Source organism: Clostridium sp. ZBS15, from assembly GCF_023845705.1.
Classification (GTDB): Bacteria; Bacillota; Clostridia; order Clostridiales; family Clostridiaceae; genus Clostridium; species Clostridium aquiflavi.
In genome coordinates this window covers 91870-149540 of the sequence record NZ_JAMQHY010000009.1, presented here as the reverse complement: position 1 = coordinate 149540, position 57671 = coordinate 91870, and the positions used below count along the sequence as shown (strand labels likewise).

The 57671-nt window shown below is 28.4% G+C and carries 49 protein-coding genes (1 of these 49 running past the window's edge); 45 read left to right on the top strand and 4 right to left on the bottom strand.

Going from position 1 to position 57671, the window contains the following annotated elements:
- The 3 genes from NG904_RS04550 to NG904_RS04540 form a co-directional block, all read left to right on the top strand.
- Window positions 1-195: the end of an aminotransferase-like domain-containing protein gene (locus tag NG904_RS04550; protein WP_252225571.1), read on the top strand. 1233 nt of this gene lie to the left of the window's left edge; 195 of the gene's 1428 nt are visible here — the last part of the coding sequence; its start codon lies beyond the left edge, outside the window; it ends in the stop codon at window positions 193-195.
- Entirely contained in the window at window positions 183-830 is a 648-nt protein-coding gene (locus tag NG904_RS04545) for a YigZ family protein (RefSeq protein WP_252212512.1), read from the top strand. Before NG904_RS04550 ends, NG904_RS04545 begins: the two co-directional genes overlap by 13 nt.
- A 226-nt stretch (window positions 831-1056) precedes the next feature.
- Window positions 1057-1797, top strand: a complete 741-nt coding sequence (locus NG904_RS04540) for a YebC/PmpR family DNA-binding transcriptional regulator (protein WP_252212511.1) — start codon at window positions 1057-1059, stop codon at window positions 1795-1797.
- 524 nt (window positions 1798-2321) lie between these two features.
- Here the strand turns inward: NG904_RS04540 and NG904_RS04535 are convergent.
- Entirely contained in the window at window positions 2322-2657 is a 336-nt protein-coding gene (locus NG904_RS04535) for a hypothetical protein (protein ID WP_252212510.1), read from the bottom strand.
- Between the two features lie 530 nt (window positions 2658-3187).
- Here NG904_RS04535 and speD point away from each other — a divergent pair.
- The 6 genes from speD to speB all read left to right on the top strand — a co-directional run bounded on the left by speD (window position 3188) and on the right by speB (window position 9862).
- Entirely contained in the window at window positions 3188-4006 is an 819-nt protein-coding gene (speD, locus tag NG904_RS04530; protein ID WP_252212509.1) for an adenosylmethionine decarboxylase, read from the top strand.
- A 16-nt stretch (window positions 4007-4022) separates the two neighbouring features.
- Window positions 4023-5480 (top strand): aminotransferase class I/II-fold pyridoxal phosphate-dependent enzyme, encoded by a 1458-nt coding sequence (locus NG904_RS04525; RefSeq protein ID WP_252230128.1) that lies wholly within the window; start codon window positions 4023-4025, stop codon window positions 5478-5480.
- The gene (speE, locus tag NG904_RS04520) at window positions 5481-6344 is read left to right on the top strand and encodes a polyamine aminopropyltransferase (protein ID WP_252230126.1); all 864 of its coding nucleotides are present in this window, start codon (window positions 5481-5483) and stop codon (window positions 6342-6344) included.
- A gap of 54 nt (window positions 6345-6398) precedes the next feature.
- On the top strand, window positions 6399-7598 hold the full coding sequence (locus NG904_RS04515; RefSeq protein WP_252212506.1) for a saccharopine dehydrogenase family protein: 1200 nt from the start codon (window positions 6399-6401) through the stop codon (window positions 7596-7598).
- 235 nt (window positions 7599-7833) lie between these two features.
- The gene (nspC, locus tag NG904_RS04510; protein ID WP_252230124.1) at window positions 7834-8973 is read left to right on the top strand and encodes a carboxynorspermidine decarboxylase; all 1140 of its coding nucleotides are present in this window, start codon (window positions 7834-7836) and stop codon (window positions 8971-8973) included.
- A 43-nt stretch (window positions 8974-9016) separates the two neighbouring features.
- Window positions 9017-9862, top strand: coding sequence for an agmatinase (gene speB / locus NG904_RS04505; protein ID WP_252212504.1), 846 nt, complete (start codon window positions 9017-9019; stop codon window positions 9860-9862).
- Between the two features lie 114 nt (window positions 9863-9976).
- Here speB and NG904_RS04500 read toward each other — a convergent pair whose 3' ends face one another.
- A complete protein-coding gene (locus tag NG904_RS04500) occupies window positions 9977-11062 on the bottom strand; it encodes a glycerol dehydrogenase (RefSeq protein ID WP_252230122.1) in 1086 nt (361 codons plus the stop codon).
- A gap of 225 nt (window positions 11063-11287) precedes the next feature.
- Here NG904_RS04500 and NG904_RS04495 point away from each other — a divergent pair, with 225 nt between their 5' ends.
- The 20 genes from NG904_RS04495 (at window position 11288) to NG904_RS04400 (ending at window position 32960) form a co-directional block, all read left to right on the top strand.
- Entirely contained in the window at window positions 11288-12157 is an 870-nt protein-coding gene (locus tag NG904_RS04495; RefSeq protein ID WP_252212502.1) for a radical SAM/SPASM domain-containing protein, read from the top strand.
- A gap of 134 nt (window positions 12158-12291) precedes the next feature.
- Entirely contained in the window at window positions 12292-12873 is a 582-nt protein-coding gene (locus NG904_RS04490) for a hypothetical protein (protein WP_252212501.1), read from the top strand.
- 411 nt (window positions 12874-13284) lie between these two features.
- Window positions 13285-13881: a Holliday junction branch migration protein RuvA gene (ruvA, locus tag NG904_RS04485; RefSeq protein WP_252230119.1), complete on the top strand. Its 597-nt coding sequence runs from the start codon at window positions 13285-13287 to the stop codon at window positions 13879-13881.
- A 35-nt stretch (window positions 13882-13916) separates the two neighbouring features.
- Window positions 13917-14951 carry a Holliday junction branch migration DNA helicase RuvB gene (gene ruvB / locus NG904_RS04480; RefSeq protein ID WP_252212499.1) on the top strand — a complete coding sequence of 345 codons (1035 nt, stop codon included), beginning with the start codon at window positions 13917-13919 and terminating at the stop codon, window positions 14949-14951.
- An 18-nt stretch (window positions 14952-14969) separates the two neighbouring features.
- Window positions 14970-15995: a tRNA preQ1(34) S-adenosylmethionine ribosyltransferase-isomerase QueA gene (gene queA / locus NG904_RS04475; protein WP_252212498.1), complete on the top strand. Its 1026-nt coding sequence runs from the start codon at window positions 14970-14972 to the stop codon at window positions 15993-15995.
- Window positions 15996-16138: 143 nt separating this feature from the next.
- A complete protein-coding gene (gene tgt / locus NG904_RS04470; protein WP_252212497.1) occupies window positions 16139-17278 on the top strand; it encodes a tRNA guanosine(34) transglycosylase Tgt in 1140 nt (379 codons plus the stop codon).
- 107 nt (window positions 17279-17385) lie between these two features.
- Window positions 17386-17661, top strand: coding sequence for a preprotein translocase subunit YajC (gene yajC, locus NG904_RS04465; protein WP_252212496.1), 276 nt, complete (start codon window positions 17386-17388; stop codon window positions 17659-17661).
- 61 nt (window positions 17662-17722) lie between these two features.
- Window positions 17723-18097 carry a TIGR04086 family membrane protein gene (locus NG904_RS04460; RefSeq protein ID WP_252230117.1) on the top strand — a complete coding sequence of 125 codons (375 nt, stop codon included), beginning with the start codon at window positions 17723-17725 and terminating at the stop codon, window positions 18095-18097.
- A 235-nt stretch (window positions 18098-18332) separates the two neighbouring features.
- Complete coding sequence (gene secD / locus NG904_RS04455; protein WP_252230115.1) at window positions 18333-19589, top strand: protein translocase subunit SecD; 1257 nt, start codon at window positions 18333-18335, stop codon at window positions 19587-19589.
- Window positions 19582-20472 (top strand): protein translocase subunit SecF, encoded by an 891-nt coding sequence (secF, locus tag NG904_RS04450; protein WP_252230113.1) that lies wholly within the window; start codon window positions 19582-19584, stop codon window positions 20470-20472. The genes secD and secF overlap by 8 nt, the downstream gene beginning before the upstream one ends.
- A 314-nt stretch (window positions 20473-20786) precedes the next feature.
- The gene (locus NG904_RS04445) at window positions 20787-21650 is read left to right on the top strand and encodes a DHH family phosphoesterase (protein WP_252230111.1); all 864 of its coding nucleotides are present in this window, start codon (window positions 20787-20789) and stop codon (window positions 21648-21650) included.
- Window positions 21651-21690: 40 nt separating this feature from the next.
- Window positions 21691-22209: an adenine phosphoribosyltransferase gene (locus NG904_RS04440; protein ID WP_252230109.1), complete on the top strand. Its 519-nt coding sequence runs from the start codon at window positions 21691-21693 to the stop codon at window positions 22207-22209.
- A gap of 106 nt (window positions 22210-22315) precedes the next feature.
- Entirely contained in the window at window positions 22316-24502 is a 2187-nt protein-coding gene (locus NG904_RS04435; protein ID WP_252212490.1) for a RelA/SpoT family protein, read from the top strand.
- An 11-nt stretch (window positions 24503-24513) separates the two neighbouring features.
- Complete coding sequence (gene dtd, locus NG904_RS04430) at window positions 24514-24963, top strand: D-aminoacyl-tRNA deacylase (protein WP_252212489.1); 450 nt, start codon at window positions 24514-24516, stop codon at window positions 24961-24963.
- 30 nt (window positions 24964-24993) lie between these two features.
- Window positions 24994-25596 carry an MBL fold metallo-hydrolase gene (locus NG904_RS04425; protein ID WP_252212488.1) on the top strand — a complete coding sequence of 201 codons (603 nt, stop codon included), beginning with the start codon at window positions 24994-24996 and terminating at the stop codon, window positions 25594-25596.
- A 9-nt stretch (window positions 25597-25605) separates the two neighbouring features.
- Window positions 25606-27027 carry a coproporphyrinogen III oxidase gene (locus NG904_RS04420; RefSeq protein WP_252230107.1) on the top strand — a complete coding sequence of 474 codons (1422 nt, stop codon included), beginning with the start codon at window positions 25606-25608 and terminating at the stop codon, window positions 27025-27027.
- Between the two features lie 40 nt (window positions 27028-27067).
- Complete coding sequence (gene hisS, locus NG904_RS04415; protein WP_252212486.1) at window positions 27068-28321, top strand: histidine--tRNA ligase; 1254 nt, start codon at window positions 27068-27070, stop codon at window positions 28319-28321.
- 225 nt (window positions 28322-28546) lie between these two features.
- Complete coding sequence (aspS, locus tag NG904_RS04410; RefSeq protein WP_252230105.1) at window positions 28547-30346, top strand: aspartate--tRNA ligase; 1800 nt, start codon at window positions 28547-28549, stop codon at window positions 30344-30346.
- A gap of 277 nt (window positions 30347-30623) precedes the next feature.
- A complete protein-coding gene (locus tag NG904_RS04405; protein WP_353846047.1) occupies window positions 30624-31997 on the top strand; it encodes an MBOAT family O-acyltransferase in 1374 nt (457 codons plus the stop codon).
- Between the two features lie 9 nt (window positions 31998-32006).
- Complete coding sequence (locus NG904_RS04400) at window positions 32007-32960, top strand: hypothetical protein (RefSeq protein ID WP_252230101.1); 954 nt, start codon at window positions 32007-32009, stop codon at window positions 32958-32960.
- Between the two features lie 78 nt (window positions 32961-33038).
- Here the strand turns inward: NG904_RS04400 and NG904_RS04395 are convergent, their stop codons facing one another.
- On the bottom strand, window positions 33039-33965 hold the full coding sequence (locus NG904_RS04395) for a phosphatase domain-containing putative toxin (RefSeq protein WP_252230099.1): 927 nt from the start codon (window positions 33963-33965) through the stop codon (window positions 33039-33041).
- A 182-nt stretch (window positions 33966-34147) separates the two neighbouring features.
- On the opposite strand from NG904_RS04395, the gene NG904_RS04390 reads away from it, so the two are divergent.
- The 9 genes from NG904_RS04390 to NG904_RS04345 all read left to right on the top strand — a co-directional run bounded on the left by NG904_RS04390 (window position 34148) and on the right by NG904_RS04345 (window position 43586).
- Window positions 34148-34846, top strand: a complete 699-nt coding sequence (locus NG904_RS04390; RefSeq protein WP_252230097.1) for a DUF554 domain-containing protein — start codon at window positions 34148-34150, stop codon at window positions 34844-34846.
- Between the two features lie 167 nt (window positions 34847-35013).
- Window positions 35014-35334: a rhodanese-like domain-containing protein gene (locus NG904_RS04385; protein WP_252230095.1), complete on the top strand. Its 321-nt coding sequence runs from the start codon at window positions 35014-35016 to the stop codon at window positions 35332-35334.
- A gap of 130 nt (window positions 35335-35464) precedes the next feature.
- Window positions 35465-36220: a metalloregulator ArsR/SmtB family transcription factor gene (locus NG904_RS17455; protein ID WP_353846046.1), complete on the top strand. Its 756-nt coding sequence runs from the start codon at window positions 35465-35467 to the stop codon at window positions 36218-36220.
- A 340-nt stretch (window positions 36221-36560) separates the two neighbouring features.
- Window positions 36561-37862, top strand: coding sequence for a homoserine dehydrogenase (locus NG904_RS04370; protein ID WP_252225562.1), 1302 nt, complete (start codon window positions 36561-36563; stop codon window positions 37860-37862).
- 365 nt (window positions 37863-38227) lie between these two features.
- On the top strand, window positions 38228-38788 hold the full coding sequence (locus NG904_RS04365) for a glycerol-3-phosphate responsive antiterminator (protein WP_252230093.1): 561 nt from the start codon (window positions 38228-38230) through the stop codon (window positions 38786-38788).
- Between the two features lie 99 nt (window positions 38789-38887).
- Entirely contained in the window at window positions 38888-40384 is a 1497-nt protein-coding gene (gene glpK / locus NG904_RS04360) for a glycerol kinase GlpK (RefSeq protein WP_252212477.1), read from the top strand.
- A gap of 150 nt (window positions 40385-40534) precedes the next feature.
- Window positions 40535-41965 (top strand): NAD(P)/FAD-dependent oxidoreductase, encoded by a 1431-nt coding sequence (locus NG904_RS04355; protein ID WP_252230091.1) that lies wholly within the window; start codon window positions 40535-40537, stop codon window positions 41963-41965.
- A gap of 12 nt (window positions 41966-41977) precedes the next feature.
- Window positions 41978-43231, top strand: coding sequence for an NAD(P)/FAD-dependent oxidoreductase (locus NG904_RS04350; RefSeq protein ID WP_205449258.1), 1254 nt, complete (start codon window positions 41978-41980; stop codon window positions 43229-43231).
- 1 nt (window position 43232) lies between these two features.
- Window positions 43233-43586 carry a DUF1667 domain-containing protein gene (locus tag NG904_RS04345; protein WP_205449259.1) on the top strand — a complete coding sequence of 118 codons (354 nt, stop codon included), beginning with the start codon at window positions 43233-43235 and terminating at the stop codon, window positions 43584-43586.
- Between the two features lie 282 nt (window positions 43587-43868).
- Here NG904_RS04345 and NG904_RS04340 read toward each other — a convergent pair whose 3' ends face one another.
- Window positions 43869-45179, bottom strand: a complete 1311-nt coding sequence (locus tag NG904_RS04340; RefSeq protein ID WP_252230089.1) for an aspartate kinase — start codon at window positions 45177-45179, stop codon at window positions 43869-43871.
- Between the two features lie 422 nt (window positions 45180-45601).
- Between NG904_RS04340 and glnA the strand changes: the two genes are divergently transcribed.
- From glnA to NG904_RS04305, 7 genes are all read left to right on the top strand, one after another.
- Window positions 45602-46933: a type I glutamate--ammonia ligase gene (gene glnA / locus NG904_RS04335; protein ID WP_252230087.1), complete on the top strand. Its 1332-nt coding sequence runs from the start codon at window positions 45602-45604 to the stop codon at window positions 46931-46933.
- Between the two features lie 25 nt (window positions 46934-46958).
- A complete protein-coding gene (locus NG904_RS04330; RefSeq protein ID WP_252230242.1) occupies window positions 46959-47519 on the top strand; it encodes an ANTAR domain-containing response regulator in 561 nt (186 codons plus the stop codon).
- 126 nt (window positions 47520-47645) lie between these two features.
- Window positions 47646-52217, top strand: coding sequence for a glutamate synthase large subunit (gene gltB, locus NG904_RS04325; RefSeq protein WP_252230085.1), 4572 nt, complete (start codon window positions 47646-47648; stop codon window positions 52215-52217).
- An 11-nt stretch (window positions 52218-52228) separates the two neighbouring features.
- A complete protein-coding gene (locus NG904_RS04320; protein WP_252230083.1) occupies window positions 52229-53701 on the top strand; it encodes a glutamate synthase subunit beta in 1473 nt (490 codons plus the stop codon).
- Window positions 53702-53923: 222 nt separating this feature from the next.
- Window positions 53924-55351, top strand: coding sequence for an APC family permease (locus NG904_RS04315; protein ID WP_252230081.1), 1428 nt, complete (start codon window positions 53924-53926; stop codon window positions 55349-55351).
- Between the two features lie 121 nt (window positions 55352-55472).
- Window positions 55473-55775, top strand: coding sequence for a hypothetical protein (locus NG904_RS04310; RefSeq protein WP_252212470.1), 303 nt, complete (start codon window positions 55473-55475; stop codon window positions 55773-55775).
- Window positions 55776-55956: 181 nt separating this feature from the next.
- Complete coding sequence (locus tag NG904_RS04305) at window positions 55957-57582, top strand: cell shape-determining protein (protein ID WP_252230079.1); 1626 nt, start codon at window positions 55957-55959, stop codon at window positions 57580-57582.
- Window positions 57583-57671: the final 89 nt, after the last annotated feature.

The following is a 57671-nucleotide window of genomic DNA, read 5'->3' as shown; positions in this document are numbered from 1 at the left end:
AGTAAAATAAATTCTAAAGAATTATTTTTAAGATTAAGAAAAAAAGGAGTATATATAACTCCAGGAATAATGTTTTTTACATCTCATAATGATGGGAAAAATACATTTAGAATAGGATTTTATCAAACTGATGAAAGTAAAATTATAAAGGGACTCAATATCTTAAGAGAGGAGTTAATTGAATGCCATATATAACTATAAGAAATTTTGGTGAAGACAGATTTGAAGAAAAGAAATCTGAATTTATAGGATATGCAAAACGTGTGGAAAGCGAAGAAGAAGCTAAAGCCTTTGTTAGTGAAATAAAAAATATGCATAAACAAGCAAGACATAACTGCTGGGCATATGTTATAGGTGAAAATATGAATATTCAAAGATATTCTGATGATGGTGAACCTCAGGGGACAGCAGGAATACCTATATTAGAAGTTATGAAAAAGAGCGGTATAACTGATTGTGCTGTAGTAGTAACAAGATATTTTGGTGGAGTTTTGCTTGGAACAGGGGGACTTACTAGGGCTTATACTAAAGGTGCAAGTATATCAATAAAATGTGCAGGAATTGTTGAAAAAGTTGTTGGGTTAAAATTAAGTTTAGAAATGGATTATGATTTATTTGGAAAAGTTCAATATATATGTGCACAAAATTTATGGCATATAGAAGATACTGAATATACAGATAAAGTTATTGTTCATATATTAGCTGAAAAAGATATTATAGAAAATATGGAAAAAGAAATGATTGAATGTAGCAGTGGGAAAATAATAATATCTAAGAGCGATGAAGAAATATATTTTAAAGAAGAAAATAGACTATATAAGTGTATTTAGTTTACATATTATAGCAATTACTTGAATAGCAATCGTTGTTATGATATAATTTTTGGTGATTTTTATATTAAAGTATATATTAAAATAATGGTGAATTAATTATATTATTGTAATTGAAAATCTATATTAATATTATTTTTTTATTTAGATTTAGTAATGCAATTTATATATTTAAATTAGGCTCTGCTAAAACATAGCCTTAAATTAAAGTAAGGAGGAAAACAATATGTCAGGACACTCAAAGTGGCATAATATTCAAGCTAAGAAGGGCAAAACAGATGCAAAAAGAGGTAAGATTTTTACTAAAATAGGTAAAGAATTAATGGTAGCTGTTAAAAATGGTGGACCTAGTCCAGAAATAAACAATAGATTAAGAGATGTTATTGCAAAAGCAAAAGCTGCTAATATGCCTAATGATACTATAACAAGATCGATTAAAAAAGCATCAGGTGAGTTAGGAGAAGTTAATTTTGAAAATATAGTTTATGAAGGTTATGGCCCTAGTGGAGTAGCTGTAATTGTTGAAACACTTACTGATAATAAAAATAGATCAGCTGGTAATGTAAGAAGCGCTTTCACAAAAGGTGGCGGAAACATGGGTACATTAGGATGTGTAGGATTCATGTTCCAAGAAAAAGGCGAACTTGTAATTGAAAGAGCTGATAAAGATGAAGACGAAATGATGATGCTTGCATTAGATGCTGGAGCAGAAGATTTCAACGCTGATGAAGAAGAAGTATTTGTAGTTACAACAACTCCAGAAGATTTTGGAACAGTAAGAGAAGCATTAGAAGCAGCAGGAATTGAGTTCTTAGAAGCTGATGTTAAAATGATTCCAGATACATACACAGCAATTAATGAAGATGATGCTAAGAAGTTCCAAAAGATGTTAGACTTACTTGATGATGATGATGATGTTCAAGAAGTTTACCACAATGCTGAGTTCCCAGAAGGATGGGAAGAATAAAAAGCTAAGTAACATTACATTGAAATAAGAACACCTTTAATATCAATGAGAATTCACATTGATATTAAAGGTGCTTTTTTGCATAAAATTAAGGCTATGTTTTAAATTAAAAAGTAACTTGCTAATGGGGATGGCAAGTTACTCTGAAAATTGAAAGTTATGATTATAAAAGGGGTATTTAATTAGTAATTTCTTTATATTGATTATTATATAGATCAATTGTTACAACATAATGTCAATTTTGTGTAAAAAATAATACTTTTAATTTTAATCTAAAAGCTTAATAGTTCTGATATATATTATAGTGAATTGGTCGATTATTCTAATATTTATATAGGATAGGATAATTTTGAATCTTATGCTTATAATATTAATGACAATCTAGATTCTTAAATTATTATGAAATAAATAGGGTTGCAAAGATTATATGCGATCATATATAAACAAATAATAAATATGATTTCTGAGAAATAAGAAAATAATAGATACTTGTTGAAATAATGTTGATATTTTAGAATAAAATATCAACTATTTACTAAATCTTCTACTAAATTTTTAGCTACTACCATGTTACTACAATCAATTTTATCAGGTCTTGTAAGTAATGACGCACTTTTAAGATATATGCATCCATCTATTATTTTACTAGAATCAACTTCTTGAGTTGGATCTTCTTCATAAATTTCTTCTAAGTTTTCATATTTTGTTAATACTACAATTCGTCTACAAGCATCATCATATTGATCAAATATATTGAAAAAGCTATTGTATGTATCAAAAGATTTTACTGATGTAACTACTTTTAAATATAAATTATATTCTTTAGCAGCATCTAATGCATTAATATAATCTTTATTCATATAAATTTACCCCCTTTTTATTATTTATATTTTTATAAACACATAATATATTATATCATATAGTGTTGATATAATATTATAAACACTATATGAATTATAAATAAAAAATAATTATATGCTGCAACATTATTCTTGCATTGCATTTGGAAAGGGTGCACGACTAAAAAAAATCGACGGCTCTAAAGTCACCTTGACGATTTTGTTCTTGACAAGATTTGCAGGATGAAGAAGTTTACATGATTAATTAACAATTAAAATAATAAATTATTTTTGAAAATCTTGAACTTATTACAAGTTATTAAAAAAAAAGTGGGAAAAAATTTAAAAAACAGTAGTAATTAAAATTAAAATATAGTAAAATGTACAAGATAAAAGATTAAGAATAGCTAAACTAAAAGTTAAGTATTTGTAAGAATTTCTGAAAAACATGCAGATTATAGAATAATTTTGTAGCATTTTTACATATGCTTACTGAAAAAATAAGTATATATTAATTAAACAATAAAGTGTTATTTTTATAGAGAAAGGTTGTGATGTTAGGGTTGGAAAACAAGCTGAAATTATACGGCTTTAACAACCTCACAAAAACACTTAGCTTTAACATCTATGATGTATGCTATGCAAAAAGTGAGCGAGAGCAAAAGGACTATATTGCTTATATTGATGAGCAATACAATTCAGAAAGACTTACAAATATTTTGTGTGATGTAACTGATATGATAGGTGCTCATGTACTTAATATTTCAAAACAAGATTATGATCCTCAAGGAGCAAGTGTAACAATATTAATATCAGAAGAAACACTTGCAGTAAAGGAAATAGATAAATCATGTAATCTTGGACAAATTGATATTTTAAAGACTAGAGATACTGTTGTAGGTCATTTAGATAAAAGTCATGTAACAGTACATACTTATCCAGAATATCACCCAGATAATTCAATTGCTACTTTTCGTGTAGATATTGATGTATCTACTTGTGGAGAAGTTTCTCCATTAAATGCATTAAATTATCTTATTGGAAGCTTTGATTCAGATATTATAACAATTGATTATCGTGTTAGAGGTTTTACTCGAGATGTTGATGGAAAAAAGCTATTTATAGATCATAAGATAACATCAATACAAGATTATATTGATGAAAGCACTTTAAATAAATATGATGCGATGGATATAAATGTATATCAATCAAACATATTTCATACAAAAATGTTAATTAAAGAAATTGAACTTCAAAATTATCTTTTTAATAGGGATGTTTATGAAATCAAGCCAAAACAAAGGCTTGAAATTGAAAACAATTTGCGTAAAGAGATGATAGAGATTTTCAGTGGAACTAATATATATTAATGAGGGGGATTGGAAAATGAAAGATAAGGAATCTCACTCAAAGTCTCCTATTTATGAAGCTTTGATGAAGTATAAAAAAGCAAGAGTTGTACCTTTTGATGTACCAGGACATAAGCAAGGACGAGGAAATCCTATGTTAAAAGAATTTTTAGGCGAACAGTGTCTTTCTGTTGATGTAAATTCAATGAAACCATTGGATAATCTTTGTCATCCAGTATCAGTTATAAAAGAGGCAGAGAAACTTGCAGCTGATGCTTTTGGCGCCAAACATGCTTTTTTTATGGTGAATGGAACTACATCAGCAGTACAAGCAATGGTTATGAGTGTTTGTAAGAGAGGCGAAAAGGTTATAATGCCTCGTAATGTTCATAGAAGTGCTATAAATTCTTTGGTAATTAGTGGTGCTATACCTGTTTATATAAATCCAGGTGTTAATAAAAAATTAGGCATACCTCTTGGGATGTCTGTTGAAGATGTAAAAAGAGCAATTAAAGAAAATCCAGATGCAAAGGCTGTACTTGTAAATAATCCAACTTACTATGGTATTTGTTCTAATTTAAGAGAGATTACTAAATTAGCTCATGAACATGGAATGTATGTTTTAGTAGATGAAGCACATGGAACTCATTTTTATTTTGGAGAAGATATGCCTGTATCAGCAATAGATGCTGGGGCAGATATGGCTGCTGTTAGTATGCATAAGACGGGTGGTTCATTAACACAAAGTTCATTTTTACTTTTAAATTGTGATTTACGTATTGGATATGTAAGACAAATAATTAATTTAACTCAAACAACAAGTGGTTCATATCTTTTAATGTCATCTTTAGATTTAGCAAGAAGAGATCTTGTGCTTAATGGAAAAGAAATTTTTAACAAGGTAAAAAATCTTGCTCAGTATGCTAGAGATGAAATAAACAAAATAGATGGATATTATGCTTTTTCAGAAGAACTTATAGATAATGATACTGTTTTTGATTTTGATAGAACTAAGTTATCTATATTTACTAGGGATATAGGACTTGCTGGTATAGAAGTATACGATATTTTAAGAGATGAATATGGAATACAAATAGAGTTTGGAGATATTGCCAATATACTTGCCATTATATCTGTTGGAGATGGAGCTTTAACTATAGAAAGACTAATCTCAGCATTATCAGAAATCAAGAGGTTACATTCGAAAGATAAAGCAGGTATGTTTGACCATGAATATATAAATCCAGAAGTTATACTTACGCCTCAAGAAGCATTTTATTCTTCAAAAAATTCTATACCTATGAATGAAAGTGTTGGTAAAGTATGCGCTGAATTTGTGATGTGTTATCCACCAGGAATTCCTATTCTTGCGCCAGGTGAAAAAATAACTAAAGAAATTTTAGACTATATAAATTATGCAAAAGAAAAGGGATGTTTTTTAACCGGAACAGAAGATTTAAAAATTGAAAAGATTAATGTAGTGGAGGCAGAATAAATGGAATTATGGTATACAGAAAAGCATACAGAAGATGTAAAATTTTCAATTAGAGTTGATAGAGAATTATATAGTGAACAAAGTGATTTTCAAAGAATTGATATTTTAGAATCAAGGGAATTTGGAAGAATTTTTACATTAGATGGCTTAATGATGGTAACTGAAAAGGATGAATTCATATATCATGATATGATAGTTCATGTTCCTATGGCAACTAATCCTAATATAAAAAATGTTTTGGTTATCGGTGCAGGTGATGGAGGAACTATAAGAGAGCTTACAAGATATAAAACCATAGAAAAAATAGATATGGTTGAAATAGATGAAAGAGTTGTTCAGGTATGCAAAAAGTATTTACCTAAAACAGCATGCAAGCTTGATGAAGAGAGAGTTAATATTGTATACGAAGATGGTTTAAGATTTGTTCGTAATAAAGAAAATGAATATGATTTGATAATAGTAGATTCAACTGATCCGTTTGGACCAGGAGAAGGACTATTTACTAAAGAATTTTATGGGAATTGTTATAAAGCATTAGGTAAAGATGGAATATTAGTTAATCAACATGAAAGTCCATATTATGAATATTATGCAAAATCAATGAAAGATGCCCATGAAAAAATACAAGGATTATTTAAAGTAAACAAAGTTTATCAAGCGCATATCCCAACTTACCCATCAGGACATTGGTTATTTGGATTTGCTTCTAAAAAATATGATCCAATTGAAGATCTTGATGCAGAGTTATGGAATAAATTAGGAATAAAAACAAAATATTATAATACAGATCTTCATGTGGGATGTTTTGCGTTACCTACTTATGTAAAGGAACTACTTAATGAATATAATGAAGATAAGGAATAGAAAAAAATAAAAAGAGAAAACTATATTTACATGAATGAATTGGAGGAATTAAAAATGGGAAGAGCTTTAATTATTGGCGCTGGAGGAGTTGCTAGTGTAGCAATTCATAAGTGTTGTCAAAATTCAGATGTTTTTGAAGAAATATGTATTGCAAGTAGAACATTATCAAAATGTGATGCATTAAAAACTAAATTAGAGGGTGGAAAGACTAAGATACAAACAGCAAAGGTTGATGCTGATAATGTAGATGAACTTATCTCTCTTATAGAAAAGTTTAAACCAGATGTTGTAATAAATCTTGCACTTCCATATCAAGATTTAACTATTATGGATGCATGTTTAGCAACAAAAACTCATTATGTAGATACAGCTAATTATGAGCCACTTGATACAGCTAAATTTGAATATAAATGGCAATGGGCGTATAAAAAGAAATTTGAAGAAGCAGGAATAATAGCTTTACTTGGTAGTGGCTTTGATCCAGGAGTTACAGGCGTATTCAGTGCTTATGCTCAAAAACACTATTTTGATGAAATAAACTATATTGATATTTTAGATGCTAATGCAGGAGATCATGGGTATCCTTTTGCAACTAATTTTAATCCGGAAATTAATATTAGAGAAATTACAGCTAATGGAAGCTATTGGGAAAATGGTAATTGGGTAGAAACAGAACCTCTTGAATTAAAAGAAGTTTATAATTTTCCAGAAATAGGACCAAAGGATATGTATTTATTACACCATGAAGAATTAGAATCTTTAGCTATTAACATTAAAGGAATAAAGAAAATTAGATTTTGGATGACTTTCTCAGAAAAATATATAACTCATTTAAAAGTACTTGAAAATGTTGGTATGACATCTATTGAACCAATTGAATTTGAAGGACAAAAAATAGTTCCATTACAATTTTTAAAAGCTGTTTTACCAGATCCAGCATCATTAGGTCCAAGAACTAAAGGAAAAACTAATATAGGATGTATATTCCAAGGCGTTAAGGATGGAGTAGAAAAAACTTACTATATATATAATGTATGTGATCATGAAGAATGTTATAAGGAAGTTGGATCGCAAGCTATTTCTTATACAACAGGAGTTCCAGCTATGATTGGCGCAAGTATGATATTAAGAGGGTTATGGAATAAACCAGGTGTTCACAATATAGAAGAATTTAATCCAGATCCATTTATGGAGGAATTAAATAAATGGGGATTACCATGGCAAGAAGATTTTAATCCAACTTTAATTAAGTAAGTTATGTTTTAGTAGAGTTTTGATATATTTAAACTTTAGTGATCTTAATTAAGAACAATATAGTTTGTATAGATATACATTTTAAGAATGATGAAGAGATAAATTTTCTTCATCATTCTTAATATAAAAAACAAAATAATATTTGGTTAATTTAATATTATTAAATTCAACTACTTAGTCCATCAAAATTTTACTAAAACATAGCGTAAATTTAAAATTAGGAGGGATATATTTTATGAATGATATAGATTTAAATAAATTGCCATCACCATGTTATTTGATTGATGAAAGACTTTTAAAAAAGAATTTAGAAAAACTAGATTATGTTCAAAAGGAGACAGGTGCTAATATTATTCTTGCAACAAAAGCCTTTTCTATGTATTCTACATTCCCTTTAATAGGTAAATACTTAAAAGGGGTTACTTCAAGTTCGCTTTTTGAAGCTAGACTTGGATATGAGGAGATGGGAAGACAAGTACATATATTTTCTCCAGCATACAGAGAAGATGAATTTGATGAAATAATGAAGTATTGTGATCATATAGTATTTAATTCTTTCAATCAATGGAGACTTTATAAGGATAAAGTAAAAAAATATAAGGATAAGAGAATAGAATGTGGAATTCGTATAAATCCAGAGTATTCAGAGATAGAAACAGATATATATAATCCTTGTTTTGAAAATTCCAGAATGGGAGTTACTTTAGAAAATTTTGAACCAGAAGAACTCGAAGGAATAGATGGATTACATTTTCATACTATGTGTGAACAAAATTCAGATACTTTAGCTCGTACCATTAAAGTTGTTGATGAAAAATTCGGTAAGTACATTAAAAATATGAAATGGTTGAATTTTGGTGGTGGACACCATATAACAAGAGAAGATTATGATATTGATACTCTAATAGAAACAATTTTATATATGAAAAATAAATATCAAATTGATATTTATTTAGAACCTGGTGAAGCAGTAGCTTTAAACAGTGGATTTCTAGTATGTACTGTTTTAGATGTAATAAAAAACGGAATGAATATTGCAATAGTAGATACATCAGCAGCTTGCCATATGCCAGATGTACTTGAAATGCCATATAGACCTCATATTATAAATTCAGGTATGCCAAATCAGTATGAACATACATATAGGTTAGGTGCTCCAACTTGTCTTGCAGGAGATATAATAGGAGATTATTCTTTTAAAAAGCCCTTGAAAGTAGGGGATAAGCTAGTGTTTTGTGATATGGCTATTTATTCAATGGTTAAAAATAATACTTTTAATGGAATAAACTTACCTTCAATAGTTAAATATAGTGAAGAAAAAGGAATAGAAGTTATAAAAAAATTTGGATATGAAGATTTTAAATCACGATTATAAAAAAATTAAATTACATTTTATGCTAGAAAGGATTTAGAGAATTATGAATAAGAATGTAGAGACTTTTATAGGATGTGACAATAATTACGATGAATCAAAAATAGTTATTTTTGGAGCACCATTTGATTCAACAACATCATTTAGACCAGGAACAAGATTTGCTAGTAAAGCAATGAGAAGTGAGTCTTTTGGAATTGAAACTTATAGTACATATCAAGATAAGGATTTAGAAGATATATGTGTTTTTGATGGAGGAGATTTAGAACTTAGTTTTGGAAATCCAGAAAATGCATTAAATGATATTGAAAAATTTACATCTAAAATAGTTAATGACAATAAAATACCATGCATGATTGGTGGGGAACATTTAGTAACCTTAGGTGCATTTAAAGCTATAAACAAAAAATATCCTGATGTCCATGTTATACATTTTGATGCTCATGCAGACTTAAGAAATGATTATCTAGGACAAAAATTATCTCATGCAACAGTTATGCATAGAGTGTGGGATATAGTTGGAGATAATAAAATATTTCAATTTGGAATAAGATCAGGAGAAAAACAAGAAATTTATTGGGGAAGAGATCATGTTTTTACGAATAAATTTAATTTTAATCAACTTGCAGAGATTGTTGATAAATTAAAAGGAAAGCCAGTCTATTTTACATTAGATTTAGATGTATTAGATCCATCAGTATTTCCGGGAACAGGAACTCCAGAAGCTGGTGGGGTTACTTTTATGGATTTGTTAAAAGCAATATTAAAGATAAGTAAGTTAAATATTGTAGGAATGGATATAAATGAACTTTGTCCTATATATGATAAAAGTGGAAGTTCAACAGCATTAGCTTGCAAAGTATTAAGAGAATTGTTACTTAGTATATATTAACAAATTTTTAATTTATAGTAACTTAAAATGAAAAAGTGTAGAATAATGAATTTTATTTCGTTAATCTGCACTTTTTTGCTTATGTTTTATATAAAACTTAATGCTTAATTATTATTAAGCTCGTCCTAATTTATTAGCTGTTAAAATAGCAGCATATACATCATAAGGGGTAACTTCAAATGGCATATTGTGAATAGTTTCACCTTCAGCACAGCAAGCTTCGGCAACTCTCATTATATCATCTTTATCAATATTTTTAATTCCCATCTCAGATAAATTAGTTGGAAGACCAAGTGATTTACAGAAGTTTATAACTTCTCTAATTTCTTCAATAGGAGCATTTTCTAATACTAATTGTGTTATTGTACCAAAGGCAACTTTTTCACCATGGTATAAATCATGACATTCTTTTAAAATTGTAAACCCATTATGGATTGCATGTGCAGCAGATAAACCACCACTTTCGAAACCTAAACCACTTAATAATGTGTTTGCCTCTACAATATTTTCAACTGATTTAGTAACAACATTGTTACTAACAGCAAGCTTAGCTTTATATCCTTCTAATAATAATGTTTTGTAACATGAATAAGCAAGAGTTTCAGCAGCAAGAGTTATATGTCCTCCACATAAATTTAAACTATTGGCTCTTTTGCAAGCTCTCACCTCAAAATAAGTTGCTAGTGCATCTCCCATGCCAGAAATTAACAATCTTGAAGGAGCATTAACTATAATTTTTGTATCCACTAATACAACGTCAGGATTTTTCTTTAATAGTAAGTATTTATCAAAAATACCGTTATCTTTATAAATAACAGACAATGCACTACAAGGAGCATCTGTAGAAGCAATAGTTGGAGCTATTACTACAGGAACATCTTCATAATATGCTACAGCTTTAGCAGTGTCTAAAATTTTACCTCCACCTATTCCTATAACAACATTACAATTATTTTCTTTAAATGATTTTTGTAATCTCATTATTTCAGTTTCTGAGCATTCTCCATTAAATATTTCAAATGTTAAATTTTCATCGCTATTAGAAAAACTATTCTTTATAGTATTAGATACCCTCTTCATTCCAGAGGTACTAATGATTACAAAAAAGTTATCTCCTAAATTATTAGTGTGTGTTGCTATATTTTCAAGTTCGCCATTTCCTTGAACATATTTACCTGGTGAAATGATAATATTTGCCATGATTATCCCTCCTAAAATATATAAAATAATATAACTCTAGTATAGCATATATAATTCAGAATATGGTTTATGTTACAAATTTTAATAATTTAAAAAGTATTGTGTATATACTTTCAACTTATTTCTTTTTAGTTTAGTGCGTTTTTTGTGATTATTTATAGAAAGTTATATAATAAATTTAGTATAATATCATTATTAAAACGATTGAAAAGGTGAATAAAATTAATGAGAAAATTTAAAAGAGTATATATAGAAATAACTAATATTTGCAATTTAGAATGCAATTTTTGCCCCAAGACAAGTAGAAAATTAAAATTTATGGATGAGGAATCTTTTGAACATGTTTTAAAATCTGTAAAACCATATAGTGATTATGTTTATTTTCATTTAATGGGTGAGCCATTTTTAAATTCTAATCTTGAAAAGTTTTTAGATTTAAGTAATAAGTATAAAATAAAAGCTAATATTACTACAAATGGAACATTAATAAATGATGTGAAGGATATATTGATTAAATCACCAGCATTAAGACAAGTAAATATTTCACTTCATAGTTTTGAAGCTAATAATAAGGAAATAAAATTTGAAGAATATATAGAAAATATAGTAAGTTTTTGTGAAGAAGCTACAGAAAAAAGTAATATAATTTGTTCATTAAGATTGTGGAATTTAGATACAAGATATAAAGCAAGTAATGATATGAATATAGACATATATAGTGTTCTTGAAGAAAGATTTAAATTAGACTATAACTTAAAAGATATATTAAGGGAAAAAAATAGTGTTAAACTTTCTAAAAATGTATATTTAAGCATGGGGGAAAAATTTAAATGGCCATCAATTAATAGTGAAGAGTTAGGAGAAAGAGCTTTTTGCTATGGATTAAGAGATCAAATAGGGATATTAGTAGATGGAACAGTTGTACCATGCTGTCTAGATAGTGAAGGTAATATACCACTTGGTAATATATTCGAAAGTGATTTAGAAGAAATTTTAAATTCTAAACGAGCTAAAGATATGTATGATGGCTTTTCAAGAAGAGTTGCAGTAGAAGAGTTATGTAAAAAGTGTGGCTTTATAAATAGAGTAAGATAATATACAAGGAATTTGTGTTTTTAATATGTTGTTTATATGTGCATAAGCAAAGTGCACCAAACAATTACTAAAATAGTAATAATATGAATAAATATGATAAATTTGGTCAATGCTCCTAGTAAGGAGTGATGAATATGAAATACAACAAGAAAAAATTATCTGTTATATGTATTTTAATGTTAGCAATTATATTTTCTTTAACTTATTATTTAGTAGATAAATCTGTTAATAATAAAAATTTACTTCAAACTTCACAAGAAAAAGTTAATACAGATGCTGAGATAAATAAACTAGAAGATAGTGTTAAGGTAGCACTATTTGCTGGCGATAAAAAAGAGAGTGATATGACTGTTGCTCAAATAAAACAACAGTTAAACATAGATGGTGATCTAACTAAAGAGGAATTAATAAAAATATTAAAAAATAGTGGTTATGCGCTAGATCTTACATCCAATAGTCAAATTATGTTTAAGAGAGATACTTCAAATGCATTAGAACCTAATAAATATTACATTGGTGAAAAAGATGGATATTTAGCTATATATCAGACAGATGAAAAAGGGAATGCATCTATAAAAAATAGTGAAGATGTTTTTTTAGATAATAAACCAATAGAAAATTTACGTGATGTAGATAAGTCTAAAATAAAGAATTTTGAACTTAAATACAATACAAAAGATGAAGCCGAAGAAAGTGTATCTGAATTAATATCATAATTTTTATGTTTTAAAGAGTTATGCCATTGTTGAATTTATATTAGCAATAGTATAACTTTTTTGGTTGTATTTTTAATTGAAAGATTTCTTATAAAATGGTAAAGTATAAGTTAGGTTTTAAATGCAAAAAATATTGATGTGTCACAGTCGCTTAGCGATTTTGTTCATGTATAGGAAATTATAAAATTTTGAAGTTTGAAAGGCTGATGAAATCTAAAGTTATGGATACATTTTTGAATTGGCAATGAACAATTGACAATTTAGGATGAAATCACAACGTGATTTCTAAATATATATTTTTTAAGAAAGCCAGTGGCTTTCAACCATAATTGTCCATTGTCAATTGTAAATTGTTCATTCAAGGGTGGCGTAGCCACTTTGTTCTTTTAAACTATAGGGGGATTGTTTTGGATGTATGAATATATAAAAGGTGAATATATGGGAATAAATAAAGATTATATCGTTGTTGAAAATAATGGAATAGGATATAAGATATTTACTTCAGGTGCAACTATGTCTTCAATGCCATGCTGTGGTGAAAAAATAAAATTATATATTGAACAAATTGTAAGAGAAGACTTTATAGGATTATATGGTTTTGAATCTTTAGAAGAATTAGATATGTTTAAACTATTACTTAGTATAAATGGTGTTGGAGCTAAGGCTGCTTTATCATTATTATCTATAAGTCGTTTAAATAATTTAAAATATGCAATAATTACTGGTGATGAAAAACATCTTTGCAGAGGTGTTGGGATAGGAAAAAAGACTGCAGCTAGAATTATACTAGAATTAAAAGATAAGTTGAAACCAGATGAGTTATTGAATTGTATAGATGAATTTGATGATGTAACTGTAGATAATTCACTTGCTATTTCAGAAGCATTGAGTGCGTTAATTTCTTTAGGATATACAGAAAAAGAAGCGGAAAAAGCTCTTAAAGAAGTGGATAAATCTGAAAGTGTTGAAAATATAATAAAAAGTGCATTAATTAAGTTAATGGGTTAAAATAAAGTATTTAGTATGTAAATGGGGGTGTATTTATGGAAAGAATAGTAACTCCAGCTGAAATGTTTGAAGATGGAAATTCTGAACTTAGCTTAAGACCTCAAAAAATAAATGAATATATAGGTCAAGATAAAGTAAAAGAAAGATTAAATATATTTATAAAGGCCGCTAGAAATAGAAAAGAAGCCCTTGACCATGTGCTTTTATATGGTCCACCTGGACTTGGAAAGACTACTTTAGCTAATATTATTGCCAAGGAAATGACTGGAGATTTAAAAATAACATCAGGTCCAGCAATAGAGAGGGCAGGAGATTTAGCAGCTATATTAACGACATTAAAAGATTATGATGTTTTATTTATTGATGAAATACATAGATTAAATAGAAGTGTTGAAGAAATTTTATATCCTGCTATGGAAGATTATGCATTAGACATTGTTATAGGTAAAGGTGCGGCTGCTAAATCTATAAGACTTGATTTACCAAAATTTACATTGATAGGTGCAACTACTAGAATCGGAATGCTAACATCTCCATTAAGAGATAGATTTGGTGTACTTTGTGCAATGGAATATTATGATGAAATTCAATTAAAGGAAATTGTAATAAGAAGTGCGGCTGTATTTGGATGTAAAATTACTGAAGAGGGAGCTTTAGAAATTGCAAGTAGATCTAGAGGAACTCCTAGAATAGCTAATAGATTATTAAAAAGAGTTAGAGATTACTCAGAAGTAAAATCTAATAAAGTAATTTCTTTAAAAGAAGCAAGAGATGCATTAGAATTACTAGAAGTAGATAATCAAGGGTTTGATAAGGTTGATAATAAAATATTAGAAGCAATTATAGATAACTTTAATGGTGGACCAGTTGGAATAGAAACTTTATCTTATTTTATAGGTGAAGAATTAGGTACGATTGAGGATGTTTATGAACCTTATTTACTTCAAAAAGGGTTTATAGTAAGAACTCCAAGAGGAAGAATTGCAAGTGATAAAGCTTATAAACATTTAGGAAGAGTTAATAATAAAAATAACAATTCAAATAAAGGACAAACAAGTTTTTTTAAATAGTTAGGAGACGCGATAACAATGAACGTAAAAGACTTCGATTTTTATTTACCAGAGGAATTGATAGCTCAACATCCTTTAGAAAAAAGAGATACTTCAAGACTTATGGTTTTGGATAAAGAAACAGGGGAAATATCTCATAAGAATTTTTATGACATTATAGATTATTTAAATGAAGGTGATACTTTAGTATTAAATAATACAAGAGTAATGCCAGCTAGATTAATTGGTGAAAAAGAAGGAACTGGTGGAAAAATAGAATTTTTACTATTAAAAAGAGTAGAAAAAGATAGATGGGAATGCTTAGCTAAGCCAGGAAAATCAGCAAGGGTAGGAAAAAGATTTACTTTTGGTGAAGGAAAATTAAAAGCTGAAGTAGTAGAAGTTAAAGAAGATGGAAATAGAATAGTAGAATTCTATTATGATGGTATATTTGAAGAAGTATTAGATTCTTTAGGAGAAATGCCATTACCACCTTATATTCACGAAAGATTAGAAGATAGAGAAAGATATCAAACAGTATATTCTAAAGAAAATGGATCAGCAGCAGCACCAACGGCAGGTCTTCATTTTACTGAAGAATTATTAGGGAAAATAAGAGATAAAGGTATTAATATTGCTTATGTAACTTTACATGTTGGTCTTGGAACATTTAGACCAGTTAAAGTAGAAACTATAGAAGATCATGAAATGCATTCAGAATATTATCATCTTTCAAAAGAAGATGCTGAAATAATAAATGCAACTAAAAAAAGAGGCAATAGGGTTATTTCAGTAGGTACAACATCTACTAGAACTTTAGAAACAATAGCAGATGAAAATGGTAATGTAAAAGAAACAAGTGGGTGGACTAATATCTTTATATATCCAGGATATAAATTTAAAGTAGTTGATAGGTTAATAACTAATTTCCACTTACCAGAATCTACATTAATAATGCTTGTTTCAACTTTAGCAGGAAAAGAACATGTAATGAATGCATATGAAGAAGCTGTAAAAGAAAGATATAGATTTTTCTCTTTTGGAGATGCTATGTTTATAAAATAATAATAATTTTTGAGTACATTGATGAGGTGACATAGTCAAGTGTCTCAATTATAAATAAAGAGCTAAAAAATAAATAGCTCTAATTAATTTTCCTAATACTATTAAGGAAGATTTCTAAAAATTATAATTAAGAGGTGACGCTTGTGAGTAAAAGATATACTTTATTAAAAAAGGATGGAAAAGCTAGAAGAGGAGAATTTGTAACTCCTCATGGGACTATACAAACCCCAGTATTTATGAATGTAGGTACATTAGCAGCTATAAAAGGTGCAGTATCAAGTATGGATTTAAAAGAAATTGGATGTCAAGTTGAATTATCTAATACATACCATCTACATTTAAGACCTACAGATAAGGTTGTTAATAAGTTGGGCGGATTACACAAATTTATGAATTGGGATAGACCAATACTTACTGATTCAGGTGGATTCCAAGTTTTTTCACTTTCAGCTATGAGAAAAATAAAAGAAGAAGGTGTTTACTTTAATTCTCATATAGATGGAAGAAAAATCTTCATGGGACCAGAAGAATCAATGCAAATTCAAAGTAATTTAGCATCCACTATTGCAATGGCTTTTGATGAATGTATACCAAATCCTTCAACAAGAGAATATGTTGAAAGATCAGTAGCAAGAACTACAAGATGGCTTGAAAGATGTAAAAATGAAATGGATAGATTAAATTCACTTCCAAATACAATAAATAATGAACAAATGTTATTTGGAATAAATCAAGGTGGAACATATGAAGACATAAGAATAGCACATGCTAAAGAAATTGTTAAAATGGATTTAGATGGGTATGCAATTGGAGGGCTTGCTGTTGGAGAGAGCCATGAAGATATGTATAGAATTATAGATGCTGTTGCACCATATCTTCCAGAAGATAAACCTATATATTTGATGGGAGTTGGAACACCAAGCAATATATTAGAGGCTATTGATAGAGGCGTTGATTTCTTTGATTGCGTACTTCCAGCAAGAAATGGTAGACATGGCAATGTGTATACTAACGAAGGTAAGCTTAATTTAATGAATGCAAAGCATGAATTAGATGCAAAGCCTATAGAAGAAGGATGTCAATGTCCAGCATGCAAGCATTATACAAGAGCATATATAAGACATCTATTTAAAGCAAAAGAAATGTTAGCTATGAGATTATGTGTATTACATAACTTATATTTCTATAATAACTTAATGCAAGAAGTAAGAGATGCCATTGATGGCGGATACTTCAAGGAATTTAAAAATAAGAAAATACAAGCATGGGAAGAAAGAAAATAATAGTTTAATTGACAATATATCTAAAAAAATGTAAACTATCTATCATGGAATAAATCACAAAAAATCAATAATACTATGTTTTATTGATAAATTTATGGAGGTAAAAGATGAATAATATAGGTGCAATACTTATGAATGTACTACCATTTTTGGTTGTTTTCGTTGTATTTTATTTCTTACTTATTTTACCAGAAAAGAAGAAGAAAAAACAATATGGTAATATGATAAGTGAATTGAAAGTTAAAGATGAAATTATGACAAGAGGTGGAATCATCGGCAAAATAGTAAATATTGATGATGAAAATATAGTTATTGAAACAAGTGCAGCAAAAACTAGAATAAAGCTTTCAAAAAGTGGAATATCATATAAGTTAAATAAATAAAATCAATCATAATGCCTCTTGATGCTTCATAAAATGAAGTATTAGGAGGTGTTGTTTTAAAATGGAAAATAACAATAATAATTATTTGAGATCTGTTTGCAAAGGCTCTATTGGAGCAGTAATATTAAGTTTTGTTGGTGTAGTTGTCTTATCTTTACTTATGAAGATAGTGGAATTTACACCAAGTATATTTAGTATGCTGTATGTAATAATATCATTAATAAGTTTAGCTATTGGTTCTATAATTGGGGCTAAGGCTAATAAGTCTAAAGGATGGTTAGTAGGACTTGGAATAGGCATAATATACTATATGGCTTTATTTATAATTTCAAGTTACATAAGCGGAGCAATAACATTTAAAATTTTTGATTTAGCTAAATTTGCAATTTCTATGGGGATTGGATTCTTAGCAGGCATGCTAGGTATAAATTTATAAATATAAAAAATCTTTATTAAGAATTTTTAATGTGATATAATCATTTTGGTTGGAAATATATTGAACAATCAATTTTAGAGAAAAGTATAAGTTTTGGTTTAATATGAGGATAAATGTATCTTCAATTTACTAGCCAAGACTTATATTTAAAATAGTAGTTTTACATAATAAAAAACTAAGTGAAGTTTAATTTATAAAACTATAATAGCTGTTTATTTAGCAGAGGGGGATTAAAATGAAGAAAAAAGGAAAAAGTTCAGCATTATTCGTGGTAATGGTTCTTGTAACGCTTTTTTTAGCTTTTTCAGGATTTAAAGGATTTGTAGTAGGCGGATGGGAAATTAAATCTTTTAATGATGTTATAAAAAAAGGTCTCGACTTACAAGGTGGAGTTTCTGTGTTAATGGAAATTCAAGAAGATCAAGTTACAAAGGAACAATTAGACAGTACAAAAGAGCACATCTCTTTAAGAGTTAATAAGATGGGTGTAGCTGAAACTATTGTAACGACAGAAGGAGAAAGAAGAATAAGGGTTGATATTCCAGGTGCCTTTGATTCTCAAGAAATTGTAGAGAGTTTAAGTAAATCAGGAAACTTAGTTTTTAAAAGTCCAGAAGGTGAAGAAATTCTTACTGGTAAAGATGTTAAAAAAGCATCAGCAATTCTTAATCAACAAGATGGAAATCCAGTTGTATCATTAGAACTAAATGACGATGGTCAAAAAGCATTTGCTGAAGCAACAGGAAAATATGTAGGACAAAAAATTTCAGTTTATATGGATGATGAGCTTTTAACTAGTCCTACAGTACAAACTCAAATTACAGATGGTAGTGCAATAATAACAGGAAGCACTAGTTTAGAAGATGCTAAGAAATTAGCTGGAATAATAAATTCAGGGGCATTACCTGTTACTGTTAAAGCTGCTTCAGTACAAAATGTTGGAGCGCAACTTGGAGCTACAGCGCTTCCAAATGCTTTAAAGGCAGGAGCAATAGGAATAGGATTAGTATTCTTATTTATGATTTTATATTACAGAGTTCCAGGAATATTAGCTAGTATAGCGTTAACATTATATATCACTATTACATTATTAATATTCTCTGAAATTGGAGTAACTTTAACACTCCCAGGAATAGCAGCATTACTTCTTACAATAGGTATGGCAGTTGATGCAAATGTGCTTATTTTTGAAAGAATAAAAGAAGAGTTGAAAAAAGGTATATCAATAAAGACATCAGTAAAAAAAGGATTTGAAAATGCTCTTTCTTCAATAGTAGATTCAAATGTAACAACAATTTTAGCAGGATTAATTTTATATTTCATTGGATCAGGAACTGTTAAAGGTTTTGCAGTTACTTTAATGATAGGTATAGTTGTAAGTTTATTCACATCATTATTTGTAACAAAATTACTTGTCAATTTATCAGTTGATATAGGATTGCTAAAAAAATTATCTCATTTTGGAGTTAAGAGGGGGGAAGAACATGCTTAAAATAATAGAAAAATCAAAGATATGGCTTTCAATTTCTCTAATTATAATTTTAGTTGGATGTGGATTTTTGTTTACTAAAGGATTAAACTTTGGAATAGATTTTAAGGGTGGTACTCAATTAACAATTCAATTAAAAGATGGTGTAGATAAGCAAGAGGTAGATAATACAATAAAAACTTACGCATCAGATGCTGTCACAAATACAATAAATGATAATCAATATGAAGTAAAATCAGGAGATTTAGATAGTGAAAAAGTATCATCTATAATGACTGAATTAAAAGAAAAGTATGATTTAGCTGATGATGCACTACTTAATCAACAAGAAATAGGTGCTTCAATAGGTAAGGAATTAACAAAAAATTCATTGATAGCATTATTTGTTGCATGTATAGTTATGCTTATATATATAGCAATAAGATTTGAATTTAAGTTTGGTGTTGCAGCTTTAATAGCAACAATACATGATGTATTAATAACAGTAAGTGTATATGCTATTTTTGGAATACCAGTAAATACTTCTTTTATTGCAGCAATTCTTACTATAATAGGTTATTCTATGAATGATACAATAGTAATATTTGATAGAATAAGAGAAAATTCTAAGATTATGAGAAGAGCAAATTCAATAGAAATAGCTAATACAAGCTTAACAGAAACTATGACAAGATCTATAAATACAACCCTTACAACGTTATTTACAATAATTGCTGTGAATATATTTGTACCAACAGTTAGAGAATTTACTGTTCCACTTATTATAGGAATAGTTGCAGGTGCTTATTCTTCAATATTTGTAGCTTCTCCAGTATGGGTTTATCTTAAAAATAAACTTGGAAATGGCAAAATTAAAGCAAATAATAAGAAACTACAAAGAGTTTAAACATTTATATAAAATTAAATATGACTTTTAATTTAAGGCACATGAAAGAAAATAATAGGCCAAAAATGGATCGTATATTTTGTGTCAGACAAGGAGGCAAGTTCAGTTAATAGTGTGAGCTGATCTATTAGCTGAATTTGCTAACGAGATATGACGTAAAATAGACAATAATATCGGTATATTATTTTTGGGATGTGCCTAAACCTCCGTAGACAAAAATATGGAGGTTTATTAATTTTTTTATAAAATATTTGTAAAAATTCGTTTTATACATTATAATATAAATGTTTTCTAATTTTATGGAGGAGTAAGCAATGCGTAAGTTCTGGGAAAGTATTTATTGTCCAAATTATATTACTGGATATAACCCATTTATACTTAAAGGTATGAACAAAGCATTAGAGAGAGTAGTCTCTGCTGTGAATAATAGAAAGAAAATAATTGTTTATGGTACTTCGAATGTTGATGGTATTTGTGCCACTGCTTCTCTAATACTTGTATTAAAGTATTTAAACGCAGATGTTGAATATCTGATATATGATGAAGAAAATGGTGGAGATAAACTTAATTCTAAAGACATAAAGAATAATGTGGATTTTTTGGGTGCTGAATTGTTAATAACTTTAGGCTTAGGGTTAAAATCGCAAGAAGAAATAGATTTATGTAAAAAATTAGGTATAAATTTAATTGTTCTTGAAAATAAAGAGAGTAAGTTTATAGATGAATACATATACATTAATCCAAATCAAAAAGGCTGTCAATATAGGTATAAGGATTTATCTATAAGTGCTTTAACGTTTAAGTTAATGCAATCAATAGCTATATATTATAATATGAAAAGTATTAATAAATATTTGGATTTAATTCTTATGGGAGTAAAATTTACAGATACTCCAATAAAAGGGGAAAATGAGGTATTTATTAAAGAGGGAAACAAGTTTCTATTTAATACAAATAATAATGGGTTGAGATCAGTAATAGAGTTTAATAGCATAATGGAGTTTGATTGTCATGCAATGGATAGCATGATAGAATTTATTACGCCTACAATAGGACCTGTTGGAATTATGGACAATGCAAGAATAGTACTAGAATTGTTAACTACTGATGACAAAGATAGGGCAGATCAGATTGTTAAATATCTGTATAGTTCAAAGAAAAATGAGCTTTTAAAATAAAAGTTATTGAATCTAAAATAACATTTTTGGAGGAGTAAACATGGATTTAAAAGAAAAAATAAGAATAATTGACGGATTTCCTAAAGAAGGAATAAGCTTTAAAGATATAACTACATTAATAGGAGACGGTGAAGGACTAAAAGCTTCAATTGATATGTTTGTAGAATATTTAAAAGATAAAAATATTGATTTAATTGTTGGACCAGAAGCAAGAGGATTTATATTTGGTGTTCCAGTTGCATATGCATTAGGTGCAGGATTTGTTCCAGTTAGAAAGCCAGGTAAATTACCAGGAGAAACTATCTCTGTTAAGTATGATTTGGAATATGGTAGTGATTCACTTCAAATTCATAAGGATTCTATTAAAAAAGGTCAAAGAGTTGCTATTGTAGATGATTTATTAGCAACTGGCGGAACTGTAGAAGGTGTTGCTAAATTAGTTGAACAAGCTGGTGGAGAAGTAGTTTCACTTGCATTTTTAATAGAATTAATAGATCTTAAAGGAAGAGATAAATTAGGTGAGTATGATGTAATATCATTAACTCAATATGACATTTAAATTTATTGAAAATACTGATAAAATAATATATAATTAGAAGAAAAGGCTGGTTACATAACCAGCCTTTGAATTTACAGAAATTTAGCAAAAGGAGAGAGCTATCCTTATGATTGATAAATTATTGAAAAAGATTCATACCAATTGTCATAATGTTGATGTAGAAATGATAAAAAAAGCATATTTCTTTGCAGAAGATGCACATAAGGAGCAAAAAAGGGAATCGGGAGAGCCATATATAATTCATCCAATAGATGTAGCAGAAATTCTTGCAGAACTTGGAATGGATACAAGTACAATTGCAGCTGGCTTACTTCATGATGTTATTGAAGATACAACATGTTCTTATGAGAGTATGAAAACTATTTTTAATGAAGAAATAGCAAATTTAGTTAATGGAGTAACTAAGCTTGGAAAAATACAATATAAAACAAAAGAAGAGCAGCAAGCTGATAATGTTAGAAAAATGTTACTTGCTATGGCTAAGGATATACGTGTAATAATTATAAAATTAGCAGATAGACTTCATAATATGAGAACACTTAAATTCATGCCAAAAGGAAAACAAAAATTAAAAGCAAAGGAAACATTAGATATTTATGCTCCTTTAGCTCATAGACTTGGTATGTCTAAAATAAAATGGGAACTTGAAGATCTCTCTTTTAGATATTTACATGAAGATGAATATTATCAATTAGTAGAGCAAATAGCAGAAAAAAGGGTAGAAAGAGAAACATACATAAACGAAGTGGTTTGCTATTTAAAAGAGAAATTAGATGAATCTGGAATAGACTCGGATATTGAAGGTAGACCAAAACATTTTTATAGCATCTATAAAAAAATGATAAATAAAAATAAGAGTATAGAACAAATTTTTGATCTAACAGCTATTAGAATATTGGTGAATTCAGTTAAAGATTGTTATGGAGTTTTGGGAATAGTTCATACAATATATAAGCCAATACCAGGTAGATTTAAAGATTATATAGCTATGCCAAAGCCTAATATGTATCAATCACTACATACAACAGTAATTGGAAATCAAGGGAAGACCTTTGAAATTCAAATAAGAACTTTTGAAATGCATAAAACAGCAGAATACGGAATTGCAGCCCATTGGAAATATAAAGAGGGCGATAAAAATGAAGAAGATAAAGTAAAAGATTTTGAGAAAAAGTTAGTATGGCTTAGAGATATGTTAGAATGGCAAAAAGAAACATCGGATGCAGAAGAATTTATAGAGGGCTTTAAAATAGATTTATTTTCTGATGAAGTTTTTGTTTTTACTCCAAAAGGTGTTGTAATAAATCTATGTGCAAAAGCAACTCCAATAGATTTTGCTTATAGAATACATACTGATATTGGACATAAATGTGTAGGAGCTAAGGTAAATGGAAGAATAGTTCCACTTGATTATACATTAAAAACTGGTGAAATAGTTGAGATACTTACATCATCTAATTCAAAAGGACCTAATATGGATTGGTTAAACATTGCTAAAAGTAATCAATCAAAAAGTAAAATAAAACAGTGGTTTAAAAAAGCTAAAAAAGAAGAAAATATATTAAAAGGTAAAGAACTTCTTGAAAAAGAACTAAAAAAACAAGGGGTTAATTTTATAGATATAGCTAAAGGTGAAAGCTATGATAGATTAATTAAAAGATATAACATTCATTTTATTGAGGATTTACATGTATTAATAGGTGTTGGAGGAATTTCTCCATCTTCTTTTGTTTCAAGACTGAAGGAAGAAAATGAACCACATAAAGATAAAGATAATCAAGATGTATTGAGTAAAACAATAGAAGAGCATATATTAAAAACTGAGAGAAAAAGATCAGTTGATAATTATGGTATTACGGTAAAAGGTGAAAGTAATCTTATGGTTAGATTTGCTAAGTGCTGTAATCCGGTTCCGGGAGATGAGATACTTGGATATATAACTAAAGGTAGAGGTGTCTCAGTTCATAGAACTGATTGTAGTAATTTAAAAAATCTAATTCAAACAGATGCAGATAAAGTTGTAGATGTAGCTTGGGGAATAGCTAAAGGTACTGCATATTTTGCGGAAATTCAAGTTAAGTCAGATGATAAAATGGGTATTTTAACTGATATAATGAGTGTTATAACTGATTTAAAATTAAATTTAAGTGCATTAAATGCAAATCCAGCAAAAGATGGGGTGGCATTTATAAATATAAAGATAAAAATTACCTCTATTGATGAATTGAAAAATCTTATGAAAAAAATAAAAGGTATAAAAGGTATACTAGATGTATATAGAATGAATAGTTAAGGAAGGGTAATATGAGAGCAGTAGTACAGAGGGTAACATCATCAAATGTTAAAGTTGATGGCAATATAGTAGGTTCAATAGGAAAAGGACTCAATGTATTGATAGGAATATCTAAAAGTGATACATTAGAGGATTTGAAATACATAAGAGATAAGGTTATTAATTTAAGAATTTTTGAAGATGAGAAAGAAAAAATGAATTTATCTTTATTAGATGTAAAAGGAGAGTTATTAATTATTTCTCAATTTACATTGTATGGAGATTGTAGAAAAGGCAGAAGACCTAACTTTATGGAAGCTAAAGGTGGAGAAGAGGCCAAAGAGCTTTATGAAGAATTTCTTAGTCTTTTAAAAGAATCAAATCTAAAAGTTGAAACGGGAGAATTTGGAGCAGATATGAAAGTTGAAATCAATAATGATGGCCCTGTAACAATAATTTTAGATAGTAGTAAAAACTTTTAAAATAAATTTTTATTTTAGGTGGTGTGTATATTGATTATAAAAACAATTCCAGCAGGAATGTATGAAGCAAATTGTTACTTAGTAATAGATGAGAACACAAAAGAATGTGGGATAATTGATCCAGGCGGAGATGCTGAAAGACTAAAAAGTATAATTGATTCTTTAAAGGTAGATGTAAAGTATATTTTATTAACACATGGACATATGGATCATGTAGGTGGAGTAGTTGAATTAAGTGAAGCTTTTAAAGTTCCATTTTATATAAATAAAATAGATGAAGAGTATATGGAAAAAGATAACTTTGTTTTTGGCACATTACCAAAAGCATCTGGGTACTTGCAAGAAGGTGATACAATAAAATTAGGTGATAAAGAATTTAAAGTTATTGAAACACCAGGTCATACAAAAGGTGGACTTTGTTTTTTCATTGAGGATAAATTATTTACTGGAGATACACTTTTCCAAGGTTCAATTGGAAGAACTGATTTTGCAGGCGGCAATTTTGAGGAAATTATAAAGAGTATAAAAGAAAAACTGTTAATACTTGGGGATGATATAGAAGTTTATCCAGGACATGGTCCAGTGTCTACAATAGGATATGAAAAAAGGAAAAATAGTTTTTTAATATACTAGGGAGAAGATATGGAAATTAAAATTAATTTAAATAACTTAAAGTATAGATATGATGTATACCAATTATTCAATATATATTTTCCTTTAAGTGAGATTAAGTTTTTAGATGACGAATACAATTATTCTTTTTATATTGATGATAAAATCATGAGATTTTCCCATGAGGAATATGTAAAAGAAGAATCTTTAGGAGATAATATAAAACAATCTCTTAGAAGGTTCGTTTTTTCTTGCTTAAAGGAAATAACAAAAGATGAATATCCATGGGGAATTTTAATAGGAATTAGACCATCTAAAATAGCATTAAAGCTAATACAAGAAGGCAAAAATGAAGAAGAAATCATGGATATATTTAAAAATGATTATTTAGCATATGAAGATAAAGCAAAAATATGTTTAGAAGTTGCTAAATCAGAAGAGAAGTTTGTAAATAAGAAACAAGATAAAATTTCTATTTATATAGGCATGGCTTTTTGTCCAACTAAATGTTTATATTGTTCATTTACATCTAATTCTATAGTTGGAAATAAAAAAATGGTTGAACCTTATTTAGAGGCTTTAATTAAAGAGATTAAAGGTATTAGTTCATATGTAAAAGAAAAGAATTTAGAAATAGAAACGGTTTATTTTGGTGGTGGAACTCCAACTTCAGTAGATGATGAACAATTCAAATCTGTTATGACAGAGATATATAATGGATTTGTTAAAGAAAAAAACATTAAAGAATTTACTGTTGAATGTGGAAGACCAGATACGATAACTTTAGATAAGTTGCAAACAATGAAAGAGTATGATGTTACTAGAATAAGTATAAACCCACAAACTATGAATGATGACACATTAAAATTAATAGGTAGAAATCATACTGTAGATGATATAAAAGAAAAGTTTAAGATGGCAAGAGAACTTGGATTTGATGATATTAACATGGATATAATAATAGGATTACCAGGTGAAGGCCATGAAGAATTAATAAAAACTAGGGATGAGTTAATAAAATTAAATCCTGATAGTATTACCGTTCATGGACTTTGTTTAAAAAGAGGTTCTAGAATGTATGAAAACTTTATCTTGAAAAAGGGACTTGACATTCCGAAACAAGAAGAGATAATAAAAATGTATGAAGAAAGTAGGAATTTAGCAAAACATCTAGATATTTCACCATATTATATGTACAGACAAAAAAATATGATTGGAAATATGGAGAATGTAGGATATGCTAAAAAGGGCAAAGAATGTGTCTACAATATAGAAATGATTGAAGAAAAGCAAACAGTAATTGCTTTAGGAGCAGATGCTGTTAGTAAAATAATATTTCTAGATGAAGATAGAATTGAAAGATTTGCTAATCTAAAAGACATTAGAGAATATGTTAATAGAGTAGATGAAATGATTGATAAGAAGATAAAATTATTAAATACACTATATTAGATGAATTAATAATTTTATATTTAAATAAGGAGGATGAATTATGGCAATGGAAATGCAAGCACCGAAAGGTACTAAAGACATGTTACCACAGGATGCTTATAAGTGGCATTATGTAGAAAATACATTTAGAGATATAGTAAAGGCTTATGGAATAAGAGAAATTAGGACACCTATGTTTGAGCATACAGAACTATTTTTAAGAGGGGTTGGAGATACTACTGATATAGTTCAAAAGGAAATGTATACTTTTAATGATAAAGGAAATAGAAGTGTAACTTTAAAGCCAGAAGGAACTGCACCAGCAGTTAGAGCTTTTATTGAAAATAGATTATTTAACGAAGCTCAACCTACAAAATTATTTTATATAACACCAACTTTCAGATATGAAAATGTTCAAAAGGGAAGACTTAGACAATTTCATCAATGTGGAATTGAAATATTTGGATCTAAAGAACCTACAATGGATGTTGAAGCAATAAAGGTCGCTATGGACACTTTAAGTAAATTAGGCTTAAAGAGCTTAAGTTTACATATTAATAATTTAGGATGTCCAACTTGTAGAGCTAAATATAATGAAGCATTAAAAAAATTCTTAGAAGAAAATTATGAAAATCTTTGCGACACATGTAAAAGTAGATTTGAAAAAAATCCTATGAGAATTTTAGATTGTAAGGAAAGAAAATGTCATGAAATTACAAAGAATGCTCCACAAATTTTAGATTATGTATGTGAAGAGTGTGAAACACATTTTAATAAAGTAAAAGAGCATTTAGATATTTTAGGAATTTCTTATGTAGTAGATCAAGGCATAGTAAGAGGTCTAGATTATTATACAAAGACAATTTTTGAAATAATAAATGATGATTTCACAGTATGTGGTGGTGGAAGATATGATAAACTTGTAGAAGAACTTGGTGGCCCTGAAATGCCAGCAGTAGGTTTTGCTATAGGTGAAGAAAGAATAATAATGACTCTTGAAAATGAAGGTATTGAGATCCCTAATGAAAATATGGTAGATTTATATATTGGAGCAAGAGGAGATGCAGAAAAAAAATATGCATTCAAGTTAGCTCATGATTTAAGAAGTTTAGGCGTTAAATGTGAAATTAATCATATGGGAAGAAGTATAAAAGCAGAAATGAAATATGCTAATAAAATTGGATCTAAATTCACTACTATATTAGGTGAAGATGAATTACAAAATAATCAAATTAATTTAAAGAGAATGGAAGATGGAGAAATATTTACTCTTTCATTAGATAATATAGAAGAAATACAAAAAATAGTTAAATAATTGCTATGTTTTGAAACTCTGATTATATTATAAGTGTCAATTAAGCATAAAATTACTTGATATTTATAATATATTCAGTTGCTTAGAATGTAGCCTAAATATAATATTTAATTAGATTCATAACAAATATATGCACAAAAATAAATATGTGCAAAAAGATTATATACAATATATAAATTATATTTAATGTATTGTATATTGGAAAAGTGTTAGGAGGAAATGAAAATGGGTGAAGCTTTAAATGGCTTAAAGCGTACGATGATGTGCGGCGAACCTAGAGAAGAACATGTAGGTCAAAAGATTACATTAATGGGATGGGTTCAAAGAAATAGAAAACTTGGAGGTCTTGATTTTATTGATTTAAGAGATAAAACAGGTATCATGCAAGTTGTTTTTGGTGAAGAAATAAATGTTGAAGCTTTTGAAAAGGCAAAAGGCGTTAGACCAGAATACTGTATTGCAGTAACTGGAGAAGTTGTAAAAAGAGAAAGTGTTAATGAAAACATGCCTACTGGTTTTGTTGAATTGAAATGTGAATCATTAAAGATTCTTTCTGAATCAGAAACACCACCAATATATATAAAAGAAAACTTAGATGCAGCTGAAAATATTAGATTAAAATATAGATATTTAGATTTAAGAAGACCAGATATGCATAGAATCTTTGAAATTAGAAGTAAAACTACGAAGTCTATTCGTGATTACTTAGAAAAAAATGATTTCTTAGATGTAGAAACTCCAATGCTTACAAAGAGTACTCCAGAAGGAGCTAGAGATTACTTAGTACCTTCAAGAAACTATCCAGGTATGTTTTATGCTCTTCCACAATCACCACAAATATTTAAACAATTATTAATGGTGTCTGGATTTGATAAATATTATCAAATAGTTAAATGTTTTAGAGATGAAGATTTAAGAGCTAATAGACAACCAGAATTTACTCAAGTAGATATGGAATTAAGCTTTGTAGAACAAGATGATATAATGGCATTAAATGAAGGCTTAATAGCTCACGTATTTAAAGAAGTAGCTGGGGTAGATGTTAAACTTCCAATTAAGAGAATGACATTTAAAGATGCTATGGAAAAATACGGTTCAGATAAACCGGATTTAAGATTTGGTATGGAAATAACTAATATAACAGAAGACGTTAAAGATATGGATTTTGTTGTATTTAAATCTGCGATAGAAGCTGGTGGAAGTGTTAGAGCATTATGCTTAAAGGGTGGAGCTACACTAGGTAGAAAACCACTTGATAAGCTTGGAGAATTTGTTAAGACTTATAAAGCTAAGGGTCTTGCTTGGATCCAACTTAAAGAAGATGGTGTTAAATCTTCAATAGCTAAATTCTTAACTGATGATGTTACAAATTCAATTATAGAAACTATGGGAGCAGAAACTGGAGATGCTATTTTAATAGTAGCAGATAAAGAATCAGTAGTATTCCAAAGCTTAGGAGCTTTAAGACTAGAGCTTGCTAAACAATTTGAGTTAATAAAAGATAAAAATGAATTTAATTTCACATGGATTACTGAATTCCCACTATTTGAATATAGTGAAGAAGAAGAAAGATATACAGCTTGCCATCATCCATTTACAGCACCAATGGAAGAAGATTTAGAGTTTCTTGAATCAGCTCCTGGTAAAGTAAGATCTAAGGCATATGACTTAGTATTAAATGGTGAAGAATTAGGTGGAGGTTCTATAAGAATTCATGATATGGAACTTCAACAAAGAATGTTTAAAGCATTAGGATTTACTGAAGAACAAGCATGGGAAAGATTTGGATTCTTATTACAAGCATTTAAATTTGGTCCACCACCACATGGCGGTTTAGCATTTGGTCTTGACAGAATGATAATGTTCTTAGCTGGAACAGAAAATATCAAAGATGTTATTGCATTCCCTAAAAATCAAAATGCATATTGCTACTTAAGTGAAGCTCCAAATATAGCTGATGAAAAACAATTAACTGAGCTTGGAATTGGAATACTTCCAAAACAAGAAAAACAAGAACAAGAATAATAAAATTTAAAATAATAAAAAACAAAAGTCTATCATAATAAAAATAATTATTATGATAGGCTTTTTTATTGCAAATATAATTCAAAAACTTTGTTTATTAAGCTAGTATTAAGGAAAAAATAATAATATATAGAGATTAATAAAGCGAGGGATATAGAATATGTCATTTAATTCAATACACTTTTTAGTGTTTTTTCCTATAGTAACTATGTTATATTTTCTTATTCCATTTAAGATAAGATGGATATGGTTATTATTTTCTAGTTATTATTTTTACATGTGTTGGAATCCTAAATATGCAATTTTAATAGGATTATCAACTATAGTTACATATTTAAGTGGAATATTAATTGAAAGAACAAATAATACAGTAAAAGATGTAAAAAAAGCTAAAGATATAAAAAAGTTGTGGATTATATTAAGTTTTGTTATTAACCTAGGAATACTATTTTTATTTAAATATTATAATTTTTTTACAAACATTATAGTTAGATTAGGAACAACTATTGATTTTATAATTAAATTTCCGGATTTTGATGTACTCTTACCTGTTGGAATATCTTTTTATACTTTTCAAGCTTTAAGTTATACAGTAGATGTATATAGAGGGGATATTAAAGCAGAAAAAAATCTAGGTAAATATGCGTTGTTTGTATCGTTTTTTCCACAGTTAGTGGCAGGTCCTATAGAGAAATCTAAAAAATTACTTCCACAGTTTAACGAAGAGTATGAATTTGATTACTACAGAGTAAAAAATGGTCTTATAAAAATGCTATGGGGATTTTTTAAGAAAATATTTATTGCAGATAGATTGGCTATTTTAGTTAATACGGTTTATAATGCACCAAATGAGTATTTCGGATTTCAATTTATAATTGCAACTTTATTTTTTACTTTTGAAATATACTGTGATTTTTCATCTTATTCTGATATAGCAATAGGATCAGCGCAAGTAATGGGATTTGAACTTTCAGAAAATTTTAAGCAACCATATTTAGCAAAATCTATAAAAGACTTTTGGAAAAGGTGGCATATAACTTTAAGTTCATGGTTTAGAGATTATTTATATATACCATTAGGTGGGAATAGAAAAGGTAAATTTAGAACATATTTAAATATTATGAGTGTGTTTTTAGCAAGCGGATTATGGCATGGAGCATCACTGAATTTTGTAATATGGGGTACACTACATGGTATTTATCAAGTTATAGGTGACATAATTAAGCCTATAAAAAATAAAATAATACATAAATATAATATAAGAACAGATATATTCAGCTTTAAATTATCACAAATATTAATTACCTTTATACTGGTTAATTTTGCATGGATATTTTTTAGAGCTAATTCTTTTAGTGATATAAAGATAATATTAAATAACTTATTTGTATATAATCCTTGGGTATTAAGTGATCAAAGTTTATATAATTTAGGATTAAGTTCATATGAGTTTATTATGGCTATTATAGGAATAGTTATAGTGATATTTATGGATAATTTACAAGAAAAAGAGAATTTAATAGAAATTTTTTCTACGCAAAATTTTGTTTTTAGAAGGGCTATGTACATTTCTGTAATTATAATGATTTGCATATTCGGGGTTTATGGTTCAGGTTATAGTGCACAGCAATTTATATATTTTCAATTTTAGGAGGTTAATATGATTAAAAAGTTTTTAATAAAAGGATTTACACTGATTTTTATAATTGCTTTTATATTAAATATATTATCTCCAATATTTAAATATCCAGGGCATTTAGAAAAATTAACTGAAGGATTGTATAATAAAGAGAAACAGTATAAGGTATTATTACTTGGATCTAGTCATATGAATGGATCTATAGATCCTAAAGTTTTATATAATGAATGTGGTATAACTAGTTTTAATTATGCCACTGGAGGGCAACCCATAGACGTTACTTATTATTTATTAAAAGAAGCATTAAAGACACAAAAAAATGTTGATATAGTAATACTAGACTTATATTATTTAGGCTTAGAAAATGAATATGGAGAAGAATCATATATTAGAAATGTTTTGGATAATATGAAATTTTCTTATAACAAGTTAGAAGCGATTTTTAATTGTACACCATCTAAAGACTATATATCATATATATTTCCTATTTTTAAGTATCACAATAGATGGGGAGAATTAACAGAGTACGATTATACAAAGTATAATATATCAGGCAACTCTGATATAAATGGGTTTGAGGCAGGAAGTGAAAAGTATGGATATGGTATAGAAGGTATACAAGAAAATGATATAATAGGAGAAATACCAGCTAAATCTAAAGAATATTTATATAAATTCATTGAACTATCAAAAGAAAAAGAATTTGAGCTTATATTTACAAATGCTCCTTATGATTATTCAAGCAATGATTTTGAAGGCTGGTACAAAGATGATGCTGCTATGTTTAATAAAGTATCTATTATAAGTAAAGAAAATAATATACCATTTATAAATTATTCTTTGTCAAAAAAAATGAGTGAAATTAATTTTGATTTTAAAGAAGATATGAATAACATAGGTCATACCAATATATGGGGAGCTGATAAAGTGAGTTTAGATTTAGCAAAATTTTTAAAAGAAAATTATAAATTATAAGAGTATAGATAATAAATAGAGATATTAGAAAGATTTTTAAATTGCTAATATCTCTATTAAAGTATATTAATTAATTTATCAATGCTTTTGAGAGTTATTCAACCAAGAACTCCAAGTTGTATCAAAGTTTCCATTAGTATCTTTACAATAATTGAAGAATTTATTTAAAAAATTAACTCGGTCATTTGATGAAAATTCAGATATTTCTTTTTCATTAAAACTAGCTAAAGCCAATTGTCTTTTTACAATTTCATCAGAAGTAGCATTTTTATAATTTTTCATCATATCGTACATAATCATAAAAGTGGTTGTTCTACCAAATCCTTCTTTGCAATGAAAATGTATCCAATTATCTTTTGAACATTCCTTTACAATATTTATAAAACAGTCGATTATCTCATTTGTAGGTAGCTTTGTATCTGTTACTGGAACTCTTGAATAATTCAAAGAATGAGCTTTTGTAATTTGTTTTTCAGATAAAACTTCTTTTGGAATTACGCTTATTTCTGGATGATTATAAAAGTTAAATGGAGTATTTAATTTTATACTTTTTAAATCTTTCTTTTCTTTAAATGTAACTGCTGCTTTGCTAAGACCTAAGTTAGAATCGTTCTTCTCATTTGCAAAACTAATGGGATATTCATTTAGAAATCCGTGAGATTCTTGTCTTAAATCAATAATTAATATAGGAAGTTTACTTTCTATAGATTTTGTTAAAATATCTAAATTATCTTTAGAAAATTGTTGACTTCCGGATGTATTTAAAGTTTCTAATCCCTTTAAATTTAAAGAAGATTTGTTTTGTATATTTGTTAGATTAGAAGTAGTTCTAAAATTATTGGGAATTTTATCTTTTTTTAAACTGTCAACTATAAGATTTACATCACTTTTGTTATTTGGTTCATTAAATGCTAAAGCTATATTAAAGTTTAAAAAGAATGAAGAAAAAATAGTAATTAATAATAGCAGTGGAATATATAATTTGAGTTTTGCTTTTTTGTACATTAAAAATCACCTCATTGTGTTAATTAAATTTATTACATATGCTTAATATGTCTAATAAAAACAATTTATATTCAAAAGATTAGTAATTGTAGTTAAACATACAAATGTGAATTTAAGATTAAAATACAATTTTATGGTATAATACTTGAATAAATTATAAAAAATGTAAGGGGAGAAGGGATATGTTTGGGACTATAGTAGATTCCATATCTATAATATGTGGATGTTTAATAGGATTACTTCTAAAAGGAAAATTAACTGAAAAAATTAGTTCTACAATAATGAATGGGTTGGCTTTATGTGCACTTTATATCGGAATATCAGGAGCTTTAAAAGGTGAAGATACTTTACAAATAATTCTTTGTATTGCTATAGGCTCACTTATAGGAGAAATTATTGACATTGACAAACGATTGAATTATTTGGGAGAAATTATGGCAAATAGATTAAATTATAAAAATGTAGATGAAAAAAAAACTAAAAATGAAGTTTCTATTGCAGAAGGATTTGTTGCAGCAAGTTTATTATTTTGTGTTGGCGCTATGGCTATAGTTGGATCTTTGGAAAGTGGTTTGAGAGGTGATCATACAATTTTATTTGCTAAATCAGTATTAGATGGAGTATCATCAATTATTTTTAGTTCATCATTAGGTATAGGTGTAATGTTATCTTCAGTAGTAGTTTTTATTTATCAGGGAATAATAACTGTATTAGCAAACAGTCTTTCTGCAATATTAAATGATGTGATTATATCCAATATGTCCTCTGTTGGGAGTATTTTAATTATTGGATTAGCATTAAATATACTTGGGGTAAGCAAAATTAAAGTTGCAAACATGATCCCAGCTATATTTATACCAATAATATTTGGAATTTTTTGAGATTACATATTATTATTATTACTACTAAGTAATAATAATTTTTATTAGGTAACTTAATTGTAAATATTTAGAGTTACTTAGATACTTAGCTTTGTTTTAAGTGAATATTGATATATAATATCAATGATATTTTAAACATAGCAAAATACTAAGGAGGATTAGATTTAATGAATGAAAATACTAATAAGAAAATAACGACTATAGATGTAAGTGAAATAGATGAATTATTAGGAAAGATAGAATTGATAGACATAAGAGAGCCTTTTGAATATAGAGTAGGAAGTATTAAGACGTCTAAAAACATACCAATGCATGATTTATTGGATAATGCAGATAATTACTTAGATAAAAACAAGAAATATTATTTGATATGTAGATCGGGAGCAAGAACAGCTAGCGTATGTATTGATCTAAGAGAAAAAGGATTTGATGTTATAAATGTTTATGGTGGAATGATATCTTATGATGGAGATCAATTAAATGATTAGCTATTAAATAATAAGTTATCTCAATTTTTAATATTGAGGTAACTTATTTTATTTATTACTTGAAAAATATTTACAATAGGATTATAATCTAATTAAGAAAATACTTAATTAGATTATATAAGAGGTCTTTATGAATAGTTTTATAAATTTATTTAAAGCAATAGCTGATGAAACAAGAGTAAATATATTAATATTATTATCTAAAAAAAATATGTGCGCAAAAGAGATTGCAAAGCACTTAAAAATAAGTGAAGCAGCTGTCTCTCAACATATAAAGATATTGAAAGAATCGCAACTTATAATAGGATATAAAATAGGATATTATATTATTTATGATTTAAATGAAGAGAAAATAAATGATGCTATTAAGTTTTTAAATTTAATAACTAATAGCGATAATATATCATTAAGCTTAAATTCTAAAGATAAGAATTATAAAGTAGGATCTCTTATGTGTTTATCAAATTGCAAAAACAAAAAATGTTCTAAAAAAGGATTAATTAAGGAGGAATTGACAATGAAAGTATGTTTTCCAGTAAAATCAAATGAAGGTGTAAATAGTATTCCATATAATCACTTTGGAACAGCACCATTATTTATAATATGTGATACTGAAACTAATGAAGTTAAATCATTAAACAATGGTGATTTAGGTCATGAACATGGGAAATGCCAACCAATAAAAGCATTATCAGGTGAAATTGTAGATGCGGTAATAGTAGGTGGAATAGGAAGTGGTGCTATTACAAAACTTAATTCTATGGGAATTAAAGTTTTTAAAGCAATAGAAGGAAATGTTAACAAAAACTTAGAAGCATATAAAAAAGGTGAATTAACAGAATTCTCATCTAATCATACATGTAGCCATGATGGATGTGGTCATTAATAATACTAAAAAATGATTTGCTTCAGTACAATGTTGACATGTGCACAAGAAAAGCTTGGCAGAGTTTAAACGACAAGAGTTTATTTACAGATTAACTCATAACAAAAGGAGTATTGATAAATAGGATTATCAATACTCTTTTTGTCTGTTATAATTTATTAACTTCATATAAAGTGCTAAATTATATTTATGCAAATTAAGTAAGTTGTATATTAAACCGTATGCTTTTCCTAATAATATAAAAAATAAAAATCATATGGTAAAAGTTACACAGAAACATTATAATATAATGAAAGAGAATAGTATTATTAGCAATTATATGCAATAAGGGGGAATAAAAATGAAAAAAGTTAGAATAGCGCTACTAGGATTGGGGAATGTTGGTCGTGGTGTTTGTATGATTTTAAATTCTAATAAAGAAGAAATAATGAAACGTTCAGGTTATGAAGTTGAAATTGCTAAGATTCTTGTAAGAGATAAAAGCAAAGCAAGAGGAGTGGAAGTTTCAGAAGAACTTATAACTACAAGTTTTGATGAAATATTAAATGATAATTCTATCAAAATAGTTATTGAAATTATGGGAGGAATAGATCCAGCTAAGGAATATATGATAAAGTGCATGAATGCAGGAAAACATATTGTAACAGCAAATAAAATGTTAATTGCAACACATGGAGATGAACTTTTTGAAAAAGCTGATAGCAATAATGTTATGTTTAAATATGAAGCAAGTGTGGCAGGAGGAATTCCAATAATAAATGGAATAGATGAAAGTTTGACTGCAAATAAAATAAAAGAATTATATGGAATTATAAATGGTACTACAAATTATATTTTAACTAAAATGGAATGTGATGGATTAGAATTTGACGAAGCTTTAAAAGAAGCACAAGAAAAAGGTTATGCAGAAGCAGATCCTACATCTGATATAGATGGTTATGATGCTCAATATAAATTAGCAATACTTTCATCATTGGCATTTGGAACAAAGGTTGACGTAGATAATGTTTATAGAGAAGGAATAACTAATATAAATCCTATAGATATGGAATATGCAAAAGAATTTAAAATGGTTATTAAATTGCTCGCAATTGTAAAAGAAGTTAAGGGAAAACTTGAATTAAGAGTTCATCCAACTATGATACCTAAAAAACATCCACTAGCTAATGTATATGATTCATTTAATGCTGTGTTTGTAAAGGGAAATGCAGTTGGTGATTTAATGTTTTATGGTAGAGGAGCAGGAGATTTACCAACAGGTAGTGCTGTAGTTAGTGATGTTATTTCTATGCTTAGAAGTAATGTTGATTTAGAAAATTATAATTCAGTAGTAAAAAATAATTTATGGGATAGAGAAATATCAGATATAAAAGATGTTGAAAGTAAGTTTTATATTAGAGCAACTGTATTAGATGAATCAGGAGTCTTAGGTGAAATAACTGCTATTTTAGGAAAACATAATGTTAGTTTAAGATCAGTTATTCAAAAAGGTGAGGAAAATGAAGAGGGTCAAGTAACAATAGTTTTAGTTACACATAAGACAACTCAAGCTCAAATATATAGCTCTTGCAATGAAATATCTAATTTAAGTTCTGTAAATAAAATAGACAATATAATAAGAATAGAAGATTTTAAAGAGTAGATTAAAAAACAATTTTATGATATGCTCTCTTTATAGTAGACAGTTAAAATAATAAAACTGTTTTCTTTATAAAGGGAGTAGTTTATTATATGACTGGTTTTTTATTTTAAAATAAAGGTCATGTTTTAAGAACATATAAATAAAAGAATGATAAAAATAATACTTATTATAAATTTTAAAGCTAAATTTCCTTAAAAAATAATTTATTAATTAACAAATTATTAATAAAGGAGAGTAAATAAGCATAAGAATAGATATATAACGAGTCATATTAATAAAGTTAAAAAAATAACAATGTTGACAAGATTATACAAGTGTGTAATAATAAAAACATCAAAAGAAAACGTTTGTATAGAGGGTGCACAATGAATAATATTAAAGAATTACTAGAAGAAAATCCAATAATAGCAGCAGTAAAAGATATGAAACAATTAGACGTAGCATTAGAATCCTCAGCTGAAATAATTTTTGTACTATTTGGAGACGTAATGAACATTAAAGAAATTAGTGAATTAATAGTTTCCAAAGGTAAAGTAGGCGTGATTCACATTGATTTAGTAGAAGGTTTTACGAATAAAGAAGTTGTTATAAAATTCTTAAAACAAGAAACTAAATTTAAAGGAATTATTAGTACAAAACCTCAAATAGTAAAGATAGCAAAAAATTATGGGTTAGTAGCAATACAAAGAGTATTTATATTTGATACGTTATCATTAAAAAATGCAGAAAATCATTTAGTAGTAGATTGCGATGCATTAGAAGTGTTACCAGGAGTTATTCCAAAAGTTATAGAAATTATATCAAAAAAATCAAATAAACCAGTTGTTGCAGGTGGTCTGATTGAAACTAAAGAGGATGTTATGTTAGCACTAAGTTCAGGTGCAACATGTGTCTCAACAACTAAAAATAAAATATGGAATATGTAGGCTTTAGATTTAGTTAGTATAGTCTTATAAAGCAAAAAAGTTTTATTTGGCTTTATTTATAAAATTTATTTATTTATGATGAGAGGATTGGTGAATTAAATGGGTAAATATGTTGTAGCGTTAGATCAAGGAACTACAAGTTCAAGAGCTATTATTTTCGACAAGGAACAAAATATTGTAGGTGTAAGCCAAAAAGAGTTTACACAAATATATCCACATGAAGGTTGGGTAGAACATAATCCGCTAGAAATATGGTCAAGCCAATATGGAGTACTTCAAGAAGTATTAGCAAAAACTAACATTACGGCTGATGAAATAGCAGCTATAGGTATAACAAATCAAAGAGAAACTACAATTGTATGGGATAAAAATACTGGGGAACCAGTTTACAATGCTATAGTATGGCAATGTAGAAGAACTGCTGGTATAGTAGATGAATTAAAGAAAGACGAAGAATTTGCTGAATATGTAAAAGCAAATACAGGATTATTATTAGATGCTTACTTCTCAGGAACTAAAATTAAATGGATTTTAGATAATGTTGAAGGCGCAAGAGAAAAAGCTGAAAAAGGCGATTTATTATTTGGTACAGTTGATACATGGTTAGTTTGGAAGTTAACAAATGGTAAGGTTCATGTAACCGACTACACTAATGCTTCTAGAACTATGCTATACAATATAAAAGAATTAAGATGGGATGAAAAAATCATCAATAAACTAGGAATACCAACTTCTATGTTACCAGAAGTTAAGAATTCTTCAGAAGTTTATGGTCATACTAACCTTGGCGGCGTTGGTGGCGTTAGAGTTCCAATATCTGGTATGGCTGGAGATCAACAATGTGCATTATTTGGACAAACTTGTTTCGAAAAAGGTAGTGCTAAAAACACTTACGGAACTGGTTGTTTCTTACTTATGAATACAGGCGAAGATATGGTTCTTAGCAAAAATGGTCTTGTAACTACAATTGCTGTTGGTATAAATGATAAAGTTGAATATGCGTTAGAAGGATCAGTATTCGTTGGTGGAGCTGTAATTCAATGGATAAGAGATGAACTTCAATTCATCCATGATGCAGCAGATTCAGAATATTTTGCTAAAAAAGTAGAAGATAATGGTGGGGTTTATGTAGTACCAGCATTCGTTGGACTAGGAGCACCATATTGGGATATGTATGCTAGAGGAGCTATCTTTGGATTAACTAGAGGAGCTAATAGAAATCATATAATTAGAGCAGCATTAGAGTCAATAGCTTATCAAACTAATGATTTATTAACTGCTATGGCAGAAGATGCTGGATGTAAATTAGCATCACTTAGAGTTGATGGAGGAGCTAGTAGAAATGATTTATTAATGCAATTCCAAGCTGATATTTCAAATACTCAAGTTCTTAGACCAATCATCACTGAAACTACAGCTTTAGGAGCTGCTTACTTAGCAGGTCTTGCAGTTGGATTCTGGGAATCTAAAGAAGAAATTGCAACTAAATGGGCTGTTAGTAAGAGCTATGGACCAACTTTTGAAAGTGCTAAGAGAGAAAAGCTAAACAAAGGATGGAAAAATGCAGTTTCAAGAGTTAAAGGTTGGGCAGAATAGTAGACAAACCTAAACATTTATGTTATTATATAAATATAAAGTAAATAAAAAGTGCTTAGAGAATTAGAGTCAAGCACAAAGACAGATTACTTGTTATTTGTAATTTGTGTTTGTGATTGGCTCTTTTGTTATATAAAAGGAGGATAAAATATGTATGATGTAGCAATAATTGGAGCTGGTGTCATTGGAGCTTCTATATTTAGAGAATTAACTAAATATAACTTAAAAGTAGCTGTTTTAGAGAAAGAAAAGGATGTATCAATGGGTACTTCAAAGGCTAACTCAGCAATAGTACATGCTGGATTCGATCCAAAGATAGGTACTTTAATGGCTAAGTACAATGTAAAAGGAAATGAAATGTATGAAGATCTTTGTAAAGAGTTAGATGTTCCATTTAAAAGAAATGGTTCATTAGTTGTAGCTCATTCAGAAGAAGAAATGCAAACAGTAAGAGATCTTTGTGAAAATGGTACTAAAATAGGTGTTAGAAACCTAAGAGTTATAGATAAAGAAGAATTATTAAAAATGGAACCAAATCTTACAGATGAAGTTCATGGAGCTTTATATGCACCAACTGGTGGAATAGTTGGACCGTTTGAATTTACAATTGCATTATGTGAAAACGGTGTAACTAATGGTGGAGAAATTAAACTTAAAAAAGAAGTTTCTTCAATCAAAAAAGAAAATGGAATATTTATAATAGAAACTACTGATGGAGAAAAAGTAGAAGCTAAATATATAGTAAATGCTGCTGGTCTTTTCGCAGATAAAGTACACAATATGATTTGTAAAGAAACATTTAATATTACTCCAAGAACTGGTGAATATTATGTAATGGATAAATCTCAAGGTAAAATAGTATCTCATACAATATTCCCTTGTCCTTCTAAAATGGGTAAAGGTATATTAGTTAGTCCAACAATACATGGTAACCTTATCATAGGACCAGATGCTATAGATATCGAAGATAAAGAAGATTTAGGAACAAATGGTGAAGGATTAGACGCTATAAGAGAATCTGCTATGCATACTACTACAAAGATTAATTTCAGAGAAAGCATAAGAAACTTTGCAGGTTTAAGAGCAACACCAAGTACAGGAGACTTCATAATTGAAGAAAATGATGAAGTTAAAGGATTCGTTGATGCTGCTGGTATGAAATCACCAGGATTAACTTCAGCTCCAGCTGTAGCTGAAGCAGTAGTTGAAATATTAGGTAATGCAGGTCTTAAATTAACTAAGAAAGATAACTTCATAGCTAAGAGACATCAAGTTCACTTTATGGAATTATCAGCTGAAGAAAAAGCTGAAATGATTAAGAAAAACCCACAATACGGTAGAATGATCTGTAGATGTGAAAGCATCACTGAAGGTGAAATCGTTGATTCTATAAAGAGATCATTTGGAACACTTTCTCTAGACGGTGTTAAGAGAAGATGTAGACCAGGAATGGGAAGATGCCAAGGCGGATTCTGTGGACCAAGAGTTCAAGAAATAATAGCAAGAGAATGTGGTGTTAAATTAGAAGAAGTAGTACAAGAAAAAGACGGTTCTTACATTTTAACAGGAAAAACTAAGTAGGAGGCTTTAATTATGAGTTATGAATTAATAGTAATTGGTGGAGGTCCAGCAGGACTTGCAGCAGCACACGAAGCATATACTAATGGAATCAAGAAGATATTAATATTAGAAAGAGACAAAGAACTTGGAGGAATCCTAAATCAATGCATACATAATGGATTTGGGCTTCACACTTTCAAAGAAGAATTAACAGGTCCTGAATATGCAAGCAGATTTATTGATATGCTACAAGATACAGATGTAGAAGTTAAATTAGATACAATGGTATTAAATATAGATGAAGACAAAACTGTACATGCAATGAATTCAGAAGAAGGCTACATGACTTTAAAAACAAATGCAGTAATTCTTGCAATGGGTTGTAGAGAAAGAACTAGAGGAGCTATAAATACTCCTGGAGACAGACCAGCAGGTGTATTCACAGCAGGTGCTGCTCAAAGATATATAAACATGGAAGGATATATGCCAGGTAAAGAAGTATTAATACTTGGATCTGGAGATATCGGATTAATAATGGCTAGAAGAATGACACTTGAAGGTGCTAAGGTTAAAGCTGTTGTTGAATTATGTCCATATTCTAATGGATTAAACAGAAACATTGTTCAATGTTTAAATGATTATGATATTCCTCTATACTTATCACACACTATAATTGATATAGTAGGAGATACAAGAGTAGAAAAAGTTGTAATTGCTGAAGTTGGTCCAGACAGAAAACCAATTAAAGGAACTGAAAAAGAATTTACTGTTGATACATTATTATTATCAGTAGGTCTTATCCCAGAAAATGAATTATCAACAAATGCTGGTATTCAAAAAGATAACAGAACTAATGGTTTAATAGTAACAGAAAACATGGAAACTTCAATGGATGGAGTATTTGCTTGTGGTAATGTAGTACACGTTCATGACTTAGTTGACTTTGTTACTCAAGAATCAAAACATGCTGGTCAAGCAGCTGCTAAATACATTAAGAAAGAACTTAAAAAAGGTAGTTATGTAAATATAATTAATGGACAAAATGTTAATTATACAGTACCTCAAAAACTTGATGTAGAAGCAGTAGACGATAAATTAACTATATTCATGAGAGTTAATAACATTTATCATAATAAGGCTTTAGTTGTAAGATGTAATGGTGAAGAAATTGCTAAGTTTAAGAGAGCTCACTTAGCACCATCAGAAATGGAAAAGGTTATTTTAAGTAAGCCTTTATTAGAAAAAGTTAAAGGTGATATTACAATATCATTAGAGGATGGTGAATAAGATGATAAAAGAATTAATTTGTATAAGCTGCCCAATGGGTTGTCATTTAAAAGTAGACGCAGAAAATAATACTGTAACAGGTAACACTTGTAAAAGAGGTGCAGAATACGGTATAAACGAAGTTACTCACCCAGTTAGAGTAATAACTTCAACTGTTAAAGTAAAGGGAGGACAACTTCCAGTTATACCAGTAAAAACTAATGGAGCAATTCCAAAGGGTCTTAACTTCAAATGCATGGAAGTTTTATCTGGAGTAGAATTACAAGCACCAGTTAAAATTGGAGATGTTATAGTTAAAGATGTATTAGGAACAGGCGTTGATATTGTAGCTGCTAGAAATATGAAAGCAATCTAATATTAACACAAATAGTGCACCAAAATTTGGTGCACTATTTTATTTTTTATTTTCAGGTATATGTTTAAAAATGTTAATATATGATATACTAGGCATATCATATTTTAAAATTATGTTTTATAATATAAAAAATGGATTCGTATAAATTACGAATCCATTTTTTTATATTAGTTTTATTGTTATATCTCTTAAAGTGATTTTTTGCAAAAGGATCATTATCCTGATAACTATCAATCTATTTATACTATAATATTAAATATTGTTTTAAAATTGCGTTGAATATTAATTAAAAGCATTATAAATAGCAGTTATGGCTTTTTCAAAACTATCATTTTCTATACCAACTAATATGTTGATTTCACTAGATCCTTGGTCAATCATTCTTATATTTACATTAGCTTCTGATAAAGCAGTAAATACTTTTGATGCTACACCTTTTTGTTTAGCCATACCTTTACCAACAGTAGCTATTAAGGCCATGTTAGGATGAACTTCTATTGTGTCAGGATTACAAGTTTTTTTAATTTCTTCAACAATTAAAGAAGTTTTATTTTTTAACTGAGAATCTGAAATTACTAAACAAACAGTATCTATACCAGAAGGCATGTTTTCAAATGAAACATTATGCTGTTCAAGTATTGATAGTAATTTTCTACAAAAACCTAATTCAGAATTCATAAGAGCTTTTGCAATTGAAATTACAGTAAAATTTTTTTTACCAGCTATACCAGTTATAGTTTGTAAATCTTCACTTAAAGAGTCCTCTACTATAAATGTTCCGTTATCTTCTGGTTTGTTAGTATTTTTTATATTAATTGGAATACCTGCTTTTCTTACAGGGAAAATAGCTTCTTCATGTAAAACAGAAGCACCCATATAAGAAAGCTCTCTAAGCTCAGTATAAGTTATTGTGCTTATAGGTTTTGGATTAGATATTATTCTAGGATCAGCCATTAGAAATCCAGAAACATCCGTCCAATTTTCATAAAGATCAGCATTTAAACTTGCAGTAACTAAAGCGCCAGTAACATCTGATCCACCTCTTGAAAAAGTTACTATATTTCCATTGTTATCAGAACCATAAAATCCTGGAATAACAGCTTTGTCAATTGATGAAAGTTTTTCTTTTAATAATCTTAATGTTTCATCATAATTTAAACACCCGTCAGTATTAAATTTAATTACATCTTTAGCATCAACAAATTCAAATCCTAAATAATTGCTAAGAATTAGAGCATTTAAATATTCCCCTCTGCTAGCTGCATAATCACTAGAAGCCCCCTCTTCTAAATCCTTTTTTATAATGTCTAAGTGAGATTTGATATTAAGATCTAATTCTAAATCTGTTACTATTCCAATATATCTGTTTTTAATATGATTAAAAACATCGTCTAAAGATATGCCTGCATTGATGTGTGCATGACAAAGGTATAGTAAATCAGTGATTTTAGAATCTTTAGAAGTTCTTTTTCCAGGTGCAGATGGTACAATATATTTTCTAGCTTTATTAGATGTGATTATGCTTTTCACTTTTCTAAATTGTACAGCATCAGCTAATGAACTTCCGCCAAATTTTGTTATAATAGTATTCATTTTTTATAGCCCCCCAAAAAATAAAGTATATATTTTGATAACTTACTTATATTACTTATATAAGAGTATCAAATTTATGTTTATTTATATAATTTTATACATAATAAATTGTAACAATTTATTATTCAATATTCAACAATTTTGTATATAAATATATATAATTATTGAATAATAAAAAAGGTTATATAAAATATTATAAATAAGTTCTTACTTAATAGAATTGACATTTAAGTATAAAAATATTAATAAAATTAATTATTTAATATATATATATTAGGAAAAAATCAAAAAATATAAAAAAATCTTGAGTTATATAAGAATATCATATATAATGATATCAATAAAATTATTGGACAAAGGCGTTCAATGGATATATTGATATATCCATTGTTCGCCTTTTTTACTTAAAGGGGGAATTAGAAATGGCAAAATACAATAAAGAAGATATCATGAACTTAGTAAAGGAAAATGGGGTTAGATTTATAAGATTACAGTTCACTGATATGTTTGGAGCATTAAAAAATGTAGCAATAACAGATAGGCAATTGGAAAAAGCACTAAATAATGAATGTATGTTTGATGGATCATCTATTGATGGATTTGTTAGAATTGAAGAATCTGATATGAACTTGAGACCAAATCTAGATAGTTTTGTAATATTTCCATGGAGACCTCAACAAGGTAAAGTTGCAAGATTAATATGTGATGTATATAAACCAGATGGCACACCATTTGAAGGAGATCCAAGATATATATTAAAGAAGGCTATTTCAGAAGCAGCTAAACTTGGATATGAGATGAATGTTGGTCCAGAATGTGAATTCTTTTTATTTGAAACTGATGAATATGGCAAACCAACAACAAAAACACAAGATAGTGCTGGATATTTTGATTTAGCACCTACGGATTTAGGAGAAAATGCTAGAAGAGATATGACTTTAGTGTTAGAAGATATGGGATTTGAAATAGAAGCTTCTCACCATGAAGTTGCAGAAGGACAAAATGAAATAGATTTTAAATATGGAGATGCATTAAGTACTGCAGATAATATAATGACATTTAAATTAGTAGTTAAGGCAATAGCACAAAAACATGGATTGTATGCGTCTTTTATGCCTAAACCTGTTTTTGGAATTAATGGTTCAGGAATGCATGTTAATATGTCATTATTTAAAGATGGTAACAATGTATTTGTTGATGAAAATGATCCAAATGGATTAAGTAAAATAGCATATAATTTTATAGCAGGTTTATTAAAAAACATAAAAGGTCTTACAGCAGTAACAAATCCATTAGTTAATTCATATAAGAGATTAGTACCAGGATATGAAGCACCTGTTTATTTAGCTTGGTCATGTAAAAATAGAACAGCATTAATTAGGGTTCCAGCAGCTAGGGGAGCAGGAACTAGAGTAGAATTAAGATGTCCAGATCCAAGTTCAAATCCATATTTAGTATTAGCATGTCTTTTACAAGCAGGATTAGATGGAATTAAAAATAATTTACAACCACCAGCAGGAATAGAGGCAAATATCTTTGCTATGAACGATGAGGAAAGAAAAGCTGAAGGAATAGATAATTTACCAAATAATTTATATGAGGCAGTTAATTTTATGAAAGAAAGTAATCTTGCAAAAGAAGCTTTAGGAGAACATATATATAAGACTTATGTTTCAGCTAAAGCTGCTGAATGGGATGATTATAGAACTAAAGTTCATGATTGGGAAATAGAAAATTATCTTAATAAATATTAGTAAAGTTTAAGGTGGGGTTGCGATGATGGAATCTCGAGGCAAAATAATTATAGCATTAAGTAATATGGAAACTAATAAGAAGCTAAAATGTTTATTGATGCAAGAAGAGTATGATGTTTTAGCCTTATGTACATCAGGAAATGAATTAATCAGAATAGTTATGCAATATTCACCAGATTTGGTTTTAGTAGGTTATAAATTTAAGGATATGAGTTTACTAGATGTATATGAAGCAATATATGATTTTACAAGTTTTTTAGCATTAGTTAATGAACCCTATCGTTCTTTTATAGAAGAAGATACTGATATATATTGTATAGGAACCAAAATTTCTAATGTACTTTTAAAGAATTCTATTGATATTATATTTCAAGGAAAGAAAAGAATATTAAAATTGCAACAACAAGTGCAAAATTTAGAAAATACATTAGAAGATAGAAAGTTAATTGAGAAAGCTAAGGGAAATATCATGGAAGATAAAAATATGAGTGAAAATGAAGCTTTTAGATATATTCAAAAATTAAGTATGAATTTAGGAAAAAAAATGAGTGACGTTGCTGCTCTAATATTAGAGAATAATTTATAATTTTTTTTAATTAAGCTGTACAAAATCACTTATTGTAGTAAAATATACGAGTAATAATATCGAAAAAAGGTATTTTTACTCGTTATTTTGCTACTCATAAATATATTATTGTAAGGAGGAACGCAAATGGAAAAATTTATTCCTAAAAAGCAAGGGTTATATAATCCATGTTTTGAACATGATGCTTGTGGCATTGGTACAATTGTAAATATTGATGGCGAAAAATCCCATGATATTTTATCAGATTGTTTAACTATATTAGAAAAATTAAAACATAGAGGTGGAACTGGTGCTGATGAAAATACAGGTGATGGTGCAGGTGTTCTATTAAATATACCCCATAATTTTTTTACTGAAGAGCTAAAATCAAAAGGCATTGTTTTAGGTAATGAAGGTGATTATGCTGTTGGTATGATTTTTTTACCTCAAGAAGAGAAAGCAAGAAAAGAAGCAGAAAGCCTTATTGAAGATATATGTAAAGAAGAAGGATTAGAAGTAATAGGATGGAGAGATGTTCCAAGTAATCCTTCAATTTTAGGTAAAGCATCGTTAGAAGCTATGCCTGTAATAAAACAAATTTTCGTAAAAAGAGTTGGAACTAAAAAAGGAATTGCATTTGAAAGAAAATTATATATTGTTAGAAGAAATATAGAAAAAAGAGCTACTTGGATAAGTAAATTCTTAAATGAAGTTTTTTATATAGCTTCTTTTTCATCAAAGACAATAGTATATAAAGGAATGTTATTATCTACTCAATTGAGGGAATTTTATAAAGATTTAGAAGATGAGAGAGTAGAAACATCACTTGCATTAGTACATTCTAGATATAGTACTAATACATTCCCAAGCTGGGAAAGAGCTCATCCTAACAGATTTATGATTCATAATGGTGAAATAAATACATTAAGAGGGAATGTAAATAAGGTTTATTCAAGAGAAACTAATGTAAAATCAAGAGCACTTGGAAAAGATTTAATTAGGGTACTTCCTATTATAAATAAAGAAGGATCAGATTCAGCAATTTTAGATAATAATTTGGAATTTTTATATATGAATGGAATGGATCTAACTAGAGCTGTAATGATGGCAATTCCAGAACCATGGCAAAAAAGTAAAACTATGAGTAAAGAGAAAAAGGCATTTTATGAATATAATGCTACATTAATGGAACCGTGGGATGGGCCTGCTGCAATAGTGTTTACTGATGGCGAAAAAGTAGGGGCCGTATTAGATAGAAATGGTTTAAGACCATCAAGATATTATATAACTAAAGATAGAAGATTGATTTTATCTTCAGAAGTTGGAGCATTAGATATTCCATCAGAGATAATTGAGAAAAAAGATAGATTAAGACCGGGAAGAATGCTTATTGTTGATACAGTTAAAAAAGAAGTTATTGATGATGAAGAACTAAAGCATACTTATGCTACAGAACATCCTTACGGGGAATGGCTTGAAGAGAAATTAGTTACTTTAGATAAAATTAATGATAGAAAGACTTTGAAAATAGAGTATGACAAGGATACAAGAAAAAGATTAGAAAAGACTTTTGGATATACTTATGAAGAAGTAAAAACAACTATTCTCCCTATGGCTGAAAATGGTGCAGAACCACTTGCCGCAATGGGGATAGACGTTCCAATTGCTCCATTATCTAAAGAAGCACAACCTTTGTTTAATTATTTTAAACAACTATTTGCACAAGTAACTAATCCACCTATAGATGCAATAAGAGAAGAGATAGTTACAGCGTCTAATATTTATTTAGGACCAGAAGGAAATATTTTAGAAGATAAATCTTCAAATTGTGAGTTACTTAAGCTTGAATCTCCAATAATAACTAACGAAGAATTATCAAAAATAAAAGCACTTAATAAGGGAGATTTAAAAACAAAGGTTATAGATATAGTATTTGATAAGGGAAATTCTTTAGAAGATGCCATAGATGAAATGTTTGATAAAGCACAAGAAGCCTATGAAAAAGGATATACTTTACTTGTATTATCTGATAGAAATGTATGCTCAACTAAAGTACCAATACCATCATTACTTGCAGTTTCAGCACTTCATCAATATTTAGTTAAAAAGGGTACTAGAACATCGGTAGGGTTAATACTTGAAAGTGGAGAATCAAGAGAAATTCATCATTTTGCAACATTAATTGGTTTTGGAGCATCAGCTGTAAATCCATATATGGCATATGAATCTTTAAGATCACTTAGTGAAGATGGATTACTTGAAGTTGAATATGACAAGGCTGTTTATAATTATAATAAAGCAGTGGTTAAAGGAATAATTAAGATACTTTCTAAAATGGGAATATCAACAATTCAATCTTATCAAGGAGCTCAAATATTTGAAGCAGTAGGTATTGGTAAAGAAGTTATAGATAGATATTTTACTAATACAGTAAGTAGAATTGGTGGAATAGGTTTAGAGGAAATTCAAAAAGAAGCTGAAATAAACCATGAAAAAGCTTTTAAAGATAAAACTTATGCAGCAGATTTTCAATTAGATTCACCAGGATATGAAAAGTTAAGATCAGGAGAAGAAAAAGAAGAACATTTATATAATCCTAATACCATACATAAGTTACAAAAAGCTACTAAAACTGGAGATTATGAATTATTTAAAGAATATGCATCCTTAATTAATGATGAAGAAGCAGAAATAACATTAAGAGGATTATTAGAGTTTAATTATAATTCATCAGAAATTCCATTAGATGAAGTAGAATCTGTTTCTGAAATAGTTAAAAGATTTAAAACAGGAGCTATGTCTTATGGATCAATTTCCAAAGAAGCTCATGAAGCATTAGCTATTGCAATGAATAGAGTTGGCGGAAAATCTAATACTGGTGAAGGTGGAGAAGATAGCGAAAGATGGATTGTAGATAAAAATGGAGATTCAAGAAGGTCTTCAATAAAACAAATTGCTTCTGGTAGATTTGGTGTTACATCTGAATATTTAGTAAATGCTGATGAACTTCAAATAAAACTTGCGCAAGGAGCAAAACCAGGTGAAGGTGGTCAATTACCAGCTACTAAAGTTTATCCATGGGTTGCTAAGACTAGACACTCAACTACTGGTGTAGGACTTATATCACCACCACCACACCATGATATATATTCAATAGAAGATTTAGCACAATTAATTTATGATTTGAAAAATGCAAATATGGATGCAAGAATATCTGTTAAATTAGTTTCAGAATGTGGAGTAGGAACAGTTGCAGCTGGAGTTGCTAAAGGTGGAGCTGATGTAATATTGATTTCAGGATATGATGGAGGAACGGGGGCATCACCTAAGAATTCAATAAAAAATGCAGGACTTCCATGGGAGCTTGGACTTGCAGAAGCACATCAAACATTGTTAATTAATGAATTAAGAGACAGAGTAACAGTAGAGGTTGATGGAAAGCTTATGACAGGCAGAGATGTTGCAATTGCAGCGCTTCTTGGAGCTGAGGAATTTGGATTTGCAACAGCACCTTTAGTATCACTTGGATGTGTTATGATGAGAGTTTGTAATTTAGATACTTGCCCTGTAGGAATAGCAACACAAAATGAAGAGCTTAGAAAAAGATTTAAAGGAAAGCCAGAATATGTAGTTAATTTTATGTACTTTATAGCACAGGAATTAAGAGAAATCATGGCAAAACTTGGATTTAGAAAAATTGATGAAATGATAGGTAGAGTAGATAGATTAAAACAAAAAGAAAATATACATGGCTGGAAAGCTAAAAATATTGACTTGAGTTCTATACTTTATACTCCAGATAAATTTAAAGGTAAAGTTATTAAATTTGATGAAGCAAACAAATCTGATCATAAATTAAATGAAGTAATAGATAAAACAATGTTTGTTAAAAAGTGTAAAGATGCTATAAATGGTAATGGAAATATAAGATTTGAAGTAGATATAACAAATACTGATAGAACTCTTGGAACAATACTTGGATCTGAAATAACAAAAGTAAATGGAAATAAGGGATTACCAGAAGATAGTATAGTTATCAAATGTAATGGTGGAGCAGGTCAAAGCTTTGGTTCATTTATTCCAAAGGGATTAACGTTTGAAGTTGAAGGTGACGCTAATGATTATTTTGGAAAAGGATTATCAGGCGGTAAGCTTATAGTATATCCACCCAAGAAAGCTACTTTTATAGCAGAAGAAAATATACTTATTGGAAATGTTGCCTTATATGGTGCAACATCAGGTAAGGTGTTTATAAATGGTATTGCAGGTGAAAGATTTTGTGTAAGAAATTCAGGCGCAACAGCTGTTGTTGAAGGCGTTGGAGCACATGGGTGTGAATACATGACTGGAGGAAAGGTTGTTGTATTAGGAAAGACAGGAATCAATTTTGCAGCAGGAATGAGTGGAGGAGTTGCTTATCTTTATAAAGAAGATGACAATTTTAAGATTAATATAAATGAAGAAATGATTCTTTTAGAAGAATTAAGTTTAGAAGATGAAGAAGATTTAAAAGATTTATTAGAAGAACATGTTGAAGTTACAGGATCTTCTAAGGGTAATAAAATATTATCTAACTTTGAAAATGACAAATCTAATTTCATAAAGGTAATACCTAAAGATTATAAAAAGGTATTGAAAGCAGTAGAAAAGTATAAGAATCTTGGATTTAAAGAAGAGGAAGCTTTAATAAAAACATTCCAAGAAATAAAAGGAAGATAGGGGGCTTAAATGTGGGTAAACCAACTGGTTTTTTAGAATATGACAGAGAAGTAGGTTTAAATAGAGAACCAAAGGAAAGGTTAAAGGATTATGATGAATTTCATAAAAGTCTTTCTTTAGAAAAGCAATCTATTCAAGGTGCTAGATGCATGGATTGCGGTGTACCATTTTGTCAATCAGGTACATTATTTTCAGGAATGGTTTCAGGTTGTCCTCTTCACAACTTAATTCCTGAATGGAATGACCTAGTATATAAGGGGAAATGGGATTTGGCATATGAAAGATTAAGCAAAACAAATCCTTTTCCTGAATTTACAGGTAGAGTTTGTCCAGCTCCTTGCGAAGCAGGTTGCACAGTAGGATTAAATGGTCCAGCAGTTACTATAAAAGAAAATGAGAGAGCTATTATTGACACTGCATTTAATAATGGCAAAGTTGTAGCTAATGCACCAATAAAAAGAACAGGGAAAAAAGTAGCTATAATAGGTTCAGGTCCAGCAGGACTTGCAGCAGCCAATACATTAAATAAGTGCGGTCACAAAGTTACAGTTTATGAAAGAAATGATAGACCAGGTGGATTATTAATGTACGGAATTCCTAATATGAAACTTGATAAAGAAGTAATTTTAAGAAGAATTAGAATCATGGCAGAAGAGGGTATAAAATTTATAACTAATGCAAATGTTGGAGAAAATTATAATGCTAATGATTTAATTGAAGAGTATGATGCAATTATTTTAGCTACAGGAGCATCTAATGCAAGAGATTTAAATGTTGACGGAAGAGATAAAGCTAAAGGCATTCATTTTGCAGTAGACTTTTTAAAAGCAAATACTAAAAGCTTTTTAGATTCTAATCATGAAGATAATAATTATATATGTGCAAAAGACAAGAATGTAATTGTAATAGGTGGAGGAGATACAGGAACTGACTGTGTTGGAACTTGCCTTAGACATGGATGTAAATCATTAGTTCAACTTGAAATAATGTCTAAACCATCAAATGAAAGAAATGAAAATAATCCTTGGCCAGAATGGCCTAAAGTATTAAAAGTTGATTATGGCCAAGAAGAATTTATTGATTTATATGGAAAAGACCCAAGAGAATATTTAACTACAATTACAGGAATTAATGTAGATAATGAGGGTAATATTATAAGCGTTGATACTGTAAAAGTAGAATGGAAAAAAGATGATGAAGGAAGAATGTCTCCAATTACAGTTAGAGGGACAGAAAAAACTTATGAAGCTGATTTAATTTTACTTGCTATGGGATTTACAGGATCAGAAGATTATATAAAAGAAGAATTTAAAATAGAATTTGATCCAAGAAACAATATAAATGCAAATTCAATAGATTTTAAAACTAATATTCCTAAAGTATTTGCAACTGGAGATGCTAGAATAGGTCAATCATTAGTTGTTACAGCTATTAGTGAAGGCATAAATAGTGGATTAAAAGTAAATGAATTCTTAAGAAAATAATTTAATATAATAAAATTTCAAGTAGTATTAGTTTAATTTGTTAAAACTAATACTACTTTTTTTCTTAATTTTCAACAAAAACTTACATAAATATTATCAAATAATAAAAGAATACTATAGAGGTGTTTTAATATTATTTGAATTTATAGTATTATAAAAATTATACTCTTCATATCAAATTTCATTATCTTAAGCTTAAAAAAACTAACAGGAGGATGAAAGATGGAAAATGAACATAAACAACTCAGGTGGTATAATCTGGCCCTAATATCTTTTGTATCTGTTTGGGGATTTGGAAATGTTGTTAATAACTTTGCAAATCAAGGATTACAAGTTATAGTTTCTTGGATATTAATTATAGGATTATATTTTATACCATACGCTTTAATGGTTGGTGAATTAGGAACAATTTTTAAAGAGGAAAAAGGTGGTGTAAGTTCATGGATAAGATCAACTTATGGAGTTAAATTAGCGTATTTAGCAGGATGGACTTATTGGGTAGTACATATTCCATATTTGGCTCAAAAGCCACAAGCTGTTTTAATAGCATTAGGATGGGTAATTAAAGGTGATGGAACTTTATTAAAAGATATGGTTCCTTTAGTAGCTCAAAGTATAACTCTATTGATATTTTTCCTTTTCTTATGGGTGGCATCAAAAGGAATTAAGTCATTAAATAGAATAGGAACAATAGCAGGAACTTCGATTTTTATAATGTCATTGTTATATATTTTGTTAGTTATTACAGCGCCTGCATTAAGAGGAGTTAAAATTGCGACAACAGATTTATCAGTTAAAGCATTAATGCCTAATTTTAATTTTTCATATTTTACAACATTATCAATGCTAGTATTTGCAGTAGGTGGAGCAGAAAAAATATCTCCATATGTTAATAATACTAAAAATTCTAAAAAGGAATTTCCTAGAGGAATGATAGTTTTAGCTATTATGGTAACAATATCAGCTATATTAGGTTCTATAGCTATGGCAATAATGTTTGATGCAAATAATATACCGAAAGATCTTATGATGAATGGACAATATTATGCATTTAAAAAACTAGGAGAGTATTATGGATTAGGCAATTCATTATTAATTTTATATGCATTAGCTAATATGATAGCTCAAATATCAGCTTTAGTTGTATCTATTGATGCACCTTTAAAAGTATTATTAGGAGATGCAGATGATAATTTTGTTCCAAAATCTTTAAGTAAGATAAATGATAAAGGTGTGCCTGTAAATGGCTACATAATGACCGCTGTATTAGTAGGAATATTGATAATTGTTCCAGTTTTGGGAATCGGCAATATGACTGATTTATTTAACTGGCTTTTAAGATTAAATGCGGTTGTAATGCCAATGAGATATTTATGGGTATTTTTAGCTTTTATTGGTATTAAGAAGGCTAGTGAAAAATATAATTCTAGCTATAAATTTGTTAAGAATGATAAATTTGCTTTAATAATAGGTGTATGGTGTTTTATATTTACAGCATTTGCATGTATAATGGGAATGTTTCCACATGGAGTAGAGGCTTATTCTCCAGAGTGGATTTTTACACTTGTACTTAATATAGTTACACCGTTCATATTATTAGGGCTAGGATTGATATTACCTAGTATGGCAAGAAGTAGGAAAAATAAATAAAAATATATAATAAGTTTATATAAAACCCTTAATAGAATATAAAATATCTTTTATTGCATTGCACATAAATTTAATATATTATATAATATAAATTAAATTAAAGCTTGCAAAGGAGTATATTATGAGAGGCAATTTTAGAAACATACTGTACTTTATTGGTAGTACATGTATAATAATTTTAATAATATCATTATTTTTTAGTATATTGCCATATATATTATTAGTTGGAGTAATAGCTTATCTTTTAATAAAGTTAATATCATTTATTAAAGGAAGAAAAGATAAATTAAATGAAGATGTAAGAAAAAATAAAAATGTATATGAAAATAATAAAGAATTTACATATGATTCAAATGATGATTTAGTTGGCGATATAATTGATGTTGAATATGAAGAGGTAGATAAGGATAAAAATAATTATTAGGATTATAGTAATTATTTTTTTATAAAATTTTTAATAGAAATTCTACATTAATATTTTTAAGTAGAGATAAAGAGTCTAATTTCTAGATTTTTTATCTCTTCTTATTTAATTTAAAAGTGGTATTTAAAAACTTATTATGATATAATATTAACCATAATAAAAGATGAGGTGGAGAGATAAAATGGACAATAAAAAATCATTTAGTTTTTTAAAATTATTATTAGGCGCATATATGTGTATAGGAATAGTACTTTTATTAACTAATAATTTAATTTTTGATTTAAGTTTAAATTCCGTATTGATTATAGGAATATTTGTATTATGTTCAGTAGTATATGGTGTGCTTCACAGAAATAAAAAGATTATTATGGCAGGTGGAACAGTAGCAGTCATATATATTATATTAGCAGTGGTATGCAGTCCTATAATTAGTTATAGTGCTCACAGAAATTTAATAGGGAGTATTCAAGATGTGGATTTTTCAAATGAGATACAATATATAGATTTAAATCAATTACCAACTATAGACAAAGAATTAGCGGAAAAATTAGCAGATAAAAAATTGGGTGAAATTGCAAGTCTTGGTAGTCAAGTATATGTTGGAACTTTAGATTTACAAAGTATTGATGGTGAATTATATTATGTAGCACCATTAGAACATTCTTCATTGTTTAAGTGGTTTACTAATAGAGAGGGTACAGCTGGATACATAAAGGTAAGTGCGACAAATCAAAATGATGTTCAATTAGTAACACAATTAGATGGAAAAGATTTAAGAATAAAATATTTAGATTCGTCTTATTTATTTAGCAATTTAAAAAGAGCTGCATTTTTTAGAGACATGAAAGCTGGACATACAGATTATACATTTGAATTAGATGATAGTGGAAAGCCTTATTGGGTTGTAACTAGATATGATAATGCTATTGGAATAGCAGAAACAAAAGCAATCGGAGCATTAATAATAGATGCACAAACAGGTGAATCGGAAAAGTATGGTATTGATAATTTACCTAATTGGGTAGATAGAATTCAACCATCAACATATATAAAAAGATATATAGATAAGTGGGGAGAATTAGTTCATGGAATTCTTAACTTTAGTGATAAAGATAAATTAAAATCAACTTCTGGTATGAATGTTATTTATAATAATGATACATGCTATTATTATACAGGCATAACTTCAGTAGGAAGTGATGAAAGTTTAGTAGGATTTACTTTAACAAATACAAGAAATGGTCAAACTAAATTATATAAGACGGCAGGAGCGACAGAATATGCAAGTATGAAATCTGCTGAGGGTAAAGTGCAACAATATGGATATACTGCTACATTCCCTTACTTAATAAATATTCAAAATGAACCTACATATTTTATGACACTAAAAGATTCAAGTGGACTCGTAAAACAATATGCTATGGTTAATGTGAAAAATTATAATACAGTCGGTGTTGGAGATACGCTTCAATCAACTCTTAATAAATATTTAGAGGGATTAACTAACACTAATATTTCTTTAGAGGGTGGAAATAAAGAAGAAACTATTTTAGGTGAAGTTGAAAGAATTGGTGTTGTTGTTAAAGAAGGAACAAGTATATATGATGTTAAATTAAAAGGAATAAATAATATATTTTCAATTTCAACTGAAACATCTAGAGAAATTGCTTTAACAAATGTAGGTGATTCAGTTTCTATAAAATATATTAATGTTGGAAATAGTAGGTATTTAATAACTAATTATTTTGAAAATGTATCATTAAGTAATACTGAAACAAATAAAGAAGTAGAAAATACTCAAGAGTAATTTATATTTGTAAAAAATTAAGCTATATTGCTAAGATAAGCAATATAGCTTTTTTTTATTACACTTTAGTTTTAGGCTATGTTTTAGCA

Coding starts and splice junctions, on each gene's coding strand:
- NG904_RS04545 (WP_252212512.1), top strand. CDS start 183: ATGCCATATATAACTATAAGAAATTTTGGTGAAGACAGATTTGAAGAA.
- NG904_RS04540 (WP_252212511.1), top strand. CDS start 1,057: ATGTCAGGACACTCAAAGTGGCATAATATTCAAGCTAAGAAGGGCAAA.
- NG904_RS04535 (WP_252212510.1), bottom strand. CDS start 2,657: ATGAATAAAGATTATATTAATGCATTAGATGCTGCTAAAGAATATAAT.
- NG904_RS04525 (WP_252230128.1), top strand. CDS start 4,023: ATGAAAGATAAGGAATCTCACTCAAAGTCTCCTATTTATGAAGCTTTG.
- speE (WP_252230126.1), top strand. CDS start 5,481: ATGGAATTATGGTATACAGAAAAGCATACAGAAGATGTAAAATTTTCA.
- NG904_RS04515 (WP_252212506.1), top strand. CDS start 6,399: ATGGGAAGAGCTTTAATTATTGGCGCTGGAGGAGTTGCTAGTGTAGCA.
- nspC (WP_252230124.1), top strand. CDS start 7,834: ATGAATGATATAGATTTAAATAAATTGCCATCACCATGTTATTTGATT.
- speB (WP_252212504.1), top strand. CDS start 9,017: ATGAATAAGAATGTAGAGACTTTTATAGGATGTGACAATAATTACGAT.
- NG904_RS04500 (WP_252230122.1), bottom strand. CDS start 11,062: ATGGCAAATATTATCATTTCACCAGGTAAATATGTTCAAGGAAATGGC.
- NG904_RS04495 (WP_252212502.1), top strand. CDS start 11,288: ATGAGAAAATTTAAAAGAGTATATATAGAAATAACTAATATTTGCAAT.
- NG904_RS04490 (WP_252212501.1), top strand. CDS start 12,292: ATGAAATACAACAAGAAAAAATTATCTGTTATATGTATTTTAATGTTA.
- ruvA (WP_252230119.1), top strand. CDS start 13,285: ATGTATGAATATATAAAAGGTGAATATATGGGAATAAATAAAGATTAT.
- ruvB (WP_252212499.1), top strand. CDS start 13,917: ATGGAAAGAATAGTAACTCCAGCTGAAATGTTTGAAGATGGAAATTCT.
- queA (WP_252212498.1), top strand. CDS start 14,970: ATGAACGTAAAAGACTTCGATTTTTATTTACCAGAGGAATTGATAGCT.
- yajC (WP_252212496.1), top strand. CDS start 17,386: ATGAATAATATAGGTGCAATACTTATGAATGTACTACCATTTTTGGTT.
- NG904_RS04460 (WP_252230117.1), top strand. CDS start 17,723: ATGGAAAATAACAATAATAATTATTTGAGATCTGTTTGCAAAGGCTCT.
- secD (WP_252230115.1), top strand. CDS start 18,333: ATGAAGAAAAAAGGAAAAAGTTCAGCATTATTCGTGGTAATGGTTCTT.
- secF (WP_252230113.1), top strand. CDS start 19,582: ATGCTTAAAATAATAGAAAAATCAAAGATATGGCTTTCAATTTCTCTA.
- NG904_RS04445 (WP_252230111.1), top strand. CDS start 20,787: ATGCGTAAGTTCTGGGAAAGTATTTATTGTCCAAATTATATTACTGGA.
- NG904_RS04440 (WP_252230109.1), top strand. CDS start 21,691: ATGGATTTAAAAGAAAAAATAAGAATAATTGACGGATTTCCTAAAGAA.
- NG904_RS04435 (WP_252212490.1), top strand. CDS start 22,316: ATGATTGATAAATTATTGAAAAAGATTCATACCAATTGTCATAATGTT.
- dtd (WP_252212489.1), top strand. CDS start 24,514: ATGAGAGCAGTAGTACAGAGGGTAACATCATCAAATGTTAAAGTTGAT.
- NG904_RS04420 (WP_252230107.1), top strand. CDS start 25,606: ATGGAAATTAAAATTAATTTAAATAACTTAAAGTATAGATATGATGTA.
- hisS (WP_252212486.1), top strand. CDS start 27,068: ATGGCAATGGAAATGCAAGCACCGAAAGGTACTAAAGACATGTTACCA.
- aspS (WP_252230105.1), top strand. CDS start 28,547: ATGGGTGAAGCTTTAAATGGCTTAAAGCGTACGATGATGTGCGGCGAA.
- NG904_RS04405 (WP_353846047.1), top strand. CDS start 30,624: ATGTGTTGGAATCCTAAATATGCAATTTTAATAGGATTATCAACTATA.
- NG904_RS04400 (WP_252230101.1), top strand. CDS start 32,007: ATGATTAAAAAGTTTTTAATAAAAGGATTTACACTGATTTTTATAATT.
- NG904_RS04395 (WP_252230099.1), bottom strand. CDS start 33,965: ATGTACAAAAAAGCAAAACTCAAATTATATATTCCACTGCTATTATTA.
- NG904_RS04390 (WP_252230097.1), top strand. CDS start 34,148: ATGTTTGGGACTATAGTAGATTCCATATCTATAATATGTGGATGTTTA.
- NG904_RS04385 (WP_252230095.1), top strand. CDS start 35,014: ATGAATGAAAATACTAATAAGAAAATAACGACTATAGATGTAAGTGAA.
- NG904_RS17455 (WP_353846046.1), top strand. CDS start 35,465: ATGAATAGTTTTATAAATTTATTTAAAGCAATAGCTGATGAAACAAGA.
- NG904_RS04370 (WP_252225562.1), top strand. CDS start 36,561: ATGAAAAAAGTTAGAATAGCGCTACTAGGATTGGGGAATGTTGGTCGT.
- NG904_RS04365 (WP_252230093.1), top strand. CDS start 38,228: ATGAATAATATTAAAGAATTACTAGAAGAAAATCCAATAATAGCAGCA.
- glpK (WP_252212477.1), top strand. CDS start 38,888: ATGGGTAAATATGTTGTAGCGTTAGATCAAGGAACTACAAGTTCAAGA.
- NG904_RS04355 (WP_252230091.1), top strand. CDS start 40,535: ATGTATGATGTAGCAATAATTGGAGCTGGTGTCATTGGAGCTTCTATA.
- NG904_RS04350 (WP_205449258.1), top strand. CDS start 41,978: ATGAGTTATGAATTAATAGTAATTGGTGGAGGTCCAGCAGGACTTGCA.
- NG904_RS04345 (WP_205449259.1), top strand. CDS start 43,233: ATGATAAAAGAATTAATTTGTATAAGCTGCCCAATGGGTTGTCATTTA.
- NG904_RS04340 (WP_252230089.1), bottom strand. CDS start 45,179: ATGAATACTATTATAACAAAATTTGGCGGAAGTTCATTAGCTGATGCT.
- glnA (WP_252230087.1), top strand. CDS start 45,602: ATGGCAAAATACAATAAAGAAGATATCATGAACTTAGTAAAGGAAAAT.
- NG904_RS04330 (WP_252230242.1), top strand. CDS start 46,959: ATGGAATCTCGAGGCAAAATAATTATAGCATTAAGTAATATGGAAACT.
- gltB (WP_252230085.1), top strand. CDS start 47,646: ATGGAAAAATTTATTCCTAAAAAGCAAGGGTTATATAATCCATGTTTT.
- NG904_RS04315 (WP_252230081.1), top strand. CDS start 53,924: ATGGAAAATGAACATAAACAACTCAGGTGGTATAATCTGGCCCTAATA.
- NG904_RS04310 (WP_252212470.1), top strand. CDS start 55,473: ATGAGAGGCAATTTTAGAAACATACTGTACTTTATTGGTAGTACATGT.
- NG904_RS04305 (WP_252230079.1), top strand. CDS start 55,957: ATGGACAATAAAAAATCATTTAGTTTTTTAAAATTATTATTAGGCGCA.